General features: G+C 41.0%; 50 protein-coding genes and 1 pseudogene (2 of these 51 only partly in view). 30 read left to right on the top strand and 21 right to left on the bottom strand.

Going from position 1 to position 57,671, the window contains the following annotated elements; genetic code table 11:
• The 5 genes from GYM62_RS01510 to GYM62_RS01490 all read right to left on the bottom strand — a co-directional run.
• Positions 1 to 385 carry the beginning of an ABC transporter ATP-binding protein gene (locus tag GYM62_RS01510; RefSeq protein WP_219958031.1) on the bottom strand. 575 nt of this gene lie to the left of the window's left edge, so only the first 385 of its 960 coding nucleotides appear in the window; its start codon is at positions 383 to 385; its stop codon lies beyond the left edge, outside the window.
• Positions 382 to 732 carry an MmcQ/YjbR family DNA-binding protein gene (locus GYM62_RS01505; protein ID WP_219958030.1) on the bottom strand — a complete coding sequence of 117 codons (351 nt, stop codon included), beginning with the start codon at positions 730 to 732 and terminating at the stop codon, positions 382 to 384. Before GYM62_RS01505 ends, GYM62_RS01510 begins: the two co-directional genes overlap by 4 nt.
• 64 nt (positions 733 to 796) lie before the next feature.
• The gene (locus GYM62_RS01500; protein WP_219958029.1) at positions 797 to 1,837 is read right to left on the bottom strand and encodes an MBL fold metallo-hydrolase; all 1,041 of its coding nucleotides are present in this window, start codon (positions 1,835 to 1,837) and stop codon (positions 797 to 799) included.
• Positions 1,838 to 1,840: 3 nt separating this feature from the next.
• Positions 1,841 to 2,749 (bottom strand): AraC family transcriptional regulator, encoded by a 909-nt coding sequence (locus tag GYM62_RS01495; protein WP_091654768.1) that lies wholly within the window; start codon positions 2,747 to 2,749, stop codon positions 1,841 to 1,843.
• Positions 2,746 to 3,810: an NAD-dependent epimerase/dehydratase family protein gene (locus GYM62_RS01490; protein WP_219958028.1), complete on the bottom strand. Its 1,065-nt coding sequence runs from the start codon at positions 3,808 to 3,810 to the stop codon at positions 2,746 to 2,748. Before GYM62_RS01490 ends, GYM62_RS01495 begins: the two co-directional genes overlap by 4 nt.
• 354 nt (positions 3,811 to 4,164) lie before the next feature.
• On the opposite strand from GYM62_RS01490, the gene GYM62_RS01485 reads away from it, so the two are divergent.
• Genes GYM62_RS01485 through GYM62_RS01475 form a run of 3 tightly spaced genes read left to right on the top strand, consistent with a single transcriptional unit; the run spans position 4,165 to position 7,033 of the window.
• Positions 4,165 to 5,301 carry a Re/Si-specific NAD(P)(+) transhydrogenase subunit alpha gene (locus tag GYM62_RS01485; RefSeq protein ID WP_219958027.1) on the top strand — a complete coding sequence of 379 codons (1,137 nt, stop codon included), beginning with the start codon at positions 4,165 to 4,167 and terminating at the stop codon, positions 5,299 to 5,301.
• A gap of 3 nt (positions 5,302 to 5,304) precedes the next feature.
• Positions 5,305 to 5,616 (top strand): NAD(P) transhydrogenase subunit alpha, encoded by a 312-nt coding sequence (locus GYM62_RS01480; RefSeq protein WP_219958026.1) that lies wholly within the window; start codon positions 5,305 to 5,307, stop codon positions 5,614 to 5,616.
• Between the two features lies 1 nt (position 5,617).
• Complete coding sequence (locus GYM62_RS01475; protein ID WP_255590482.1) at positions 5,618 to 7,033, top strand: NAD(P)(+) transhydrogenase (Re/Si-specific) subunit beta; 1,416 nt, start codon at positions 5,618 to 5,620, stop codon at positions 7,031 to 7,033.
• A gap of 2 nt (positions 7,034 to 7,035) precedes the next feature.
• Here GYM62_RS01475 and GYM62_RS01470 read toward each other — a convergent pair whose 3' ends face one another.
• The 3 genes from GYM62_RS01470 to GYM62_RS01460 all read right to left on the bottom strand — a co-directional run bounded on the left by GYM62_RS01470 (position 7,036) and on the right by GYM62_RS01460 (position 9,505).
• Complete coding sequence (locus tag GYM62_RS01470; RefSeq protein WP_219958025.1) at positions 7,036 to 7,398, bottom strand: transmembrane 220 family protein; 363 nt, start codon at positions 7,396 to 7,398, stop codon at positions 7,036 to 7,038.
• Between the two features lie 19 nt (positions 7,399 to 7,417).
• Complete coding sequence (locus GYM62_RS01465) at positions 7,418 to 7,945, bottom strand: gluconate 2-dehydrogenase subunit 3 family protein (RefSeq protein WP_219958024.1); 528 nt, start codon at positions 7,943 to 7,945, stop codon at positions 7,418 to 7,420.
• A 123-nt stretch (positions 7,946 to 8,068) separates the two neighbouring features.
• Positions 8,069 to 9,505, bottom strand: a complete 1,437-nt coding sequence (locus tag GYM62_RS01460; protein ID WP_219958023.1) for an amidohydrolase — start codon at positions 9,503 to 9,505, stop codon at positions 8,069 to 8,071.
• A gap of 238 nt (positions 9,506 to 9,743) precedes the next feature.
• On the opposite strand from GYM62_RS01460, the gene GYM62_RS01455 reads away from it, so the two are divergent.
• The 3 genes from GYM62_RS01455 to GYM62_RS01445 all read left to right on the top strand — a co-directional run bounded on the left by GYM62_RS01455 (position 9,744) and on the right by GYM62_RS01445 (position 14,776).
• Positions 9,744 to 10,730: a c-type cytochrome gene (locus GYM62_RS01455; RefSeq protein ID WP_219958022.1), complete on the top strand. Its 987-nt coding sequence runs from the start codon at positions 9,744 to 9,746 to the stop codon at positions 10,728 to 10,730.
• Positions 10,731 to 10,891: 161 nt separating this feature from the next.
• Positions 10,892 to 12,562 (top strand): bifunctional UDP-sugar hydrolase/5'-nucleotidase, encoded by a 1,671-nt coding sequence (locus GYM62_RS01450; RefSeq protein WP_219958021.1) that lies wholly within the window; start codon positions 10,892 to 10,894, stop codon positions 12,560 to 12,562.
• 111 nt (positions 12,563 to 12,673) lie between these two features.
• Positions 12,674 to 14,776 (top strand): acylase, encoded by a 2,103-nt coding sequence (locus GYM62_RS01445; RefSeq protein WP_219958020.1) that lies wholly within the window; start codon positions 12,674 to 12,676, stop codon positions 14,774 to 14,776.
• Here GYM62_RS01445 and GYM62_RS01440 read toward each other — a convergent pair.
• The gene (locus GYM62_RS01440; protein WP_091654778.1) at positions 14,773 to 15,522 is read right to left on the bottom strand and encodes a DeoR/GlpR family DNA-binding transcription regulator; all 750 of its coding nucleotides are present in this window, start codon (positions 15,520 to 15,522) and stop codon (positions 14,773 to 14,775) included. The genes GYM62_RS01445 and GYM62_RS01440 overlap by 4 nt on opposite strands.
• A gap of 152 nt (positions 15,523 to 15,674) precedes the next feature.
• Here GYM62_RS01440 and GYM62_RS01435 point away from each other — a divergent pair, with 152 nt between their 5' ends.
• The 9 genes from GYM62_RS01435 to GYM62_RS01395 all read left to right on the top strand — a co-directional run bounded on the left by GYM62_RS01435 (position 15,675) and on the right by GYM62_RS01395 (position 24,662).
• Positions 15,675 to 16,361, top strand: a complete 687-nt coding sequence (locus GYM62_RS01435) for an N-acetylmuramoyl-L-alanine amidase (protein WP_219958019.1) — start codon at positions 15,675 to 15,677, stop codon at positions 16,359 to 16,361.
• A gap of 85 nt (positions 16,362 to 16,446) precedes the next feature.
• Positions 16,447 to 18,015, top strand: coding sequence for a glycoside hydrolase family 10 protein (locus GYM62_RS01430; RefSeq protein WP_255590479.1), 1,569 nt, complete (start codon positions 16,447 to 16,449; stop codon positions 18,013 to 18,015).
• Positions 18,012 to 18,491 (top strand): GNAT family N-acetyltransferase, encoded by a 480-nt coding sequence (locus GYM62_RS01425; RefSeq protein ID WP_144607289.1) that lies wholly within the window; start codon positions 18,012 to 18,014, stop codon positions 18,489 to 18,491. Before GYM62_RS01430 ends, GYM62_RS01425 begins: the two co-directional genes overlap by 4 nt.
• Positions 18,488 to 19,753: an MFS transporter gene (locus tag GYM62_RS01420; protein ID WP_219958018.1), complete on the top strand. Its 1,266-nt coding sequence runs from the start codon at positions 18,488 to 18,490 to the stop codon at positions 19,751 to 19,753. The genes GYM62_RS01425 and GYM62_RS01420 overlap by 4 nt, the downstream gene beginning before the upstream one ends.
• 101 nt (positions 19,754 to 19,854) lie before the next feature.
• A complete protein-coding gene (locus GYM62_RS01415) occupies positions 19,855 to 21,348 on the top strand; it encodes a glycoside hydrolase family 3 protein (protein ID WP_219958017.1) in 1,494 nt (497 codons plus the stop codon).
• A gap of 159 nt (positions 21,349 to 21,507) precedes the next feature.
• A complete protein-coding gene (locus GYM62_RS01410) occupies positions 21,508 to 21,981 on the top strand; it encodes a Crp/Fnr family transcriptional regulator (RefSeq protein ID WP_219958016.1) in 474 nt (157 codons plus the stop codon).
• Positions 21,982 to 22,063: 82 nt separating this feature from the next.
• Positions 22,064 to 22,474, top strand: a complete 411-nt coding sequence (locus tag GYM62_RS01405; protein WP_219958015.1) for a DoxX family protein — start codon at positions 22,064 to 22,066, stop codon at positions 22,472 to 22,474.
• Positions 22,475 to 22,941: 467 nt separating this feature from the next.
• A complete protein-coding gene (locus GYM62_RS01400) occupies positions 22,942 to 23,772 on the top strand; it encodes a hypothetical protein (protein ID WP_219958014.1) in 831 nt (276 codons plus the stop codon).
• Between the two features lie 152 nt (positions 23,773 to 23,924).
• Entirely contained in the window at positions 23,925 to 24,662 is a 738-nt protein-coding gene (locus GYM62_RS01395; RefSeq protein ID WP_219958013.1) for a hypothetical protein, read from the top strand.
• Positions 24,663 to 24,702: 40 nt separating this feature from the next.
• Here the strand turns inward: GYM62_RS01395 and GYM62_RS01390 are convergent, their stop codons facing one another.
• The 3 genes from GYM62_RS01390 to GYM62_RS01380 form a co-directional block, all read right to left on the bottom strand.
• The gene (locus GYM62_RS01390; protein WP_219958012.1) at positions 24,703 to 25,839 is read right to left on the bottom strand and encodes an aldose epimerase family protein; all 1,137 of its coding nucleotides are present in this window, start codon (positions 25,837 to 25,839) and stop codon (positions 24,703 to 24,705) included.
• Positions 25,840 to 26,052: 213 nt separating this feature from the next.
• Positions 26,053 to 27,426, bottom strand: coding sequence for an amidohydrolase family protein (locus tag GYM62_RS01385; RefSeq protein WP_219958011.1), 1,374 nt, complete (start codon positions 27,424 to 27,426; stop codon positions 26,053 to 26,055).
• Between the two features lie 70 nt (positions 27,427 to 27,496).
• The gene (locus GYM62_RS01380; RefSeq protein WP_219958010.1) at positions 27,497 to 27,976 is read right to left on the bottom strand and encodes a gluconokinase; all 480 of its coding nucleotides are present in this window, start codon (positions 27,974 to 27,976) and stop codon (positions 27,497 to 27,499) included.
• A gap of 55 nt (positions 27,977 to 28,031) precedes the next feature.
• Between GYM62_RS01380 and GYM62_RS01375 the strand changes: the two genes are divergently transcribed.
• From GYM62_RS01375 to GYM62_RS01365, 3 genes are all read left to right on the top strand, one after another.
• Positions 28,032 to 29,486, top strand: coding sequence for a DUF294 nucleotidyltransferase-like domain-containing protein (locus GYM62_RS01375; RefSeq protein ID WP_219958009.1), 1,455 nt, complete (start codon positions 28,032 to 28,034; stop codon positions 29,484 to 29,486).
• 246 nt (positions 29,487 to 29,732) lie between these two features.
• Positions 29,733 to 32,060 (top strand): glucosamine-6-phosphate isomerase, encoded by a 2,328-nt coding sequence (locus GYM62_RS01370; protein WP_219958008.1) that lies wholly within the window; start codon positions 29,733 to 29,735, stop codon positions 32,058 to 32,060.
• Between the two features lie 87 nt (positions 32,061 to 32,147).
• Positions 32,148 to 33,008 (top strand): ROK family protein, encoded by an 861-nt coding sequence (locus GYM62_RS01365; protein ID WP_219958007.1) that lies wholly within the window; start codon positions 32,148 to 32,150, stop codon positions 33,006 to 33,008.
• Positions 33,009 to 33,065: 57 nt separating this feature from the next.
• Here GYM62_RS01365 and GYM62_RS01360 read toward each other — a convergent pair whose 3' ends face one another.
• Positions 33,066 to 34,193, bottom strand: coding sequence for an endo-1,4-beta-xylanase (locus GYM62_RS01360; RefSeq protein ID WP_219958006.1), 1,128 nt, complete (start codon positions 34,191 to 34,193; stop codon positions 33,066 to 33,068).
• A gap of 92 nt (positions 34,194 to 34,285) precedes the next feature.
• Here GYM62_RS01360 and GYM62_RS01355 point away from each other — a divergent pair, with 92 nt between their 5' ends.
• The 5 genes from GYM62_RS01355 (at position 34,286) to GYM62_RS01335 (ending at position 38,417) form a co-directional block, all read left to right on the top strand.
• On the top strand, positions 34,286 to 35,245 hold the full coding sequence (locus GYM62_RS01355; RefSeq protein WP_219958005.1) for a carbon-nitrogen hydrolase family protein: 960 nt from the start codon (positions 34,286 to 34,288) through the stop codon (positions 35,243 to 35,245).
• Between the two features lie 250 nt (positions 35,246 to 35,495).
• Positions 35,496 to 36,044: a helix-turn-helix domain-containing protein gene (locus GYM62_RS01350; protein ID WP_219958004.1), complete on the top strand. Its 549-nt coding sequence runs from the start codon at positions 35,496 to 35,498 to the stop codon at positions 36,042 to 36,044.
• Positions 36,019 to 36,507 carry an IS30 family transposase gene (locus GYM62_RS01345; RefSeq protein ID WP_219958003.1) on the top strand — a complete coding sequence of 163 codons (489 nt, stop codon included), beginning with the start codon at positions 36,019 to 36,021 and terminating at the stop codon, positions 36,505 to 36,507. The genes GYM62_RS01350 and GYM62_RS01345 overlap by 26 nt, the downstream gene beginning before the upstream one ends.
• 141 nt (positions 36,508 to 36,648) lie before the next feature.
• Positions 36,649 to 37,650 carry a site-specific integrase gene (locus tag GYM62_RS01340; protein WP_219958002.1) on the top strand — a complete coding sequence of 334 codons (1,002 nt, stop codon included), beginning with the start codon at positions 36,649 to 36,651 and terminating at the stop codon, positions 37,648 to 37,650.
• A gap of 86 nt (positions 37,651 to 37,736) precedes the next feature.
• Positions 37,737 to 38,417 carry a hypothetical protein gene (locus GYM62_RS01335; RefSeq protein ID WP_219958001.1) on the top strand — a complete coding sequence of 227 codons (681 nt, stop codon included), beginning with the start codon at positions 37,737 to 37,739 and terminating at the stop codon, positions 38,415 to 38,417.
• A gap of 121 nt (positions 38,418 to 38,538) precedes the next feature.
• On the opposite strand, the gene GYM62_RS20950 is transcribed toward GYM62_RS01335, so the two are convergent.
• The 3 genes and pseudogenes from GYM62_RS20950 to ltrA (GYM62_RS01325) form a co-directional block, all read right to left on the bottom strand.
• Entirely contained in the window at positions 38,539 to 38,859 is a 321-nt protein-coding gene (locus tag GYM62_RS20950) for a group II intron maturase-specific domain-containing protein (protein ID WP_255590341.1), read from the bottom strand.
• A 120-nt stretch (positions 38,860 to 38,979) separates the two neighbouring features.
• A pseudogene (ltrA, locus tag GYM62_RS20945) lies at positions 38,980 to 39,746 on the bottom strand (group II intron reverse transcriptase/maturase); the annotation flags it as partial.
• A gap of 630 nt (positions 39,747 to 40,376) precedes the next feature.
• Complete coding sequence (gene ltrA, locus GYM62_RS01325) at positions 40,377 to 41,657, bottom strand: group II intron reverse transcriptase/maturase (RefSeq protein WP_219957260.1); 1,281 nt, start codon at positions 41,655 to 41,657, stop codon at positions 40,377 to 40,379.
• 649 nt (positions 41,658 to 42,306) lie between these two features.
• On the opposite strand from ltrA (GYM62_RS01325), the gene GYM62_RS01320 reads away from it, so the two are divergent.
• The gene (locus tag GYM62_RS01320; protein ID WP_219958000.1) at positions 42,307 to 45,798 is read left to right on the top strand and encodes an SMEK domain-containing protein; all 3,492 of its coding nucleotides are present in this window, start codon (positions 42,307 to 42,309) and stop codon (positions 45,796 to 45,798) included.
• Positions 45,799 to 45,923: 125 nt separating this feature from the next.
• Here GYM62_RS01320 and ltrA (GYM62_RS01315) read toward each other — a convergent pair whose 3' ends face one another.
• Both ltrA (GYM62_RS01315) and ltrA (GYM62_RS01310) read right to left on the bottom strand, forming a co-directional pair.
• Positions 45,924 to 47,177 (bottom strand): group II intron reverse transcriptase/maturase, encoded by a 1,254-nt coding sequence (ltrA, locus tag GYM62_RS01315; protein ID WP_219956427.1) that lies wholly within the window; start codon positions 47,175 to 47,177, stop codon positions 45,924 to 45,926.
• A 585-nt stretch (positions 47,178 to 47,762) separates the two neighbouring features.
• Positions 47,763 to 49,043, bottom strand: a complete 1,281-nt coding sequence (gene ltrA / locus GYM62_RS01310) for a group II intron reverse transcriptase/maturase (RefSeq protein ID WP_219957260.1) — start codon at positions 49,041 to 49,043, stop codon at positions 47,763 to 47,765.
• A gap of 668 nt (positions 49,044 to 49,711) precedes the next feature.
• Between ltrA (GYM62_RS01310) and GYM62_RS01305 the strand changes: the two genes are divergently transcribed.
• A complete protein-coding gene (locus GYM62_RS01305) occupies positions 49,712 to 50,179 on the top strand; it encodes a RidA family protein (protein ID WP_219957999.1) in 468 nt (155 codons plus the stop codon).
• Positions 50,180 to 50,186: 7 nt separating this feature from the next.
• Positions 50,187 to 50,996, top strand: a complete 810-nt coding sequence (locus GYM62_RS01300) for a PhzF family phenazine biosynthesis protein (RefSeq protein ID WP_219957998.1) — start codon at positions 50,187 to 50,189, stop codon at positions 50,994 to 50,996.
• Positions 50,997 to 51,127: 131 nt separating this feature from the next.
• Here GYM62_RS01300 and GYM62_RS20940 read toward each other — a convergent pair whose 3' ends face one another.
• From GYM62_RS20940 to ltrA (GYM62_RS01290), 3 genes are all read right to left on the bottom strand, one after another.
• Positions 51,128 to 51,448 (bottom strand): group II intron maturase-specific domain-containing protein, encoded by a 321-nt coding sequence (locus tag GYM62_RS20940; RefSeq protein ID WP_255590341.1) that lies wholly within the window; start codon positions 51,446 to 51,448, stop codon positions 51,128 to 51,130.
• Positions 51,445 to 52,380 (bottom strand): group II intron reverse transcriptase/maturase, encoded by a 936-nt coding sequence (gene ltrA / locus GYM62_RS01295; protein WP_255590342.1) that lies wholly within the window; start codon positions 52,378 to 52,380, stop codon positions 51,445 to 51,447. The genes GYM62_RS20940 and ltrA (GYM62_RS01295) overlap by 4 nt, the downstream gene beginning before the upstream one ends.
• A gap of 585 nt (positions 52,381 to 52,965) precedes the next feature.
• The gene (gene ltrA, locus GYM62_RS01290) at positions 52,966 to 54,246 is read right to left on the bottom strand and encodes a group II intron reverse transcriptase/maturase (RefSeq protein ID WP_219957260.1); all 1,281 of its coding nucleotides are present in this window, start codon (positions 54,244 to 54,246) and stop codon (positions 52,966 to 52,968) included.
• An 814-nt stretch (positions 54,247 to 55,060) separates the two neighbouring features.
• Here ltrA (GYM62_RS01290) and GYM62_RS01285 point away from each other — a divergent pair.
• From GYM62_RS01285 to GYM62_RS01270, 4 genes are all read left to right on the top strand, one after another.
• On the top strand, positions 55,061 to 55,510 hold the full coding sequence (locus tag GYM62_RS01285; RefSeq protein ID WP_130274511.1) for an Hsp20/alpha crystallin family protein: 450 nt from the start codon (positions 55,061 to 55,063) through the stop codon (positions 55,508 to 55,510).
• Between the two features lie 129 nt (positions 55,511 to 55,639).
• The gene (locus GYM62_RS01280) at positions 55,640 to 56,026 is read left to right on the top strand and encodes an Hsp20/alpha crystallin family protein (RefSeq protein ID WP_219957997.1); all 387 of its coding nucleotides are present in this window, start codon (positions 55,640 to 55,642) and stop codon (positions 56,024 to 56,026) included.
• A gap of 46 nt (positions 56,027 to 56,072) precedes the next feature.
• Complete coding sequence (locus tag GYM62_RS01275; protein ID WP_219957996.1) at positions 56,073 to 56,276, top strand: hypothetical protein; 204 nt, start codon at positions 56,073 to 56,075, stop codon at positions 56,274 to 56,276.
• An 82-nt stretch (positions 56,277 to 56,358) separates the two neighbouring features.
• Positions 56,359 to 57,671, top strand: partial view of a Do family serine endopeptidase gene (locus tag GYM62_RS01270; RefSeq protein WP_219957995.1) — the 5' portion only. Its footprint extends 214 nt past the window's final position; 1,313 of the gene's 1,527 nt are visible here — the first part of the coding sequence; its start codon is at positions 56,359 to 56,361; its stop codon lies off the right edge, out of view.

Raw genomic sequence — 57,671 nt, 5'->3', positions numbered from 1 at the left:
TGAATCCTTCTAGCCCGAACTGTCGAAGCAAGGTTTCAAGCCTGCTTTTCGCATAAGCTTTATCATAATGCAAAAGAGGCCGGAGTATATTTTCCTCCACCGAACTATTAGGATATAGGTGATAATCCTGATGGATCAACTTGACTTCATCATATCCAGCAACCAACTTTTTCTTAGGGTTGAGAATTTTTTCACCATTTAATAATACTTCACCCTCATCCTCTGTCTCCAAACCAGCCATGATTCTTAGAAGTGTTGATTTTCCAGAACCACTTTCACCTACTATCGAAATGAAATCTCCCTTTTCCATCTGCAATGAAAAATCCTTCAAAGCGGGGATAGATTGGTAAGATTTACTGAGTTTGGAAACTGAAAAAAATGTCATGGTAGGATTTCGGCTTGTAACTTTTTTGGTAAGGAGGCAAATATCAACTCATAAGATTGGTCTGCCAAATCTAGAATCAATTGATCGGGAACCTCACCTAAAACAGACACAGAATTCCACAGCTTTTTATTCATATGGTATCCCGGAGTAATTCCAGGAAAGCGTTCTCTTAGCTCAATAGCTTGCTCTGGATCACATTTCAAGTTGATAAAATCAAACTGCTCGATATCCGTTATCGCAAAAATCTTCCCTCCCACTCGAAAGCAAAGCGTGTTGGCATCGAAGGGAGTATCTTCTGATACACCCGGTTTGGCAAGGCAATATTCTCTGAAATAGGCTAAGGTCAAGGAATGTTTTTTTTATCAATTTACCTTTTCAGTGCTTATCTCAGGAAAAATTCTTTGAAATTTTTCAATATTCCCTCCACCACTCTTCCCAGTGAGTTTCCTCCACGCTTCTCAACTCCCCTATTTGAGGGATCACAAAATCCATTTGCCGGCTTTTTGCAGTTGCAGTGAAAATTTCCACTGGCTCTTTCCAATGATGAGGAGCTAAAGTAAATCCCGCCCAGTGCACAGGCATAATCTTTTTTGCAAAAGCATCTTGGGCAGCAAAAACTGATTCATCCGGAAATAAGTGAATTTGTCTCCAATGCTCGTTGTATTGACCACATTCCATAAATGCGAAGTCAAAACCACCAAAATGCTCTCCGATTTTCTGAAAGTGCTGACCATAGCCTCCATCTCCACTAAACCAGATGGATTCTGCTGCAGTCTGAAAAGCCCATCCTCCCCAAAGACACTTTGCTCTGTCCGTGAGTCCCCGGCCTGAAAAGTGTCGTGTTGGGGTAAAAGTAACTTTCACACCTCCCAGTTCATACTCCTCCCACCAATCAAACTCGGTGATCAAGGCTGAATCCACTCCCCAACTGACCAGATGCCTTTTCAATCCCAAAGCCACAAAATAACGCTTGGTTTTATTTTTCAGCTTCTTAATACTTTCAAAATCCAAGTGATCATAATGATCATGAGTCATCAACAAGAGATCAATCTCAGGAAAATCATCGATCAGATCCAGGCTATCTTTCGAAAATCGTTGGGTAGTGATTGGTCCGATGGGAGATGCATCTGGCCCAAGCATAGGATCGATCAAAATATTCAATCCATTAAGCTTCATGAATATTGCAGAATGCCCATACCAGGCATACATCATCTTCTCAGAAGTATCCATCAGTTTCTGATGATCAAAACTTTTGATAGGCAGTGGCTTATTAGGAGTTCTATCAGAACGACCACTTAATTGCTGGTACAGGATTTTAGGAAAGTCTTTCAGGCTAATACTCATACTGGTATCCTGTAAATTCTGAAATTTACCATCGCTCCAGTTAGGTGATTGCTGATATCTATTTTTGAGTGAATCTGTCACTCTTCCTCCAAATTGACGAAAAGGCATGGCTTAATTCAAGTTTCTAAATTCCAGAGGCGACATTCCAGTCTTACTCTTAAAAAGTTTGGTAAAATGCTGAGGATACTCAAATCCCAGTTGATAGGCAATCTGAGATACCGCTTCTTTGGTTCCCAAAAGTGAATTCTTCGCCCTTTCAATTAGAATATGATGAATATATTCCTGTGCATTTCTTCCACTCTCTTTTCTTAACAAATCACTCAAATACCTGGATGACATATTCATTTTTTCACCTAAGTATTTGACCGTCGGAAGCCCCTTCTCTCCGGGCATTTCTGAATCAAAGTATTCCCGAAGGATTTTTTCAAATCGACTAACCAAATCCTGATTGAGGTTGGTTCGAGAGTAAAATTGCCTGTCATAATATCGCAGACAATACCCCAATAGCAATTCAATATTCGTCAGAATCAAATTTTGACTGTGCCTATCGATAGGTTGCTTTAATTCAAGTTCAATTTTTTCGATCAACTCTGACAATGACTTTTTCTCCCCATCTGACACATGCAGAGCTTCATTCGTCTCGTAATCAAAAAAACCGTATGTATGGATATTTTCCCCCAAATCACTTTTTCTTATCAAGTCTGGATGAAATAAGAGCAGCCAACCTTCGGAGCTTGGGTTCATCTCCTTATTTCCAGCAGTGAGTACTTGGCCAGCTTTGATGAAAGCTAAAGTGCCTTCCCTGAAGTCATAAGAACTTCTTCCATATCCCATTTCGCAATCCATTCCTTCCTTTTGCCAGATTTGGAATAAATCTATCCTGATTTTCATTCCTTCTTGAATCTGGTCTAGCTGAATATCTTTTTGCCTGACCACAGAAACCAAGGGATGAAGCGGTTTGGGTAAGCCAAGAACCTGATGGGCTTTTGATATGGAATCTATGATAAAAACCTCTTTCACCCTTTTACTAAATTATAATCAATCATCACCTGAAATGAATCCACCATTGTTTCCTCCAGCGATCTATAGCTCACTTGAAGTTCTCGGATACTTTTAGAATTATCTGCTTTCCAGGCTACGTTTACGTTCTTTTTTACAAAATCTCTGGTAATCATTTTATTGACAAAAGGTCCGACCAGCATCAATAACCATTTGGGTAGCGCTTTTTTTGGAACGGGATATTTATCCCCAAAATGCTTGTGGAGAATTTTTGCGGCTTCCAGCATATTGGTATTGTGTGCAGAGATAATATTTCTACCATTTGCCTCAGGAAGCAAACCTGCATTCAAATGTGCTTCTGCCAAGTCCCGAACATCTACGATCCCCAAACCTAAATTTGGAACCCCCATTTTCATAGTGCCGTCACCCAACTGTTTTAAGATGGTATAACTCTCTGAAGTCGCCGTTTCCGGATTTACTGCCGGTCCTAGTACCAAACATGGATTCACCACCACCAAATCCCATTGAGACTGGGATTTAGCAATTTTCCATGCCTCTTTTTCTGCCAAAGTCTTGGAATAGGAATAAGGCTGATAATCCAAAGAGGCAGTAGTATTCCATATTTCCTCAGTCAACATTCCTTTCGGTGTCTGAGCTACTTCGCTGGCATCGGTATAAATAGCTGCGCAACTGCTGGTCACTACCACTCTTTTTACCGAGGCTGTTCGATTGGCTTGCTCCAATACATTTCTTGTCCCATTTACGGCCGGATCGATCAAGTCTTTTTGAGGGTCTTTATAATTGGAGGTAAAGGGAGAAGCGGTATGGAAAACCAATTCGCAATCCTTCATAGCGTCCTCATAGCTTCCTTCATCCAATAAATCAGATTTAAAAAACAGGATTTTCCCTGGTGTATCCTTTGCCAAATCCCTCAAATGATTGGTTTTTTTTGCATTTTCAGGATCCCTTACAGCCGCATGGACGGTCATTCCTTTTTCAAGAAGCTTTTTAACAATCCACCCGGCAACAAAACCCGTTGCTCCTGTAACTAAAACTGGTTTGGATAAATCTATTGAAGTCATGATTTTTCGATTTTGATAGAGTACAAAGGTCTAACAAGCAAAACCCAAAAAAGTATACAAATTGCTGAAAGACTTAAACAAATTGCATGAATCTCACAATATCGCATTATTCATATTCACTAATTAAATCAATTAAACCTATCCTTAAAGGCTTCAAATTGACATTTTGATTCTGATTTGAAAACCTTAAAACCAAATCAACTTTTATAAATTCCTTCTATATTTTTTTGTAACCGATCTGAGAAGGGATTATATAAAGTAATTTTTGATTCTTTAGGCACTTTAATTTTCAAAGGATTTTCATTTATCCTAATAAACCCTTAAATTGAAGGAGTTAGCATCAAATCACCGTCCATGACCATTGGCCTTTTAAAAGAACCCGAGGGAGAACATCGGGTTGCCTTATTACCTGAAAGTGTAAAAAGCCTTATTTCCTTAGAAGTAAATGTGTGGGTGGAAAGCCAAGCTGGAAACCATGCTTTCGTTTCTGACACTGATTTTGAAAAATCAGGTGCAAAAATCTCCCAAAGGGAAGAAGTACTAAAAGCCGATTTGATCCTGGGAATCAATCCACCTACCTCTACAGAATTAGAAACTCTGAAAGCTGAACAAGTCCTTGTTTGTGTATTTCAGCCTCTTTCAAATAAAGATTTGGTGGAAAGATTTTTAAAATTGGGCATCACGAGCTTCTCCATGGACAATGTTCCCAGAACAACCCGGGCACAGGCGATGGATATTCTTTCTTCCATGGCGACAGTGGCTGGATACAAGGCTGTTCTGATGGCTGCATCTCATTCTCCACGATTCTTCCCCATGTTTATGACCGCTGCTGGAAGCATCATCCCTTCCAAAGTTTTGGTTTTAGGTGCCGGGGTGGCAGGACTGCAAGCAATTGCTACGGCGAGACGCTTGGGTGCAGTTGTGGAAGCTTTCGATGTGCGTGCAGCTGCTGAAGAGGAAGTGAAGAGTTTGGGAGCCAAATTCATCAAAGTAGAAGGCGCCAAAGATGAAGCCACGGCGGGAGGATATGCGGTAGAACAAAGTGAGGAGTACAAAGCCAAGCAACAGGCATTGATTCAAGAGCATGCTAAGAAATCGAATATCATCATTTGTACTGCCCAGATACCCGGAAGAAAAGCTCCGCTATTGATCACCAAAGAAACTGTTGCCGAAATGGTTCCTGGATCAGTCATCATAGACTTAGCTGCATCCTCTGGAGGAAACTGCGAGCTTACCCAAGACAATCAAACCATCAATTCCAATGGAGTCAGTATCATTGGAAATTCCAATTTACCAAGCACCATGCCTTTGGATGCCAGTAAAATGTATGGAAAAAATATGGTCAATTTCCTCAAACTGATAATCGGAGAGTTTGGCGCTTTAAACCTGAATTGGGATGATGATATTGTTTTCAACACCTGTGTCACTCACCAAGGAAGTATACAAAGCGAACGCGTAAAATCAATCCTTTTCCCCAGCAATCCAGTCTAGACTATGGAAGAATTATTAAGCCTTTTTTATGAAAACAGGGAATTCATATTCCTGATCATCGTCTCGGTATTTCTGGGAATTGAAGTGATATCGAATGTTCCCGCGGTTCTTCATACTCCCTTGATGTCTGGCGCCAATGCGATTCATGGGGTCGTAATCATCGGCTCTATTATCATCATGCTCCAAGCAGATCCCAGCAACTACTATGCATTAATTCTGGGCTTTTTAGCTGTTATTCTAGGTACGCTGAATGTGGTGGGTGGATTTGTGGTCACCAACAGAATGCTCGAAATGTTTAAGAAAAAATCCAAGTAATATGATGACAGATTTACTAGGACTCAGCATTTTGGAGCTTTGCTATATAGGCGCTTCTATTACGTTTATTTTGGGCTTGAAAATGCTCTCCAGCCCGGACAAGGCAAGAAAAGGGAATTTAATTGCCGGTTATGGAATGGGTTTGGCAATAATAGCAACCATACTTTTTAAAGAAGAACTAACTGCCGATAAATGGCTCAACTACACCCTTATCCTAGCTGGACTAATTATAGGGACTGTCATTGGCACCCGCATGGCGCTCAAAGTAAAAATGACTGCCATGCCCCAGATGGTTTCTTTTTTCAATGGTATGGGAGGGGCCTGTGCTGCAGTCATTTCTCTTGTTGAATTCGATCATTTACGACATGGCCAGGAAACAGAATCAGGGATGCTCTTGGTAATTCTCTTGGGCTTGATTATTGGTTCGGTGTCCTTCTCTGGCTCTATAGTAGCTTATGGGAAATTAGAGGGAAAAATCGGAGATAAAGCGCTTCCTGCAGGCCAATTCATCAATATTGCCCTGTTGATTTTACTATTTGGATTAGCTACATGGATGGTTGTGGTAGGATGCTCAGAAATGAGTTTCATCTATGCCTTGTTGTTTGCCTCTCTGCTTTACGGAGTTCTTTTTGTGATGCCAATTGGAGGTGCTGATATGCCGGTAGTCATTTCCTTGCTAAACAGCTTCACTGGAATGGCCGCTGCATTTGGAGGCTTTTTGTATGGGAATCAAGCCATGCTGACAGGAGGGATTTTGGTAGGTTCTGCAGGGACTATCCTAACTGTACTCATGTGTACCGCTATGAATCGATCCTTGACCAACGTGATAATCGGATCTTTTGGAGGTGGAAGTAACAGCTCTTCCGGAAAAGAAGGAAGTCAGGAAACTGTCAAAGAAATATCCGTCACTGATGCCGCAATTTTGCTTGCTTATGCCAATAAAGTAAGCGTAGTACCCGGGTACGGTTTGGCTGTGGCACAAGCTCAGCACACTGTTCATAATCTGGAGAAAATTCTAGAAGAAAAGGGAGTTGAACTGACCTATGCGATCCATCCTGTAGCAGGAAGAATGCCTGGACATATGAATGTATTGTTGGCAGAAGCTGATGTTCCCTATCCCAAACTTTTGGAAATGGAAGATGCCAATGATTCTATGAATAGTGTCGATGTGGTTTTGGTCATTGGCGCCAATGATGTTGTCAATCCAGCTGCAGAAAATGATCCGAATAGCCCTATTTTCGGTATGCCAATTATCAAGGTTTGGAATGCCAAAAATGTGATCGTATTAAAAAGGTCAATGGGCAAGGGATATGCTGGCATCGAGAACGAACTGTTTTTCCATCCGAAAAACAGGATGCTATTCGGAGATGCAAAAGATTCTCTCGAGAAATTGATAGCTGAGGTAAAAAACCTATAAATCTATTTCTTCCAGGCTTTGATCAAACCGGGAAGCATCACCAAAGCGATAATCATCAAACCAAAAGTTTCTCTTGCTTCCTCCATTTGGGGAGTTTTCATGCTGAGATTCTTTTGCTCTAGTTCCTGAACAATCCAATCACTCACCGATTCCGGCCAAAAATATACGGCTCCTACCAAGCAGGCAACCACTAATACAGTCAGGGGAATTTTTGGGAAAATACCCCGAAAACCAAAGAGGCAAAAGATGATAGCTACTACATAAGTGCTTACCCAGACTTCGGGATCAGGGTCATTGAATTGCCAATAAGCAAAAAGAGCAAATAATACTGCCCAAGTCGCGTAAAATATTTTCGTGATATTCATAGAATTTGGGAAAGATAAACTAGGCTACATCCACACAACCAGAAAATCCTCCTGCCGCGACTTTATAGCCTCTATAATCCACCATTACTTCTTTAACCGTGGTAAACCCATAAATAGTCTGGGATTTCATGAGGTTAAAAAATTCTTTCTCCTGCTCGATTTCAGAATTAGCCATGGCCATCAAAATCTCCTCCCGTTCTCCCTGCTCCTTTTTCAGAAAGTTGGTTTTATCCAAAGCCTCTAGCTGATTTCTCAAGAGCTGATGGGTGTCTTCTTCATAGCAATATTCAAATAGACGAAGTAAGAATTTATCCGTACCTGTGCTCAAAGCGCCGATGGGCTTTGCTTCAGCAGAAGGGGTTTTAGCTGGAAGTCCTTCCGGAATAATCGTATCCGCTATGGTTGAAATCAATTTTTCCTCTTTCCAGGTGAAGAATCCTTTATGGGTTAATTGGTCTACCAACTCCCATTTCCAATCAGCAATTGCCAATCCTGCGATTCCAAGTCCTGAGGCCCCCAGGATTTTTAGAGATTTTCTTCTGTTCATAGCATTAAGGATAGATTTTCAAGTTAGGTTTTTTACAAATCCATTCAAAAATGAGGCTTGATAATTCCACCAATGGCAAGAAAAAACTCCGACCTTGGGCCGGAGTTGATTATTATCTGATTTTTATTTTCTGTAATCCAACGGAGCTGTTCTATCTCCAACCAAGGCATCGTATTTAAACCCTTCCCCTTGTCTTCTTTTCAGCTCAGCCTGTGCTTCTGCAGTTACCTTTGGATTTTTGAATATATCTGAAGCTGTTAAAGCCAAGGTCTTTGCGGCGATCATCATACCTTTTTGACCAATGCTTGTTCCACCAGCAGCTACAGCCTGCCAAGTATGGGCAGAGGTACCTGGTACCCAAGTAGCAACATTCAATCCGGCCGTAGGTACCAACCAACTCACATCACCCACATCAGTAGAACCTCCAGAACCTTTCTCATTTACCTCAAATGGAGCAATTTTTTGGGCATCCTCTGGAGAGGTATTTACTCCGGAAGGAAAGGTCTTAATAATGTCCTGAGCAAATTTTGTCTCTTCCGGGCTGTACTTCAAACCACCTACCATTTGAAGGTTTTTATACATAATTCTGGACAAGGTTTCATTAGGGAGAAGATTGTAAACTCCATTGATCACCTCATACTCCATTTTAGTCTGTGTGCCTTGCGCAGCACCCTCAGCGGCTGCTACCATTTTAGCAAAGATCTCCTTAACCACTCTTGCATCCGGGTGTCTTACATAGTGATAGGATTCAGCAAATGCTGGAACCACATTTGGAGCTTCACCTCCACGGGTGATTACATAGTGCATCCTTGTTTCTTGAGGTACATGTTCACGTAAAAGATTAACCATGAAATTCATCGCTTCCACTCCGTCTAAGGCAGACTTTCCTCTATCAGGAGCTGCAGCAGCATGGGACGCTTCACCGTAGAATCTAAATTTGGTAGAAATATTGGCCAAAGATGAACTGGCAGAAGCATCATTTTTGGAACCTGGATGCCAGTGCAACATCGCGTCTACATCCTCCATTAGCCCTGCTCTTGCCATGTACACTTTTCCTCCACCACCTTCTTCAGCCGGTGTTCCATATACACGAATAGTTCCAGTGATTTTATTCTGTTGCATCCAGTCTTTTACGGCAATTCCTGCAGCAACTGAGGCAGTGCCAAAAAGATGGTGGCCGCAGGCATGACCGGCTCCGCCTTCCACAACAGGTTCTCTAAAAGGAACTGCCTTTTGGGAGACTCCAGGCAAAGCATCAAACTCAGCCATAATCCCTACCACTGGAGCTCCTGAGCCAAATTCCGCCACAAATGCAGTGGGAATGTCAGCCACACCGGTTTTAACACTAAATCCAGCATCTTTTAAAGTCTTTTGCAAAAGCTCAGAGCTCTCAGTTTCCAAATATCCCAATTCAGGATTGGACCAAATTAGCTTGGAAATCGCACCATAAAATTCAGCCTTTTGATCCAGGCTATTCAAAATTGTTTTTTCCTGTGCCATGGAAAAATTAGCCCAGAGCAAGGCAAACAATAGAATGTATGTCTTTCTTTTAGATATCATAAATTTAGTTTTGATTAATTGGTAAGTTTAGTCGAAAATACGGCTGAAATACAGCTCAGGCAAAGATTTTTACAGGAAAAAATAGAATCTGCATTTAAGCAGCTTGATCAATTCTTTGAAAAATTCTATTTAATTATTCCTATAGTTATTCATTTACAGAAACATTGATTTTATACCCGAAAATTTCCATCTAATTTTTATTATTTGTACTTTTCTGATAACCAAACCTTTACGCACTATGAATAAATTATTTAAAGTCCTAGGCTGGATGTTAGGGGCAATTGTTTTACTTCTTATTTGTGTTTTCGCCTACCTCAACATTGTTTTTCCCAAGGTATCTCCTGCAGAAGATTTGAAAATTGAGTACACCGCTGACCGAATCGAAAGAGGAGCTTATCTCGCAAATCATGTAGCCGTCTGTATGGACTGCCACTCTCAACGGGATTTCTCATTGTTTTCGGGCCCTCCTGCCCCCGGAACGCTTGGCAAAGGAGGAGACAGATTTGATCACGGGATGGGTTTCCCAGGTGTGTTTTACGCCAAAAACATCACTCCATTTGGAATTTCAGACTACTCGGACGGAGAACTTTATCGACTCATAACTACCGGAGTGACCAATGATGGGAGAGCTATGTTCCCGCTCATGCCATATAAGTATTATGGAAAAATGGATCCTGAAGATATTTATGACATTATTGCCTATATACGTTCCTTACCAAGTGTAGAAAGTGAAGTTCCTGATTCCAAAGCAGATTTTCCAGTAAGTCTAATCCTCAACACCTTACCAAAAGATCCCGAGCCAATGAAAAAACCAAACCCGGCTGATCAGGTGGCTTATGGAAAATACCTTGTGAATGCTTCAGGCTGTATAGAATGTCATACTCAAGCAGACCCTCAAGGGATGATTATTCAAGAAGTGGCCTTTGAAGGAGGTAGAGATTTTCCTTTTCCTGATGGGTCTAAGGTAACCTCATCCAATATTACTCCTGACCCTGAAACAGGGATCGGAAATTGGGATGAAGCAACATTTGTTCAAAGATTTAAACAATACACTGATTCAGCTTATGTGATTCCTCAAGTTCCCCAGGGAGAATTTAACACCATTATGCCTTGGACTATGTATGCCGGAATGACAGAACAAGACCTGAAAGCGATTTATGCTTATCTGAGAACACTCGAACCCAAACGGAATCAGGTAATTCGCTTTACAGCCTCTGCCAACTAAGCTCAAGCCCTGAAGAAATTCAGGGTTTTCTTTTGCAATGTGACCCTAATCACAAAACCCAAAGACTTTTTCGATGTATTTTGGAATCTAAATGGGAAGACTGACCCTTTCCAAAAATCTCTTATTCAGAGATTTTCTATACCATTAACCCAGAATTAACCATGAAAGCAAGTAGAAGAAAATTCCTTTCCCAACTGGGAGCAATAGGTACAGGAACAGGCCTTCTTAGTCTTGGTAGTCTTCCTGCTGAAGCCGAAGCTGAAGAAAAAGACAAAAAATCCTTCACCATCAGTATTTTTCAAACTACAGATGTGCATTGCCAAATCCATCCACATGATGAGTTATTCTGGGAAAATGATCAGGCTGTCTATCGAAAAACGGGAGGATATGCCCATCTCAAAACATTTCTGGAAAAGGAGAAAGCAAAAGCTGAACACAGCTTTGTCATAGATACGGGAGATATGTTTCAAGGCTCTGAGCTATCTGTAAGAACAACGGGTGAAGCGATGGTCCCGCTCCTCAACGAAATGGGTTATGACCTATACCTTCCCGGAAATTGGGAGGTGATTTATTACAAAAAAGCCATGCAGCACTTATTGGGTTCGCTTCATGCCCCAAAAATCTGCGCCAATATGTATCATGACTTGGGTGAAGGAACAAAAGGCGAGCTGATCTTTCCTCCTTACCATATCTGGACAGTAAATGGTGTCAAAATAGGTTTCTTGGGATACACGGATCATTTGGTTCCTATTCGACAATCCCCAAATTACAGCAAAGGGATTATTTACACCAAGCCCGAAGAAAATCTTGACCACTATGTGGATGTGCTCCGGAATCAGGAGAAATGTGCTTTTGTTGCAATCATTGCCCATTTAGGTCTTTCACAACAAATTCACTTAGCTAATATTCCGGCTTGTGAGGGAGTGGATTATATACTTGGCGGGGATACTCATGAAAGAGTAAGAAAACCTATTCAATCAAAATATGCCAAAGTGGTAGAGCCCGGCGCTTTCGGTTCATTTGTGGGCAAGCTGGAATTAAAAATTCAAGATGGAAAGGTGGTTTCTGATCATTATGAATTGCTGGAGGTATCCGCAACAGAAAATAAAGCCGACCCAAAAATATCCCAACTCATCAAGAATAATGAAGGGCCTTTTCAAGAGGATATTTTTGAAATTGCCGGATATAGTACTCTTCCGCTATACCGATACTTTGTCATAGAAAACCCAATAGATACTATGATTTTGGATGCCGTGAGCTGGCAGGTTCCAGAGGTAGATATTGTCCTTTCGAATGGTTTCAGGTTTTGCCCTCCCAACACGACTCCTGACCAAACTGGAAATATCCCCATCACAAACGGATACATTTTCGATATGCTGCCCGTGGATTCTATGATTCGTACCGGTAAAGTAACTGGACAACAAATTCAGGAATGGTTGGAAAAGGAGTTGAATAATGTGTTTGCAAAAGACGCCTCCAAACGATTTGGAGGATGGGTCATCAAATTCAGAGGAATGGAAATCGAATTTTTGGCTTTTGGAGAGGAAGGTCAGCGGGTTCAGAAGGCATTGATTCATGGAAAACCGATTGATCCTGATAGAGTGTATAGCATTTGTGCCTGTGAAAGAGATGGAGATCCGGATGATATGCTATGCCGATTCAAAGGTGTCATGGAAACAGAAAACACTGCCTATACTTTGCATCAGGCGATGAAAAATTATCTGGCAGCCAATTCGCCGGTAAGTCCTACCCCTCCCAAATCTGCTGTGGCACTCGATGCTCCTCCTACTCTACTTACCCAGGTTTACGGCGTAGACTATCAGTTTAAATAAATAAGTTGCTTTTTCACCCTATAGCTAACCGAGAGGTTAGCTTTTTTTGTTTTACGAACAAGCTTGTACAACTGACGTTAACCTTCTAATTTCCCAATCAAAATCTTCTCTATGCGCATTGATCATTCATTTGGCAGTTTTTTACTTTTTATAGTATTTCTGAGTTCATGCAACTCGGTTCACCAAGAGTCCGGCTGGGAAAGTTCACAGATTCAAATAGCAAGAGACGATTTTGGAGTTCCCCATATTTTTGGAAAAACCGATGCAGATGTTGCTTATGGCTTGGCCTGGGCTCATGCGGAAGATGATATTGAAACAATTCAAAAAACCATGCTTGCTGGCAAAGCTTTGGTAGGAAGAGTTTATGGAGAAGAGGGGGCAGCTGTAGATTTTTTTGTTCAGCTTTTAGAAACCCAAAAAATAGCTAAAGAGAAATACGAAAGTTCTTATTTAGCCGAGTTTAAAAAAGTCTTGGAAGGCTATGCTGCTGGCATCAACGATTATGCATTGCAGCATCCGAAAGAAATGCTTTACAGTCGTGCCTTTCCGGTGAGCACAGCAGATATCGCTTCAGCATATATTTTGTCATTGGCCCAAATGTCGGGGGCTGACAGAGCTGTTCAAGCTATATTTAGCGGTGAGGTGACAGTACTTCCTCCTGATCCAAATCCCAAAGGTTCGAATGCAATTGCGATTCATTCTGATAGAACGGAATCAGGAGAAAGCTTTTTGGCTATCAACTCGCATCAACCGCTTGAAGGACCAGTCGCTTGGTATGAGGCACATTTGCATTCTGAGGAAGGCTGGAACATGCTTGGAGGTTTATTTCCCGGGGGAGCCATGATTTTCCATGGAGTCAATGAAAATCTGGGCTGGGCTCATACTGTAAACTTTCCAGATCTTTTGGACCTGTACCAATTGCAAAGCAATCCCGAAGATCCTGATCAATATTATGTCGATGGAGAATGGCTGGAACTGGAAGAAAAGACCATTTGGCTTAAAGTAAAATTATGGGATTGGCTCACGATTCCTGTCCCTAAAACCATCTGGAATAGTATATATGGCCCAACCTTAGTCACTGATCAAGGAGCTTTTTCCATTCGATTGGGCGCCTTAGATAGAATCGGCGCACCGGAGCAATGGTGGAGAATGAATAAAGCTAAAAACTTTACAGAATGGAAATCCGCTATGGAAAGAATGGATTTAACCAGCTTCAATACAGTCTATGCGGATAAGTTTGATACCATTTTTTATGTCAGTAATGGACTGTTGCCTATTAGAAAGCCTGGGTATGATTATACCGGAACAGTACCTGGTAATACAAGAGAAACTCTCTGGACCGCATACCACGACTTTAAGGACTTACCCCAGCAAGTAAATCCCAAATCAGGATACCTCTATAATACGAATCATTCTCCTTTCAAGGCGTCTTCTTTTTCGGATAACCTAAACCAAAATGATTTTCCCTCTGAGATGAATTTTTCCAAAAGAGATAATAACCGCTCACTGAGATTTAGGGAAATCATGCCGGATTCCGGAAAAATCTCTTGGGAACAATTTGAACAAATAAAATTCGATCAAAAACTACCTAGTCAACTTGCATTTAGAACTAATATGCAGGCTATGTTTTCATTGGATAGCGCTGAGTTTTCTGACATTGCTCCTCAAATTCAAGTGCTAAAAAACTGGGATAAATCTGCCGGAGTGAAAAGTGAGGGAGCAGCACTTTTTGCTTTTGTATATTATTACTGGTGGGATCAATTTGACAAAATGAAAAGGCCTTTTGAAACTACGCTTACAAAAGAAGAAGCAGCAGAAGGTATTCGGGCTGCCAAAGCGCATTTCAAGGAGCATTTTGGAAAAGAATTGGTCGGTTTGGGCGAATACCAAAAGCTAGTAAGAGGAGATAAAGTGCTTCCACTTTGGGGTCTGGATGATGTAATTGCCGCCATGCGATCTCAGAACTGGGAAAATGGAATGCGGAAAGGTGTGCAAGGAGAATCCTATATCATGATGGTCAAGTTTGGAGAAGGCTTACCAAAAATAGAAACCATCAATGTATTTGGAGCCAGTAATCGTCCTGAAAGTCCGCACTATGCAGATCAAATGGAGCGATTTTTAGCAAGGGAATTAAAACCTATGACACTAGACAAGGAAGAAGTCTTGAAAAATGCCCGGGAGATTTACAATCCCGGAAAAAGACAAAGTCCCTAAACCAGCTTCAAATCATAATTTCTGAATGCATCCAAAACCGGGTCGGTGGGATGAAGTTCCGTGACTAAGGTGTGAACAGCTGTCAGATCACAGGTCTTGTATTTTTGCACAGTGTGCAATTTATCGGATACAGAAAGTATGATTGTCTTCTTGGCAGCACGAATCATGGCCTGTTTCACTTGAATCACCTCCCAGTCAAACTCCGTCAACCCATGCTCTGCATCCAGATAGCCTGTTCCTAAAATACAGAGATCTACTTTCAGCTGATTTAGGGAGTTTACTACAGTTCCTCCCACCGCGAATTTGGCCTCATGCAAGAGCTTTCCTCCCAGAAAAATCACCTCAACTTCCGGTAATTCCAACAATTGCATAGCCACATGTAGGCTTGGCGTGAATACAGTGAGCGGCAATCTCCTGGGTATCATTTTGGCAACTTCCATATTGGTAGTCCCTCCACTCATCAGAATCACCTGACCTTCGGAGAGCAGGGAAACAGTTTTTTCAGCAATCCGGATTTTTTTGGAAAGAAGATAAATATTGCCATCATCCTTACTGAAGTTCATAAAACCAAAAGAAGTCGCTCCTCCATGGACTTTTTTAAGTTTCTTTTCTTTTGCCAGCTCTTTTACATCTCGTCTAACCGTATCAATTGACACATTAAGCGAATCGGAGAGGTCTGTCAGCAAAACTCTATGATGTAAATGAACCTGGTCTAGGATATACTTTTGTCTTTCTTCTTTTAGCATGGAATCGGTGATAAAAACGTAAGCTACTAAAAACAGCAAAAACTTGCAAAAGTATAAAGGTGCTCGCTAGTGCTTGCAAAAAATTGCGCCTAATCATTCCCAAACCTGCAATATTCTAGGTAGTTTAGCTGTTGAAAAGACCCCAGCCTGCTATGAACCTGAACTTGAAAAAATACAGCTTCAACACAATTTGTCTTTCTTTCATTGCTTTGCTTTTTTCAGCTTGCAGCCCTCAGGCTACTTTTAGAATAATAGAAAAGCCAATCACCTGGAATGAAACAAGAGAGCAACTCTCACTTCAATACTTAAGTGAAAGACATGGCCTGGATAAAGAACAAGCTACTATCAGCCCTCAAATAGTGGTTGTTCACTGGACGGCAATTGATAATATAGAGGTCACTTTTGACGTTTTCGATTCACCAACTTTGGGAGGTAGAGAAGATTTGACGAGTGCCAGTAATCTCAATGTCAGTAGCCAGTTTTTGATTGATAGGGATGGCACCATCTTTAGACTTCTTCCTGACACCACCTTTGCAAGGCATACGATAGGGCTTAATTATTGCGCAATAGGCATTGAAAATGTGGGAGGGCCTGAAGCACCCCTTACTAAAGCTCAATTGAAAGCCAACGAGAATCTAATCAGGTACCTTAGAAAAAAATATCCTTTGGAATATGTCATCGGTCATCATGAATATCAACTTTTTCAGGAAACAGAATTATGGAAAGAAGCAGACCCTGACTACAGAACTGTCAAAACAGACCCCGGGGATAGTTTTATGAAAAAACTTCGAAAAAACCTTAGTGATTTAAACCTCAAACCCATCCCTACTACCTATTAATTCTATGCTTAGAAGCACCTCTTCATCCCTGTTTTTTATTTGTTTTTTGCTGATTTGCTTTTCTGCCTGTAAAACTCAGAAAAAAGTGGCCACCCCGAATAATGGTTCAAAACGGGCTGAAATACCTCAATCTGAGTCTCCAAAACAAACCCTTCCAGTAAAGGAGCTTCCCAAAGCACCTGTAACCCTGCAACCTTTGAGTTATCGCTTACCGGAAATGCCCAGGGAATTTCGGGGTGTCTGGATTGCCACTGTCGCAAATATTGACTGGCCCATTTCTTCCGTTGATTCCTGGGAAAAACAAAAGCGGGATTTTATTGGCCTCTTGGACTATTATAAAGATCTGAACTTCAATGCTGTAATCGTTCAAATTAGGACTGCAGGCGACTCTTTTTATCCAAGCAACTATGCACCTTGGTCAAAATACCTGACTGGAAAGCAAGGCAAGGCTCCTGCTACCAGCGAAAACCCTTTGACATGGATGATCAAAGAAGCTCATGATAGAGGTTTGGAATTTCACGCTTGGCTGAATCCATACCGAGCGACCATGGATCTGAAGACTGAGGAACTTAGCCCGGAACATGACTTCAATCAACATAGAAACTGGATGCTGAAATACGGTACCAAGTGGTACTATGATCCAGGACTTCCAGAAGTGAAAGAGCATTTGCTTAAAATTATCAAAGAGGTCGTGGATAATTACGATATCGACGCCATTCATTTTGATGACTATTTCTACCCTTACAGAGAAGGGAAGTTGGAGTTTCCAGACAAGGCCTCCTATGATAAATACAAAAAATCAGGTCAGTCTCGGGATGATTGGAGAAGGCAGAATGTCAATGAACTGATCTTTGCTCTCAACCAAACCATCAAAAGCAGTAAACCTTGGGTTCAATTCGGTATTTCTCCTTTTGGAGTATGGAGAAATCAAAATAAAGACCCAAAGGGCTCTCCTACACAAGCAGGCCAAACCAACTATGATGATCTCTTTGCAGATGTACTGCTTTGGATGAAAAATAAATGGATTGACTATTTGATTCCCCAGCTTTATTGGAGCATGAATCATCGATTGGCTTCCCATCGAACCTTAGCAGACTGGTGGTCCAATAATAGTTTTGGCATTCCAATTTATATCGGACATGGACCTTATAAAATCCGCGAAGATTCGGATGAGGCATGGAAAAATCCAGCTGAGATCAATACACAAGTGAATTATGCCAGAACCTTACCTCAGGTACATGGAAGCGCCTTTTTCTCTGCAAAATCCATTTACCAGAAGAATCAAGACATCGCCAAAATGTTGAAGAATGAGGTGTATGATCAACCTACACTCCCACCATCCTTCGAACCTAAACAAAAAGCGATTATAGAAATTCCGGTTGTTTTGGATGTCAAATCAAACCTGAATAAAACTCAAATCAGCTTGGAGAAGCCACTAGATCCTGCCATCCGATATGCAATGGTTCAGGGAGGAAATGATTTGGCTAGCCTACATGATGCAGTGATTCATACAGCATGGGTGGGTGGCTCTAGAGCACGATTTCTTGAAGTGGCCAGCTTAAATACTGAGTATTTGGCGATTCGATGGATTGATCATTATGGAAGAATAGTACAAACCCAAGTATTTCAAACACCCAAATTATCACGCCCATGAAAGACATGCTTGTCAGGTTAATTGGCTTACCGGATATTCTGGAGCTTCAGAAAAACTTGGAATCCAAGGAGAAAATCACTTTTAGAAGGGCAATTGCTCCTGAAAAGCATCTGGTAAGCGAATGGGTAATGCAAGAATTCGGCGCTTATTGGAAATCAGAAGTTGAGGTAGCCTTTAGCAGACAACCGGTCTCCTGTTGGATTGCTCAGCGGGGAAATCAACTCTTGGGATTTGCCTGCTACGAGAGTACAGCAAGAAATTTTTTCGGACCAACGGGTACTTTGGAATCTGAGCGAGGAAAAGGAATTGGTAAAGTATTATTGATCAAAGCCCTCGAATCCCTTCGGGAAATGGGCTATGCTTATGCCATCATTGGAGGAGTAGGGCCTGCGGAATTTTATGAGAAAGCAGTAAATGCCAAGGTAATTGAAGGCTCTGATGTCAGTGTTTATGAACGATTATTAAGAAAATCATGAGTCAAACCAAACCCAATTACCCATGGCTGTGGGTGCCATCCCTTTACCTGACTGAATCGATCCCTTACCTCATTATTATTACTGTATCTGTGGTAATGTATAAAAGCTTGGGGATCTCCAATGCGGATATTGGGCTTTATACCTCCTTTCTCTACCTGCCTTGGGTGATCAAACCTATCTGGAGCCCAGTGCTAGAATTGGTTGGGAATAAGAAAAAATGGTTTCTCAGCATGCAATTGGTGCTCTCTTTGGTCTTTTTGGGAGTTGGATTGACGACCGGACTCAATCAGTTCTTCACGATAACCTTGGCCTTTTTCTGGATGGGAGCTTTTGCTTCAGCTACGAATGATATAGCTTCTGATGGCATGTATTTGATCGCCCTGAAACCCGATCAGCAAAGTTTCTTTGTGGGATTGAGAAGTACATTTTATCGTGTAGGGATGATCACCGGACAGGGTTTGATTGTCATAATAGCAGGCAATTTGGAAGAAAGCTTGGGTGATCCCACCAAAGCCTGGTCATGGACCATGATTATTGTGGCTGGATTGATGTTGACTTTGACGCTAATCAACTTTTTCGCGACACCCAATGTGCAGGAAGTTCGGGTTAAAAGAGAAGATCAACCTAGCTTCGGGAAGGTATTTGGGACCTTTTTCACCAAGAAAAATATCGGAATCTCTCTCGCTTTCGTGCTTTTGTATCGATTGGGAGAGTCCCAATTAGTAAAGATGGCTTCCCCCTTCTTCTTGGACGAAAGGACAGCAGGAGGATTGGGATTGAGCGTAACGGATGTTGGGTATTTGTATGGTACATTGGGAGTAATTTCACTTTTGGTTGGAGGAATCATCGGAGGAATTGTTATTTCCAGAGATGGATTGGGCAAGTGGATGATGCCAATGGCTTTTGCGATCAACGCACCGAATTTGGGATATGTGCTCCTGTCTTGGCAGCAACCCGATAACTTTCTATTTCCAGCCATAGTAGTAATCATTGAGCAGTTAGGCTATGGTTTTGGGTTTGCCGCTTACATGGTCTTTCTGATTTATTTAGCTGAAGGTCTTTTCAAAACTGCCCATTATGCCCTAGCAACAGGCTTTATGGCAATGGGAATGATGTTTCCTGGGATGCTTTCAGGATATATGCAAGAATGGTTGGGCTATCCCGGCTTCTTTGTTTGGGTGGTTTTGGCTACAATTCCAAGTTTTGTGATGGCCTATGTGGCGAAGTATCCTAGAGAGTTTGGGAAGAAGTTAGAAAGCTGAAACTTCGACATTCGATGTTCAGCGTTCGATATTCGACATTTTAATAATGAACATCGAACTCTGAATGTTGAATAACGAAGTGCCGCCAGAATATAAATGACATGAACAAATCACAAAAAATCGCCCAGTGCTTCTCTCCTGCAGCTTTCATCCATGATTCAAAGGAGAATTATCAGGCTATAGAAAAATTGATTCAGGAGCAGGAAATTGGTGGGCTGACTTTTTTCCACAGTAGACATTCCGCTGCAGCCAATTTTGAGAAAAGAGCAGAGACCTTGGACGTTGCGGGTACTTTTGAAAAATTAATCACTCTTATCAACCGCTACCAAAAACTTTCCAAAATCCCGCTATTGATCAGTATTGATGGAGAATATGGTTTGGCTATGCGGATCGAAAAAACACCTCAATACCCTTTTGCAATTACCTTGGGAGCTTTGAAAAAGGATGCTGAACAATGGGTGGAAGAAGTAGGCTATCACATGGGAATGGACATGAAGCGATCCGGAATTCATCTCAATTTGGCTCCCTGTGCAGATGTGAATACCAACCCAAACAATCCCGTGATCGGCTATCGCTCTTTTGGAGATGATGCTGAGAAAGTTGCCAAACTTTCCTTTGCAGCTTATTCAGGGATGAAAAAAGCAGGGATTGGAGCCTGTTTGAAGCATTTTCCGGGACATGGAGATACGGCGGTGGATTCCCATTTGGGCTTGCCGATTTTGCATAAAAGCAAGGAAGAGCTCAAAACTGAAGAGCTTTTACCCTTTCAATATGGAATTGACCGGGGTGTTGAAATGATCATGGTCGGGCATTTGGCAGTTCCGGCACTGACTGGAGGAAAAGACATACCGGCCAGTATCAGCCGAGCGTTAATTACCGACTTGCTGAAAGGAGAAATGGGCTTTCAGGGATTAGTCATCTCAGATGCTTTGAATATGAAAGCGGTGGCAAATCTATTCCCTGAGCCGGGGGAATTGGAATGGCAGGCTTTCCAAGCGGGAAATGATATCCTTTGCTTTTCGGATCATGTAACCGAAGGCATTGAAAAAATCACTCAGAAGACCTCTGATGAAGAAGCGGATCTGGTTTTCCAAAAAATAATGGACCTGAAAAAGCGCTTAGGTGTGTTGGACTATAAGCCAATTGAAGTTCCAGCTTTTAATTGGGACCAGCATTTCAGGCTTCAAAAAGATCTGGCGAAAAACTATGTGTCGGTTATTTGGGGGGAGCTTAATCCTTCTGAAATACAAGCTTTAGCAAAGGCTGGAAAGTTGGGATATAATGAATTTTTCACTCAGACAGCAAGTCACTTTTCTCTGAATTTGAAACTGGATTTTGAAACAGCTGATAAAGCAGAAAAGGTAATTCTATCTGTTTTTGTCCCAAGCCACAAGCCCTTGAATCAGTTTGGAATGGATCAGTCTGTATTGGGGGAAATCAAGGCATTGGCAAAAAGCAAGCCTTGTATTTTGGTTCATTTTGGAAATCCATTGGCGCTAAAGCATCTCGGAGATCTGGAGAATTTTGAGGCCGTGATTTGCGCATATCAAGGGTTTGAGGAGGTACAGGGGGTAGTGGTAAAGCTTTTCCTTTAAAATCAGCTAAGCTTGAGAGTCGGTTTTTTTTAAATTTCGAAGATTGGCAATAATTAAGAATAACAACAATCAATCCATCAGATTGGAAAGAATGGAAACCTTAAATATTCTCGGATAAATAAGCCTCTTTCAAGTTGTACAACTTATAGGATTTCACAATTGAAAAAAATAACGGTAAAAAAAGGGACCATTTTACAGCGAAAAGGAGATACAAACTCCAAGGTTTATTTTGTGGAAAGTGGTTTGCTTCGGAGCTATACGATAGATGAAAAGGGGAAAGAACATATTTATATGTTTGGCCCTGAGAACTGGCTGGTTACGGACAATTGTAAACCCGAAACCCCTTGCCAATTATTTATAGATGCAATTGAAGATTCTGTATTAAACGTCGCCTCCAAAGAGGAAATGCTTAAAGAAACCCCAGACTTTAATGCATTATTTAGACGTTTAAACTCTATGCAAAACAGGATTGTAATGTTAATGAGCTCGAGTGCCAAAGAAAGGTATGAGCACTTTGTCGAAACCTACCCTAATATTATTCCAAGAGAACCACTGAAAATGGTGGCTTCCTATTTAGGAATCACTCCTGAGGCTTTGAGCCGAGTTAGAAACGAGCTATCCAAAAAAAAATAATCCAGTGTCATTTCTTGATGTACATCAAGGCATAGGCTCTCCGAGCTTAAGAGTTTTGTGCTTCAATCAAAAAGAAGGAAAAATGACAAATCAAAAAAGCAACAAGGCCATGAATATAGTTTTATGGATTGCACAGGTTTTACTGGCTATCATGTTTGGGATGGCAGGAATTATGAAAGCCACCCAACCACTAGAGACATTAACAGAATCTCTTCCGTGGACATCAACCGTACCTTTAGGATTAATAAGATTAATTGGTGTTAGTGAAATTTTAGGAGGCTTAGGATTAATAATTCCCTCTATTCTCCGGTTCAAACCTTTTTTAGCTGTTTGGGCTGCCCTTTGCCTAGCTTTGGTAATGGTTTTTGCAGGAGGCTTTCATCTTGTACGAGGTGAATTCTCGGCAATAGGGATGAATGTTTTTTTTATGGGAATTGCGCTATGGGTTGCATGGGGAAGAAGCAAAAAAGCTCCAATATTGGCAAAGAGCTAAGGAAAATAGAGCTTTATCATTTGGGAACTGTAAAAAGTTTTGCAAACTACAGAGTCCTGACAAAGCGGTTTGAGTAATCACTCAAACCGCTTTTGGTTTAGTTACCTTTTTTCCTGCCGGAAAGTGAGTATTATTAAATTTCCTCCAAGAAATTTATTCTACTTACCCATAAGCATCTCGGAGATCTGGAGAACTATGAAGCCGTGGTTTGCGCATATCAAGGGTTTGATGAGGTGCAGGAGGCGGTGATAAAAACCATTCAAGTGCTTTGAATCCCTTGGAGGTTCGGAAGGAGAACACAAAACCCTCCAAGGATTTTTATACCCTTGGAGGATAGGTTTATCTTGGAGGGCTAGATAAAAACTTAAGCCATATGGCTATTTTTTCTATTTGTAAACCTACCATTGTATTTTTCCACTAGGATATTGTATTTTTTATAAATATTTTGAAGGTTAAATCTCTTCAAAATGAAAATTCATCTTTCCTTTTTTATTGCTACTATTCTTTTTTCAAGTTGCAATTCTGTAAAAATCCCAAAGACTTTAGGAGACACATCAAACGCTAGCTCTTACGGGTATCATCCTATTGATCCTTTGCCAGTTTGGACTGAAAACCTCCAAGAACGAGAAATCGACAATGGAGTACTTTTAGGTTCTATGCCTGATGAAACCATCCGCCTTGCAATAGCGGAAGTAACCTCAGATGGAGCATTAAAGTTTGGCTCCACTTCAGTGGGAGTCGCCAACCATAATTATGTAGTCATTTTAGATTATATCAAATACAGCACAGACTTCTTCCGGGTAGAGTTTATAAATGAAGAAAAAGGTGAATTCAAAGTACTGCCACGGTATGAAAAAAGTGAAATAGAAAACTCTTATGATCCCATCATCCGATCTACCGACGATGGAGATGCAGTAGTTCCCGTATATGTAGGGGTTGGATTGAGGCTCACTGCCAATATTATGGTGAATAAGACTGGGGTAGATTTGGGAAACTTGTTTTCGATTGGAGCCAATGCATCTTCCAACAATATCGCTGGAACTTTAACTGTACAGACTTTAGGAATCAGCGGAGATAATATTTCATCGATTATACCTATGCCTAGTGAAATCAATCCTACCACTATCCAAAATGCTATTCTAGCCTTAGGTACCATCAAAGCCAAATTATATGATCCCAATACAGTTATAACACCTCGGGCCGTAGGTGTCTACAATTATATAGGAGGATCCTCCAAAACCATCAACAAATTTGTTTCTTCCATTTTGATAGAGAGACCTAAACTGAGTATTTACTAAGTAAAGGCTCTTTGATAAAGGAATTTAATCGAGCATCTATTACTTCATCAATGGGGTGAACTTTATAAGGTCTCTAATTTTCAATAACTTAAAGATAATTTTATAGAATTTGAATTGAGAAAATAAAAGGAAGACCTAATCCAATAAAGCCCATGGGACTAAATCGATATAAGAGTCTTTATCTATGGATGTTTATTCCGATGATATTTATGCAACTGGGAATTTTCAGGGATTATTGGGGCGATTTCACAGATAATGCTTGGTCCGTTCACATACATTATATCACAGGAACAATCTGGTATATATTTTTAATCATTCAGCCTTATTTTGCCACTCATGGTCAATTGCCCCGCCACAGGACTAATGGGATCATAGGAATGTTTTTGGCAGGAGGAGTTGCACTTACAGCACTAAGTATGATGCATCGGGACATTGTGACTACGGAAAGATCCCTGACAAACCCAGAACAATTTGGACCCTTCCAACCTTGGTTCTTTTTTGGGGTGGCAGCAGTTGAAATTGTGATGATTACAGCATTTGGATTAGCTGTAATCAATAGTATCATTCATCGGAAAGAAACAGAAAATCACGCTTGGTGGTTGATTTCGACAGTTTTCCTGATTATGATGCCTGCTTTGGGCAGGGGAATTCAAAATGTCTACGTGGGCTTAAATATTGATAGCTGGCCAGATATTGACATCATGCTCCCAATTTACTTTACCCAATTTCTGATAATTAGTATGCTTCTACTAGGTGCTTGGAAATATGAAAAATTGAAGCATCCCGCCACTTTCCTAGCTGTAGGAGTTAATTTATTTGTTCTCTTACTGGAGCCTTTAGGAAGATCTGAGAGCGTTCAAGAATTTCTCAAAATGATCATCAAAGGTTAAGGCAGAAGAAAAAGTCCTCGAGCTTGAAGGTTTTTAATATTTAATCCTCCACCGAAAACCTATACTCAATTCTATGCTCATATTTTTCTCCAGGATTTAGAATAGGGCTGGGGAAATTTTCATGATTGATCGCATTGGGCCAGTTTTGGGATTCTAAGCAAAATCCCCAGTGTTTTTGGTAGGTTTTTCCATCAGCTCCAGCAAAATTTTCAATGAAATTCCCGGTATAAAACTGCACTCCCATATTATCAGAATACATATCCATCACGCGCCCACTTGCAGGATGCTTAACGCGGACAAAATGCTTCATTTCATCTGATGGTTCTTGTTTCAAGATCATATTGTGATCAAAGCCCCCTCCATTGGCAGCGATCTGATCTCCAAGTTTTTTGGGTTCCCGAAAATCAAAGGGCGTACCTGTCACATCTTTGATTTCACCTGTAGGAATCAATCCTTCATCCACTGGAGTGTAATAATCCGCCCAAAACTGAAATTCATGATCCAACACATCTCCCTTAATTCCAGAAAGATTGAAGTAAGTATGATTGGTCAAATTAACAATAGTAGGTTGATCAGTAGTTGCCTCAAAACGGATACGGATTGTATTATCAGGTGTCAGTTCAATCCATTGGGTGGAAGTTAAAGTTCCTGGATATCCTTCTTCTCCATCAGGACTTATATAAGTCATTTTAACTCCCAAAATCGAATCATTGGTATACGGCTCAGCATCCCATACTTTTTTGTTAAATCCTTCTACACCACCATGCAGATGGTTTTCTCCATTATTGGTTGCCAAAGTATAAGTTTGCCCATTGAGAGTGAATTTTCCTTTCGCGATTCTGTTTGCTACTCTCCCGGCCGTAGCACCAAAGAAGGGATTAGGCTTGGTAAGGAACTCAGGAATTGAGTCAAAAGTCAATGCGGTATTTTCGAGATTACCGTCTTGATCAGGAACGAATATTTTTGAAATCAATCCTCCAAAGTTGGAGAGCTCTACACTCATGCTTCCATTATCTAAAGTGTATCGAAACACATCTTTTCCTTGCCATTCGGCTACTTTTTCAGCTTTGATCATTAATTCAAGTTCTTGGGTGATTGTTTCTTTTTGGGGTTGAGAATCGCAAGATGCGAATACCCATCCGAAAAATAGAGAGAAATAGAAGATGGATTTTTTCATATTGTCTGGGTGGTAAATATAGGTTTTTGAATTATTGTTAATTTAAAGTAAGACCTCTTTCAGCCACTTCGGAAAAGCTTCTTTATAACTGTTTGTTAGTCAGGAAAGGCGTTCTCTGTTCCATCTCGTTTTAGCACTGCCTACTGCCAACTGCCTACTGCCAACTGCCTCTGCCTACTTTTTCAGACTTCAGATTTCTCACTTCTCACCTTCCTAAGGCTTCCTTTCATGATTCTTCTCAATCCTATCCAATTCTGCCTGAAGCTTTTCTCCACTGATCCATTGCCCTCGGATCATTACTCCCAGAGGTTTTTGCATGGTGTTTAGGTCTTCCAGAGGGTTGTTTTGAACCATCACAAAATCAGCAGCCATTCCCTTTTTGATCATTCCCCAGTCATTTTCTTCTCCCATGTATTTTGCGGGTTCAACCGAGCCAGATTTTAAAATCTCATAGTTGGACATTCCCGCCTCTGACATCAGTCTAATTTCATGATGAATGGAGAAGCCCGGGACATTAAATACTTGTGGAGAATCCGAAGCCATAATCATTGGCACTCCTGACTGATGTAATTCCATAAATAACTTTCTCCTAAACTCGAGGTAAGGAGCTACAAACTCTTTATCTAACATCCCCGCTCTTTCCATTTGTTTTTTGGCATTAACCCACTGCTGTATCAGAAAACCAGGCAAATATTTCATTTCAGGCGCCTGACGGAATTCATCTGCCGGGATATAGCCAAAGTATCGATCAAAAAGAGTTAAAGTAGGTGCAATATAGGTTCCCTGATCCAAAGTCATCTGAATCAAGTTTGGCAATTTTTCCATCTGGACTTCTCCAACTAACTTCAGATTAAAAGGCCCGGAAGTGGCAGGATCAATTTCCAGATTATCTGGCAGAAGGCCTTCCATGTAGCCATCCATATGCTCTATGGATTTAAAGCCGCTTCCCAAAGCATTTTTTATCCCCACAGCGAGAGGAACGTGTCCTCCAAAAGGAATTCCTAATTCTTTGGCTGTTTTTGAAATTTCCCACATCTCATCCAGCTCCACTCCGGGGTGAATTTTTAAGTGATCATAACCGGCTTCTTTTTGCTCCCTCACCATCTTTGTCGCCTGCTGAGGACTAGTTACAGAATTGCCATTGAATGAGGGTCCTGAAATATACACTCTAGGCCCGGGCGTTTCTCCGGAATTTACTCTTGCTCTTAAATCAATATGGGAAGGATGACCAAGCATGCTGCGAATTCTCAATACCCCATTGGCAAGGTAAAGCCACATAGATTCCTCCTGAAGCTGAGTATTTCCGTCATTTTCAACAGGAAGATGGGCATGGAACTCCGCCAATCCCGGAAATATATAAGCGCCCTGTCCGTCTATCAGATTTTCGCTATACATCCTGGGAGTTTGTGCAGTGAGAGGAATAATCTGGTCAATTTTTCCATCTACTATGTATACTGCCTGATTTTTCAATACCTCTTTCCCATCCATACTCACGATGTGCACATTAGTCACCAAAGCTTTCTGGGAAAAGGCAAAAAAGGACAATAAACAAAAGGAAATCAGCAGCGATACTTTTATTGAATTCATAGCCATCGATATTAGGTTATCTTGAATTTCGTGTTTTATAAAGTGGAATGCAATCCGATCCTGTAAAAGCTTATTTGTCCAAATAACTCAAAGCTTCCTGCAACATCTCTTTAGGAGTTTGATCAATGGACAGTTTTAATCCATAGGCTGGCTCTTCCCAAGTGGCAAACTGAGAATCCAGCATTTCCGCCTTCATGTAATGGTTTTTCCTCGCCAGCATTCTAGCCCAGATCAAATCCCTATCTCCTTTCAGATGAATCCACTTCACAGATGAATCCACTCTCAAAATTTTCCGATAGCTTTCTCTCAGCGCAGAACAAGCCAAAACGCAACCACCACCAGCCTTGGACTCCGTAAGTTTGCTAGCCAAGGCTTCCAACCAAGGCTTTCTATCATTGTCATTGAGAGGAATGCCCTGACTCATTTTTGCAATATTTTCAGCTGGATGAAAATCATCCGCATCATAAAATGGCAAACTCAATTGGGCAGCAAGTGCAGAACCTAAGGTTGTTTTACCGGTACCTGACACACCGGTGACAATGATTAACATATAAGCTTTGTGATTTTTTATTCTTCAGTCCTAAAGATTAGCTAATTTGGGGAAGATGAAAAGCGGGACAACTTTTATTTCGGATCAATTTTACGCCAAACATGTCAGTGACCTACATTTCCGTCACTTACGCATGGCCAAAGCCTCCACATCTATTCAGGACTGTGCTGCCCAAATGGCAAAAGAGCAGGTTTCCTGCCTATTTGTAGGGGAATCGCCTCAGCAGATTCAAGGCTATGTCACCGACATTACCCTCAGGGATCAGGCTTTGGCAAAAGGCTTGGCTTTCGACACACCCATCAGTGAAATCATGGAACATACCATGGTTTCCATCCATCCTGAAGCCACTCTCGTCGAGGCGCTTTTATTAATGTTCCGCACCAAATCCCGCTATTTGTTAGTCAAGGAAAATGAGCAATACATAGGCTGGATTAGCAGAACCAAAATTCTTACTGAGCAAAGCCAGGGGCCCTTTATGTTTATCCAATCTGTAAAAGAAGCCAGACAGATCACTGAACTGAAGGACAAATGGCAGCGTATGCCGGAAATAATTCATCTCCTGCTCTCAAGAGGGATGAAAGCAGGAATAGTCAATCAAATCATCACCACTGTCGCAGACACTATTACGCAACGAGTCATCGAGCGGGTCATCAAAGAAATTGGAAGCCCTCCTGCCAAATTTGTCTTTTTCGTACTGGGAAGTGAAGGAAGAGGTGAGTTGACTCTGAAAACGGATCAGGATAATGCCATTATCTATGAGGATAAAGCGAATGAACAACGAGAAGCGGTTCGGGCCTATTTCTTGGTTTTTGCCACCCGGGTTTCTACAGCTTTAGATCAGATTGGTATCGCCTTTTGTGATGGTGAACTTATGGCCATGAACCCCAAGTGGACTCATTCCCTTTCTCATTGGAAAAGAAATTATGAAAGTTGGATCTCTGACGCCTCTCAGGAAACAGCCATGAACTATTCAACCTTTTTTGATTGCAGAGCCATTTTTGGAGAGGAAAGTTTATTAGTGGAATTGAAGGACTATATGGGAGAGCTGCTAGAAAAGGCTCCCGAGCGTTTTTTTATCAATTTAGGCTACAATGCACTTCAGTACGAACCGCCACTTACTTTCTTTAGAAATATTAAAACCGAAAAAATTGACGGTGAAAAGCAATTGAACCTAAAACAAACCATGCGTCCCATTGTGGATTTGGCGAGGGTTTTTGCACTCAAACATAAAATCCACGAAACCAACACAGTTAGAAGGATAGACTTGCTAAGGCAAAAAGGAGTATTCACCATGCCTGAAACCCAGGAATTAATCCATGCTTTCAATTACCTCATGTCTCTCCGCTTGGAAAATCAGGCAGGTTTGATTCTTGAGAAAAAGGAAAAACCTAAGAACTTTCTGACCCTTGACTCTTTAACTAAAGTTCAGTCAGTTACTCTCATAGAGATATTTAAAGTTATCAAGGATTTCCAGGCCAGAATCAAGTTTTCATTTACCCGAAGTCTATAAATTTCAACTCCTTCCGATACTTTTATAAATTTTTTATTAAAGTTGTTTTTTATTAGTGAAAGTTTTTTAAATTTGCTCAGACAAATAATTTAAAGCTCTGCAAAAGGTAAACAATAGTAAATTTTACTTTTAATTGATTTTCCAATTATTTTTTGGAATACAACCGATTGCTTATTTTAATTTATTTGGAATAGAAGAAATAAAAACCGATAATAAATCTTATAAACCCTTAACTGTCTAACCAGCATGCTCAGTAAGTACCCACTATCCGAAGTAGAGAAAAGCTTCTTGCAGGAATCAGGAGTAGAAAAAATTTCCACGCTGATTCCCTACTTGACGGTTGACAATTTTCCCAAATTAGGTTTGCTTACCGCCTGCCGGTTTTTGGAATGGGCGGCAGCCAATCCACAGGGTGTCATTAGCTTACCAACTGGAAAGACACCTGAATTTTTCATCAAATGGACTCAGTATTTGTTGGAAAACTGGGACAGCAAAAAAGGCAAAGACATTCGGGAAAAATATGGCATGGGAGCTACCAAAAAGCCTGTCTTAAAGGACTTGACTTTTGTACAGATAGATGAATTTTACCCTATTTCATCTTCCCAGCACAATTCCTTCTACGACTATGTAAACAAGTTTTACATTCAGGGATTTGGGCTTTCCAAGGAAAAAGCCATTCTCATCAACTCGGATGAAATCCCTTTAGCCAATGGTCTGAGCTATAAAGAAGTCTTTCCTGATCTGAAAGTAGACTTAAGCCTGAGATTTCGGGATCCTCAAAACGAACTGGAAAAAATTCAGCAGGAATCCATTTACAAAATCGACCAATGGTGCGGACAATATGAGCAAAGGATCAGAGACTTGGGTGGAATCGGGTTTTTCCTTGGCGGAATCGGACCGGATGGACACATCGCTTTCAACACCCGAGGTTCTCATATTTACTCAGTTACCCGATTGACTGAGACCAATTTTGAAACGCAAGCTGTAGCAGCCGGAGACTTGGGCGGCATTGAAGTGTCCGCCAACAGATTGGTGATAACTATCGGCTTGGATACTATCGTCTACAATCCAGAAGCGGTAGCGATAATTATCGCAGCCGGAGAGGCTAAAGCAGGAATAGTCCGGGACTCTCTTGAAACCCCGATGAATAATGTATTCCCTGCTACTGTCCTTCAAAAGTTGAAAAACGGGCGCTTTTACCTGACCAAAGGAGCGGCAGTCAAATTAACAGACTCTTTTGACAGCTATTATCAAAAGGGAGAATGGACTTTTGAAAAAACAGAAAGAGCAGTGATTGAGCTTTGCAAAAAGCTGAATAAATATGGACACAGGCTAAACTTGAGTGACCTGAAAGCAGATAAATACTGCAAGTTGATTCCTGATCTCTCTGAGGAAACAGTAAGCCTCGTGATGAAAAGTGTAGAGGATAAGCTGGCCAAAGGATTGGAACAGGAAAAAAACCAAACCTTGCTTCATACAGGACCACACCATGATGACATTTCATTGGGTATCCTTCCTCACATCACCAATCAATTGCATGAACCCAGCAATGAAGCCCATTTCTCTGTGCTGACTTCGGGCTTCACAGCTGTGACCAACACATTCGTTATTGACACGCTTCAACACACCAAAAAATTATTGGATGATAACAAAATCCAAATGGTGAATTATGAAGACTTTTTCGAGGTGGGATACAGTTTGAAAACAGACAAAGATGTCTACCACTTCCTGACAAATGTGGCTTCCGAAAATGCTGAGGCAAGAAAAAGAGGACTTTGTCACCGGGTCGTAAGAGCTTTGGTGATTATTTATGAAGTTAAAAACAAGGCTCAGCTCCGGGAAACTATCAATGATGTCATCAGTATTTTGAGAAAAAGTTATGACGGAGAAAAAAATCCATCCAAAATTCAAAAGCTGAAGGGCATGATTCGGGAATTCGAGGAAGAATTGGTCTGGGCTCACTTTGGTGTACAAGTTAAGAACGTTCATCACCTCAGACTGGGCTTTTATACCGGAGACATCTTTACCGAACAGCCTGATAAAACGCGGGACGTAGAACCGATCGTGGAATTATTCCGAAAAGTTAACCCTACGAAGATTAGTTTAACACTGGATCCTGAAGGTTCAGGTCCTGATACCCACTACAAAGTACTGCAGGCTACGGCAGCAGCAGTCAAAAAATGGGGAGAGGAAAAGGACCTCAGCGAATTGAGAATCATAGGCTACAGGAATGTTTGGTTTAAGTTTGAACCCCACGAAGCCAATGTCATCGTTCCGGTTTCCCTGGGAGACATGTCTGTGATGGAAGACTCCTTCACCAATTGCTATCTTTCACAGGTAAATGCTTCTTTCCCTAGCTATTCCCATAACGGAAAATTCAGCACTGTAGCCAAGCGTACCTGGGTGGGACAGCTCAATGATATTCAGTTATTGTTAGGGAAAAACTACTTCTACCTGCACGAGCGAGCCAAAGTTCGGGCTAGCCATGGTCTGATTTTCTTCAGAGATATGAATGTGGAAGAATTCCTGGCTACTGCGAGAGAACTGGAAAAATCAATTGAAGGAATGCTCTAAAAAGCATTTCTTCGCACCCGAGTACATCAAGCAATACAATTTGCTTTCAACCTATAAACCTATTTAATCACTATTTTAACTCGAGGAATGCAAAAGGCCATATTGGGATTGGATATTGGAGGCACCACTATCAAAGGTGGAGTGCTGATTAACGGACATTTGGAAGATATCCGCACTATCCCTACACCGGCCAAAGAAAGTCAGGAATTTATCCTTGAAACCATCGCCATTTTTATTGAATCCTATTTGCATCATGATTTGGAAGGTGTAGGCATAGGGATTCCGGGCTTGGTGGATGTAGAAAAAGGCATTGTGCTGGGACTGGCAAATATTCCGGCTTTTCAGCATGTGGAGCTTGGTAAATTTCTTACAGAAAGAATTGGCAAGCCCATATTCATCAATAATGACGCAAACTGTTTCGCTTTGGGCGTCCATAAGTTTGGCGTAGGGAAGAACTATAAAAATCTGGTAGGAATCACTCTAGGAACAGGCGTGGGAGGAGGTATTGTCATCAACGGACACTTGTATTCCGGAGTGAATTCAGCTGCCGGCGAATGGTGCAGCGCTCCTTATTTAGACCATAATTTCGAACACTATTGCAGTGGCAAATTCTTTCATAATTATTATCAGACCAAGCCTAAAGCTATGGCCAAAAAAGCCATGGCCGGGGATCCTGAAGCTATTCAGGCATTTGAAAAATTTGGGCATCACTTGGGAGAGTTGATCAAGCATATATTGTACGCTTTGGCTCCGGAAGCTATTGTGTTAGGAGGATCCATTCGGAAGACTTTTCCTTTATTTCAAAAATCCCTGTATCGCTCTTTGGAGAGCTTTGGATATCCTACCGTTTTGGAACATCTCAAAATCTTATTGTCCGAATTGGACGAGACAGCCATCCACGGTGCAGTAGCACTGGTGGACGTTGAACCTGAAATTGTGAATTCTTAAGAGATAAAGTTGGTTTAGTAAGTGAAAAAGGGCGGTTTCTGATAGGAATCGCTTTTTTTATTCTGATCGAAAGGCTTCCCAAAAGCCTGGCTTAAGCCTCTTGTTTCTATCAAAAAGCAAAGGGAAATTGGTTCTCCCTCTTACAGGCCAATTATTCAGCCAACTGCTGCCATCATGCATTCCCCAGAAAGTAACGCGACTGATTTTATCGGAATGCTTTCGAAAGAGCTGGAAAAGGGATTGATAGCACCTGACCAACTCTTCTTCTTTTTCGGGTGTAATTCCATCTTTAAAAGGATTCCAGCGCTCGGATTCTGAAAATGAAATCTCCAGATCAGCTCCGTCAAAATCACTGGGTCTTGGAAGGATGTCCACATCCAGTTCTGTTACCATCACATCAAAACCAGCTTCATGGATGTCCAGAATTGCCTGCTCTATTATGTCCAAGCTTGGAAAGTCCAATCGATAATGTCCCTGCATCCCTATTCCATCAATTCGCACTCCCTGTTTTCGAAGAGCTTGAGCCATTTCCAAAATCGCTTTGCGCTTTTCCGGTTTCCAGACATTGTAATCATTGTAATAAAGTTCTGCATTGGGGTCTATCTGATTTGCCTTTCGGAAAGCCTGTGCGATATAGTCCTCCCCCATCAATAAATACCAGGAGGTCTTTCTCCAAGTTCCATCATCCTCAAAAGCCTCATTGACCACATCCCAGGCATGGATATCCCCTTTGTATCTTCCCACTACGGTTTCTATATGATTCTCCAGTCGCTTTTGAAGTAATTCAGCATTTATCAATTGCCCCTCCTGATCCTGAAATACCCAATCAGGAACCTGCTGATGCCAGACCAGTGTATGCCCTACCAAAAAAGCATCCAGCTCCTTTCCTTTAGTCACAAAAGCATCCCCAAACTCAAAGGAATACCTATATTCTTCGGGATGCACCCTACTCCACTTAAGGCCATTCTCAGGAGTAAGAGAATTGAAATGCAAATGCAATAAGGAATCTGCTCCTTCTTCCTCTCCGGTGACCTGTCTGTCATTGACGGCTACACCAATTCTAAATTCCGAGGAAAATTCATCCTTTAAACTTTTCCGCTTAGGCTGCTGACAGGAGAAATTGAGAAGGATCAGTATTACCAAATAGGTTGGAAGTATAAATTTTTGAGAATAGGTTGCTAGCATGTTTTAAATTAGCAAGTCTACTTTAATATTCACTTTCCATTCATCCAATTATTCCTTCGTCTTTACAATCAAAGCAAAATAATTTACTCCATATGTCAGCTAATCATCTTCAAGTCGCTCTAGCCCAAATTGCTCCGATCTGGCTCAACAAGTTACAAACGCTGGAGTTGGTCAAATCCTGTATGACAGATGCTTCCAAAAAGAGAAGCGAATTGATCGTATTTGGAGAGGGATTGGTACCGGGCTATCCCTGGTGGCTTTCCATCACCCATGCTTCGGCTTGGGATGATCGCATGCAAAAAGAGATCTTTGCCCATTATGCCAGACAGGCAGTTCAAATAGAAAGTGGGGACTTAGAAGAAATTCAGGCATTGGCCAAGCAGCTTCAACTCGCCGTCTATTTGGGAATCATAGAAAGACCACAAGATAGGGGCGGACATAGTTTGTATTGTTCGCTGGTTTATATTGATGCACAAGGCCGGATCCAGTCCGTTCATCGGAAGCTACAACCCACTTACGATGAGCGACTGGCTTGGGCACCAGGTGATGGGCATGGGCTTCAGGTGCATTCTCTAAAAGATTTTACTGTAGGCGGACTCAACTGCTGGGAGAACTGGATGCCTCTAGCGAGAACAGCCTTGTACGGATTGGGTGAAAACCTGCATGTCGCAGTTTGGCCGGGAGCAGTCAGAAATACCGAGTTGATCACGAGAATGATAGCTCAGGAAGGAAGGTCATTTGTTATTTCGGTTTCCAGCTTGATGCGCCAATCTGATTTCCCCGCAGATACTCCTCATTTGGGGGAGATTCTTAAGAATTGTCCAGAAGTCTTAGCGAATGGCGGCAGCTGCATAGCCGGACCGGATGGAAAATGGGTTTTGGAGCCCAGGGCCGACTTCGAGGGACTCTTATTTGCCGAACTGGACTTTAACCGAGTGCTGGAAGAGCGACAGAATTTTGATCCTGTAGGACATTACTCAAGACCAGATATCTTAGAACTAAGCGTGAACAGGCAAAGGCAACATTCGGTAAAGGAAATGAACAAGGATTAATTTAGTGAGATTATCCGACAACAAACGACTGCAAACGACAACAAACGACTGCTATCGACTACTGTCGGATAATTACCGGCTATCCAGATAAAAAATATTTTTCTTGGCAAAAAAAAGCCATGAACAAGATTATAGTATTCAAACCCCAGGCAAAAGCCACCCAGATTCAAGTAATAATTGCAACACTAATAGTTTAAGGAAGGAAGCCTAGGCTTCCTTCCTTAGGCTGAATAATTAAATTAGTGTTGACATGCAAAAATTCAATCAGCTCAGCCTAGAGCAAAGATATCAAATCGAGGTTTTAAACAAAGAGGGATTCAGTCAAACTGCAATAGCCTGTCGGGTCGGCGTACACAAAAGTACCATCAGTAGGGAACTGAAAAGAAACACTGGGAAACGGGGACGTAGTGCAGGAAATTACTCAGCACGCATAGCAATGAACCGGGCTCAAGAACGCCATAAATACAAACCCAAACACAGACGGTTTACCGAGGTAATGAAGGAGCAGAGCAGAATCTGGCTGGAAGATGAAAAACTGAGTCCGGAACTGATTGCCGCCAGGTGGAGAGTCAATGGCCAACCGGGAGTGTCCCATGAGACCCTCTACCAATGGATCTGGCTGGCAAAAAAAAGTAACCATTGGCAGTTCAGGAAGGATAGAGGATTATACAAACATCTCAGACACGGTAAAAGAAAACGTAAAAGAGGTAATTACAGGGATTCCAGAGGACTGATCAAAGAAAGAGTTTCCATTGAAAAAAAGGCCTCCCGTAGTGGAGCAGAGGCAGCGGATCGGTGATATTGAAGTGGATCTGATGATGGGTAAAAACCATCAATCGGCACTTCTGGTACTGGTAGACCGGGCTACTTTAATCACCACGTTGGAAAAGTTAGAGGGTAAGAACGCCGATGTCATTGAACAGAAAATAACCAGAAGAATCGAACGGATTGGCGCCTCATTTTTTAAATCAATCACGTTCGATAATGACAAAGCCTTCGCAAACCACCATCGAATCAGGGATAAATTCAACCTGCCAACCTTTTTTACAAGGCCCTATACGTCTCAGGATAAAGGAACGGTGGAAAACAGAATTGGATTGATCAGGGCTTTTTTACCCAAAGGAACAGACCTGAATCAGTACTCGGTGGAACAAATTCAATCCATAGAATTAAAAATCAATAACAGACCCGTTAGAAAGTTTGATTACCTTAGTCCATTACAAAAACTCAAACAAAAATTAGGTGTTGCATTTATGAATTGAACACGGCCCAGCAGATTTAAAGTTTTTATCCCCTATGAATTAGGTAAAGAGCGGGAGGCATTCAAAAAGCTCAATACCAGCTTCTATCATGCTTCTCAGAAGCTCTGGAGTCTGGTGAATACTCCCGAGAATCTGCACCAAGTGAGGAAGCTATTCGGTGAAAAGCTTATTGAAGCGGATAGGGAAAATCAGGTACAGTCCCAACCTGTTTTTTCCCTTTCTGAGCGAAGCCAGGAAGCATTGGATCAGCTTCGTCAAAAACTCACCTTGAAGGCCTACAGTCCAGCTACTTTGGGGAATTATTCCACAGCCTTTGCCAAATTTTTGAGATTCTTTGAGCAAAGGGAGCTAACCTCGATTACCAAAGAGGAAATAGAAGGATTTATTTACAATCAGATCAACAAATACAAAATTTCAGAATCAGCTCAGAATAGTCTGATCAATGCGATCAAGGCTTACTATGAACACGTCTTGGGGAAACCCAGAGAATACTATGAAATCCAGCGCCCTAAGGCTTCGCAGACGCTTCCCAATATCTTAAGCAAGGAAGAAATCGCAAGAATAATTCAAGCCACATCCAATCTGAAACATAGAACGATCCTGCTTACCATTTACAGTGCAGGGCTCCGGATCAGCGAGGCAATTCGCCTTCGGATAAGGGATATCCACTCAGACGAAGGCTATCTTTTTATCAAGGGGTCTAAAAATAAAAAAGACCGAAAAACTGTCTTATCGCCTATTTTGCTTGGGGAATTGAGAAGGTACTACAGACAATACAAGCCTTCCTATTGGTTATTTGAAGGGCAGGAAGGAGGCCAATATTCGGTCAAAAGCATTCAGAATATTTTCAGGGCTGCAGTACAGAAAAGCGGAGCCAATCCATGGGCAACGGTTCATACACTTAGGCATAGCTTTGCAACCCATTTATTGCAGCAGGGGACCAATCTGAGGATGATCCAAGTTCTGCTGGGTCATGCCAGTAGCAAGACAACAGAGATCTATAGCCATGTTTTGGCCGTTTCCAACAAAAATGTAGTTTCTCCGCTTGATCAAATCACCGAATTGATTAATTTGACCTCAGAAACAGCCGGCAAATCCACTCCGCACATAACGGATATACACGAAACTGGGGAGGGGAGTTAGATTTATACGGATGTTGGCGGTCATTTTAGGACAAGACAACAGTCCAGCGAGACAAGAAAATTTGATAATATTAAAAAATAGAAGCGATGAAAAATCTGACTTTATCAATTATGACATTAGTGCTACTTTTTACAGGTTGTAGAAAAGATGACGACCTAACACCACAAAACGACTGTGAATTTATAGACTTTAAATACTATAACGGGACGCAAGACAATTTAGGCGAAATGTCCAATAACTACATTTTGGTTGGTGTTGACACTACTTATAGCGACAGTCAAATTCAAAATTTCATTTCAACTGTAAGCTATCTTGATCAAAACTACACTTATACAATTCACACGACAGGACAATACAAATTTAAAGAGATTCCAGTAAGACTTAAATCTTCCAAGAACTGCGGACAAATCGCCCACATAATTACCGAATTAGAAAAAAATGCAATTGTTTCTTATGCTCATTACACAATGAAAACAGACAACTGCACTAATTTAATTGGGGAGCAGATAGGTAATTTGTGCATAAACAGCTACGGAAGCAATTTTTCTGTAAAAGTATTTGATGAAAATGACTTGACAGACTTAAACCAAAAAATTGCAGAGACAAATACTGAATTAGTAAAGCAAAATGAGTTTATGCCAAAATGGTTTGAATTGAGAGCAACAAAAAACTCCAATGGAGATGCTTTAAAAATGGCAAACTATTTCTATGAAACAGGACTTTTTGAACACAGTGAACCCGGAATTTCTAAATATGCAGTGGAATGAAAAACGACCCGCCAGTCGAGTAGGTAAAGGGGAATTCCACCCCTAAACCTCTCACAGAACCGTACGTGAACCTCTCGATTCATACGGCTCTTATTATGCAGTCGGTTTATAGTCTATCAAGTTAGACTAACTTGTATCCCAGTTCCCAATGGTAGAACAGGTTTGGATAAGAGACCGTAACTTGTCTAAGCCATTTCACTGCTTTGACCTTGCTTCCTTTAAAGCTCTTGTACTTGTTCAGAATCCACCTGATCAATCGATGGTGCAGATAATAGAACACCGGTTTTAGACTTCTTCGGCTTATCTTCCCATAGTATTGAACCCACCCTCGTATCTTTGGATTTAGCAATATGGCCAGATCCTGAATACCCCTTTGGGTTTTGTTATGGAAATTGAGCTTTCGGAGTTCTCCGTTGATGCGCACTTTGGACTTTCGGCTCATCTTACAATCAAATTGCAGAAAGCTTCCCCCATTTCTTAATCTGTTTCTCATGGGCTGAAAACTAAAGCCCAGAAAGTCAAACTGTACAGGGTAATCATTCAGATTTCTGCCTTCCTTCTTACAGTAAACAATTTTCGTCTTTTCGGGATGGGCTCTCAAGCCGCATTTTTCTAAACGATCCTTCAAATCTGTAAGTGTTCTGACAGCTTCCTGATAGCTACTGCAATGGATAATAAGGTCATCAGCATACCGAACCATGATTACGGATGGATGGAATTTCTCCAGCCATTTATCAACACAATAATGCATGTAAAGATTGGCAAGAAGCGGGCTGATTACCCTCCCTGAGGAGTACCTTTTCCCGTGGATACTTTGACCGCACCATCCTCAAGTATGACTGGTGCTTCCAGCCACCTTTTGATGTACAGCAATACCCATTTCTCTGAAACGTGTCTTTCCAAAGCTTTCAACAAAAGCTCATGGTTCACATTTTCGAAGAACTCCTGTATATCCAAATCTATAACCCAGCTGTATCGACGTACATTCTGTTGTACGCTTTGGATTGCTGTGTGCGCATTTTTGTTCGGGCGGTATCCGTAGGAATTGTCCACAAATACTGATTCCAGCCTTGGTTCTAGGTACGTCTTTACTACCTGTTGGGCAATCCTGTCGCTTACAGTGGGAATTCCCAAAGGACGGGTCTTACCCCCTGCCTTGGGTATTGTTACCCGCTTTATCGCTGGTGCAAAGTAACTTCCAGAAGCCAGTCTGTTCCAGAGTTTGTACAGTTCTTTGGAACGTACCCTGTCAAATTCCGACAGGCTCTGCTGGTCAATCCCTGCACTACCTCCATTACTTTTTACCTTCTTGTAGGATTCCCAAACCATCTCTTTGGTAATTGGTACCGACTTTGTCTGTTCTTTAAAAATCATCCTTAACTAGTTAAGTTGTTCTTAAATTAAAACTGCATAATTGAAGCCCTTCGCTCCGCTCCCATTACAGGAGTTTCATCACTACTACGACTTCATCCGTCACCTATATACTCATCAGTAATCAACTCACAGGTATTGCCTGCTTGTGTTTTCCTTTTGGCATAGCATATAGGCTTCCTGCGATTCCACAATAAAGCCTGAATAGAAGTCATGCCCCCTTTATGACGGTTGCCGTATAGACAGTAAATTAGGCACCTTCTATACTTATCTCCGGCCTCTCGATATAAACCGGATTTTGACAACGACTGGTCTTTTCGTCACTTCATCGGAAGGTTCGCTTTCGCTCATCTCTTCTATCCTTACCTGACCATTTAAACAGCCTTTTCTTCTATCGCTTCACACATCATTGTTACCGCAGATGCATCATAGAAGTGGTTTGGTGAGTGTTCCTAAACAACCCTCACCGAGGGCCTGCCCTCATCTTTATCATAGCTTACACAGCACACATCGAGTAGACGGCCGTGAGCCATAGGCCCACGGTGCGCCTCTCACACCACCGTACGTACGGGTCTCGTATACGGCGGTTCATTGAATCTCAGGCTTTGATTTAGAGTAATAGTCCAGCATACTTAGATAACCTTTTCTTCTCAGTCTAGAGAGCGTAATTGTTGTTCCGAGTATGGGACTTTGGGCCACAGCCCATCCTCCTTTTCTGGTCCTGCTCCATGCGTAAGCATGGTCATGATCCACTCCAAGTCTGATTAGGTTTTTACGTTTTCGCTCGGGTTTCTTCCAGTCGTGCCAAATACAATATCTGAGTCGGTTCCTCAGCCACTCGTCGAGTTGTTTGAGCTTGGCCTGAATACTGGCCAGTCGGTAATTGTTTACCCATCCCATCCATACCTCATTGAGTTTTTGAAGCCTTTCCTCAAAACTGTATGGCAGGGTTTTCTTGGTGATCCATTTGAGCTTACGTTTCAGGTTTACCCAGCTTTGCTTCTTCACTATCAGTTGGTATTTGCCCTTTTCCCCTTTTTTGTAGGTTGGCACGAAGCCATGACCTAGCAGCTCAAAGTCAGAGGGTCTTCGGATTCCGCTTTTCTCCTTGTTGATAGGCAAATCCAGTTTGTTCTTCAGAAACAGATAGACTTCATTGCCTACTTTTTGGGCGGATGCTTTGGACTTAGTATAGATACTGAAGTCATCGGCATAGCGCACGAATTTCAACCCTTTACTTTTGAGGTACTTGTCCAGTTCGTCCAATAATATATTGGACAGCAATGGACTCAGGGGACTTCCCTGTGGCATACCCTTTCGGCGTTTGTGCAGTTTTCCATTGATCTGGATTGGTGCTCTCAGCCATTTTCGGATCAGCCACAAAGTTGTGGGACATTTTACCCTATTGTAGATTAACTGAAGCAGTTTGTAGTGTTGTACCTCATCAAAGAAACCTTTCAGGTCAATGTCCACAATGTCCTGATAGCCATCATTGATGTTTTTCAGGGCTTGTGTTACTGCTCCGTGAAGGTTCTTTCCGGGTCGAAAACCGTGGCTCTCCTCTTCGAAAGTTAATTCGAATCGGGTGGCTAATTGCTGGCTAACTGCCTGTTGAAGCCATCTATCCACTACGCATGGGACTCCGAGTAATCTGGTTTTTCCGTTACTCTTTGGGATTTCAACCCCTCTGATAGCTTTAGGTACGTACCTCCTTTTCAGGATGTCGGTTAATACAGCTGTCCTGCCTTGGTCGATAAACGACTTCAATTCGGTCACCTGCATACCGTCCACTCCCGATGAGCCTTTATTACCCACTACTTGACGGTAGGCTTTATAAAGGTTTTTGGATTGAAGTACTCTTTCTATCATTACTTTGTTCTCCTTGTCCGCTTAAGAATAGGCTATCTCGCATGTGCGGGATTCCTATCCGAATTAGGACGCGATTCAATGTTCAGTCCTTCGTTATTCAGTGAGACCTCTGCAGTATTTACAGCTCGTTTCCGATAACTACTATGACCTCGGCTGACTTCTCTTGGACATTCCAGACGTCCAGAGACCTCCCTCGGTAAGATGAATATCCTTGTGTCTATCGCTGCTCTATCTACTATTTTGGCTTATCTCTGTTTCCAGAGCTTAGGACTTCGGCATGATGTGCTACCTCATCCAGCCTCATAGCCTCAGTATAGAGTTCCTTTTCGTCAGTACAGACACCGCAGTCTGGCTTACTTCAGTGCATACCTCACGGTAAACCACCTTGCCACTTGCTTGGCTTCGGGTAACGACTCCCGCGCTTAAGGGACTTTCACCCGTTGGAACGACCATCTTTTTGGTCTATATTCACCATTCAAGGCACACACATCGGCTATAGCAAATGCGGGCTGACTGCTTATAAATGAAGACATTGCAACTAAATAACATTCGGTTTGGCGGACAAAGATTCGGTTTCAAAATCCCGCACTTGCCATAGCCAGGGCCGTTATGGGCAACCTTAAAAACCGACACAGCACAAATAAACAGAATGAAAGAAACAGAAATCGAACATAACCTTTCTTCTTATGTACAACGAATTGAAAAGGATATTGAGCTTGGCAACTTTAGAACTACCAAGACCGAAGATTTTTTTCTTCGAGTTTTAAGTGCTGCATATAAATTACCCAATCTTGAAAACCTTGCATACGATAAGATTAATACAATTGCTATTGACTTAATAGACCGTAAAAAAGAACTTGGTGTTCAGGTTACAGCTCAAAAATCAAACGAAAAGGGAAAAATTGACAAAACAATAAAAGACACAATTTCAGAATGGAAAGACCAAGGTGTTAAAACACTTTGGATTTTATTTATCTCTGAAACTCCATATATAAAAAAGAACATTAACACATCGAAACTGTACTTAGAGAAAGATGGTCTAAAAGTTTATATTAAAACCATTAGAAGACTTATAGGAGATATTACCAAGAGTAATATAGAAGAAAGAGTTAAAATTGATGAGCTTTTAAAGCAAGAAGTTTCTACAGAATATTATGGTCTTTCAAAACTTGCACTTTTCAAGCAAATAGAAAAAGGCGAGAAGATTGTAAATGACAATTTTTTCAACCTTGAATCATCAATTTATTATAGCAAAAAAGAGTTCCAAACAATCAACACCCTTGCATTTCAATTTACCAAAGGCAAATTAAAAGAGTATTGTATTCTCGGTAATCCGTGCAGTGGTAAAACTACTTTTGCGTATTCTATAATTCAAAAAATTAACAATAGAAAGACATTTTATCTTAACCTTTCCAACCCAACGATTACAAAAAAAGATTTAGCAGAAGAATTAATTCAAGTTTCACATAATTACTCGTTTGTAGTTGTTGACAATATTCACGACAATATAGAAGTATTTCAATATTTACGTGATAGAATATCAACTCATAAATGGATAAGAGTTTTATATCTTTCACGTTACTACAATACATTTGATGATTTTGACACAGAAAATATTTATAGATTAATTGACGGTATCCCTTTCTTTAGAATTGACTCAAATGAAAGCTTTGAGGAAAAAGTATCTGGCATAATTTGGAAGAAAACAAAATCGTTAATCGAAAAAGGAAGTCAGCTTCAGTGGCAAAAGGGAAATTTTAAACAAGTTCTTAAAAACATTAATAGGAATTTATTAAAACTAAATATTGCTTTACGAATGTGGGAACAAAAAAACTCACATTCTGCCCCCCTAACCTTTGATAAGATTGATTCAAAGAAAATATTACATCAATTCTTTAAAGAACATAAACTAAACCTTTTTAAGAGTGATGCTTTATTAACTTATTGTTTGCTTTTTAGAAATGATATTTCTTTCGTTCCATTGAGAAACGCATACGATGAAAACTCGCTACTGCGTGAAAAAGGAATTATATTACAATACTTTAAAAGTGATTTTTGTTTTTTTCCACATAAAGAATATGCTCAGCTAATTTTTGACTCATACGATTACATTGAAAATGGTATTAGCATTGACAAGAAAACGGAATTGGTATTAAACTATATCCAAAGCTTTGATTATGATGAAAACAATATTGGTTTATTATTCTTATTAGCCAAGTTTCAAAAAACGGAAGAAAAAGAAATTATTGGCAGTTTATTAAATGATGAAACTACAAAAGAAGTTTTTTTAGATGAGCTATCAAATCAGGCAAATAAAAGCTATTGGGTAATCAATATCTTGAACATAGTCTTTTTGCATTCCGAACAGATTGAAACAAATTATTTAAAAGAGTATTTCAAGTTTTTTTTGACATTTTTCAAATCAAATAAACTCAGCCTGTACATTGAAGAACATTACATTGCCTACACAAGGCTTCTTCAACTGAGTAACATTTTAAATGTTGAGTTGATTGAATCCAGTATTTTGGTTTCACTAAGAAAGAATGAAATGGCTAATACTAATTCAATTGTGGAATTAACACTAAGAATCAGTAAAAAGAGTCGTGAGTCAGAAACAATACTTCGCATTCTCCATTCCTTTGATTTCTCTGAATGGTTAAAAATGATAACAGATTTACCACGTCTATCAAATGTTACCAATTGCCTTTCAGAGTTAAATACTTCAACAGTAGCGAAAAAGTTACTGATTGGCTTAATGAGAAACATAAATTGGGATAAACAATACAACAAAGCAAAATCATTAAAGATTGACCAGTTTGTAAAATCGTTGAGAGAAATCAACAGGATTGACATTTCAATTGGCACAAATAAATCTTGGGTTCTTTTTCAGAAAGCATTAAATGATTCTCTTTTCAAAATCAAGCTTAATGATGCTAATCTATCAGAATATTCAAAAGCACTATCTGATTTATCTAAAATTGACTCTAAATTCGTAAAAAAACAATTAACCATAGACCTCAAAAACAAAGTTGTTTATAACAAGTTTTCGAATGAAACAAGTATTTCTAATTTCACGGCAAGGGCATTAGAATTAAGAAAGCTTTTTGAAGATGAAAAATTATTCTTTGAGTTAATAGGTTCAATAGTATCAACGAAAAGCTTTGCTCAGAAGATAGAAACAGAAACCAACTTAAATTATCTATTAATATTTGCAGAGTTTGCAGAGAAATATTTGGATTTAGAAGAGCTTAATCTGAACCAAACACTTTCAAAATCAATAACAAAAGTTATAAGGAATTTGCCTAATAAACTTGAAGCTTTAAGTAACCCTAAATTTTTGAATATTAATGATTTGGATTCAAATTTTGTTGATTCAATAACTATTCAAGAAATTGACAATTATTTTAAAAACAATAAAATAACATATGCGGAAGACCTATTCAGGGTTATGTCTTCAATCGATAAAGACAAAACAATAGAAAAGTTCAAAAAGATTAATAAAACAATATTAGTTCGTGCTTTATTAAACCCTGAACTTAATTTTAGTCAAGCCTTGGAAGATTTATATAAACTGAAAAACAAGGTTTATAAAAATGAGAATCTAAATTGTAATGAAAAGATTTATTCAATTCTAAAAGAATACCTAACAAATTACAGCAGAGATTATAGGCGTTACAGCAGAGTTAATATTAGTGATTTTTTAAAAGGTTACTATTTTGGTTCCTGCATAAGCAAGAATATAATAGAACAACATTGTAAAAATGACTTGATAAACAAGCTAAAATCAGACAAGCATAAAAACTTTGAGATTTCTCCACTATTCCAATTTTTGAGACGTATCTCAAGTATGTATAAAAATGAACTTGATGATAAGCTCACAATATTTTTAAAACTAAACACTGACAATTTTATAGATGCAATCAGAAATGAGGATATTGTAAAGACCTTGTCAGGTTTGTGCGAACTTGCATTGACAAAATTTGATATTTATGGAGATGAATTATTATTCAAAGCGAGAAGTATAATTGTAAAAAAAACAGCACAAAGAAAAAGGGATGATATTTATAAAGTTAAACTCATTCCTGACCTCGAAAAAATTGCAAAAAACAAAGGGAAAATTGTACTAAAAGAATTGATATAAAGAAAAAGGTAACCCATAGTCGAGTAGGTAAAGGGGAATTCCACCCCTAAACCTCTCACAGAACCGTACGTGAACCTCTCGATTCATACGGCTCTTATTATGCAGTCGGTTTATAGTCTATCAAGTTAGACTAACTTGTATCCCAGTTCCCAATGGTAGAACAGGTTTGGATAAGAGACCGTAACTTGTCTAAGCCATTTCACTGCTTTGACCTTGCTTCCTTTAAAGCTCTTGTACTTGTTCAGAATCCACCTGATCAATCGATGGTGCAGATAATAGAACACCGGTTTTAGACTTCTTCGGCTTATCTTCCCATAGTATTGAACCCACCCTCGTATCTTTGGATTTAGCAATATGGCCAGATCCTGAATACCCCTTTGGGTTTTGTTATGGAAATTGAGCTTTCGGAGTTCTCCGTTGATGCGCACTTTGGACTTTCGGCTCATCTTACAATCAAATTGCAGAAAGCTTCCCCCATTTCTTAATCTGTTTCTCATGGGCTGAAAACTAAAGCCCAGAAAGTCAAACTGTACAGGGTAATCATTCAGATTTCTGCCTTCCTTCTTACAGTAAACAATTTTCGTCTTTTCGGGATGGGCTCTCAAGCCGCATTTTTCTAAACGATCCTTCAAATCTGTAAGTGTTCTGACAGCTTCCTGATAGCTACTGCAATGGATAATAAGGTCATCAGCATACCGAACCATGATTACGGATGGATGGAATTTCTCCAGCCATTTATCAACACAATAATGCATGTAAAGATTGGCAAGAAGCGGGCTGATTACCCCTCCCTGAGGAGTACCTTTTCCCGTGGATACTTTGACCGCACCATCCTCAAGTATGACTGGTGCTTCCAGCCACCTTTTGATGTACAGCAATACCCATTTCTCTGAAACGTGTCTTTCCAAAGCTTTCAACAAAAGCTCATGGTTCACATTTTCGAAGAACTCCTGTATATCCAAATCTATAACCCAGCTGTATCGACGTACATTCTGTTGTACGCTTTGGATTGCTGTGTGCGCATTTTTGTTCGGGCGGTATCCGTAGGAATTGTCCACAAATACTGATTCCAGCCTTGGTTCTAGGTACGTCTTTACTACCTGTTGGGCAATCCTGTCGCTTACAGTGGGAATTCCCAAAGGACGGGTCTTACCCCCTGCCTTGGGTATTGTTACCCGCTTTATCGCTGGTGCAAAGTAACTTCCAGAAGCCAGTCTGTTCCAGAGTTTGTACAGTTCTTTGGAACGTACCCTGTCAAATTCCGACAGGCTCTGCTGGTCAATCCCTGCACTACCTCCATTACTTTTTACCTTCTTGTAGGATTCCCAAACCATCTCTTTGGTAATTGGTACCGACTTTGTCTGTTCTTTAAAAATCATCCTTAACTAGTTAAGTTGTTCTTAAATTAAAACTGCATAATTGAAGCCCTTCGCTCCGCTCCCATTACAGGAGTTTCATCACTACTACGACTTCATCCGTCACCTATATACTCATCAGTAATCAACTCACAGGTATTGCCTGCTTGTGTTTTCCTTTTGGCATAGCATATAGGCTTCCTGCGATTCCACAATAAAGCCTGAATAGAAGTCATGCCCCCTTTATGACGGTTGCCGTATAGACAGTAAATTAGGCACCTTCTATACTTATCTCCGGCCTCTCGATATAAACCGGATTTTGACAACGACTGGTCTTTTCGTCACTTCATCGGAAGGTTCGCTTTCGCTCATCTCTTCTATCCTTACCTGACCATTTAAACAGCCTTTTCTTCTATCGCTTCACACATCATTGTTACCGCAGATGCATCATAGAAGTGGTTTGGTGAGTGTTCCTAAACAACCCTCACCGAGGGCCTGCCCTCATCTTTATCATAGCTTACACAGCACACATCGAGTAGACGGCCGTGAGCCATAGGCCCACGGTGCGCCTCTCACACCACCGTACGTACGGGTCTCGTATACGGCGGTTCATTGAATCTCAGGCTTTGATTTAGAGTAATAGTCCAGCATACTTAGATAACCTTTTCTTCTCAGTCTAGAGAGCGTAATTGTTGTTCCGAGTATGGGACTTTGGGCCACAGCCCATCCTCCTTTTCTGGTCCTGCTCCATGCGTAAGCATGGTCATGATCCACTCCAAGTCTGATTAGGTTTTTACGTTTTCGCTCGGGTTTCTTCCAGTCGTGCCAAATACAATATCTGAGTCGGTTCCTCAGCCACTCGTCGAGTTGTTTGAGCTTGGCCTGAATACTGGCCAGTCGGTAATTGTTTACCCATCCCATCCATACCTCATTGAGTTTTTGAAGCCTTTCCTCAAAACTGTATGGCAGGGTTTTCTTGGTGATCCATTTGAGCTTACGTTTCAGGTTTACCCAGCTTTGCTTCTTCACTATCAGTTGGTATTTGCCCTTTTCCCCTTTTTTGTAGGTTGGCACGAAGCCATGACCTAGCAGCTCAAAGTCAGAGGGTCTTCGGATTCCGCTTTTCTCCTTGTTGATAGGCAAATCCAGTTTGTTCTTCAGAAACAGATAGACTTCATTGCCTACTTTTTGGGCGGATGCTTTGGACTTAGTATAGATACTGAAGTCATCGGCATAGCGCACGAATTTCAACCCTTTACTTTTGAGGTACTTGTCCAGTTCGTCCAATAATATATTGGACAGCAATGGACTCAGGGGACTTCCCTGTGGCATACCCTTTCGGCGTTTGTGCAGTTTTCCATTGATCTGGATTGGTGCTCTCAGCCATTTTCGGATCAGCCACAAAGTTGTGGGACATTTTACCCTATTGTAGATTAACTGAAGCAGTTTGTAGTGTTGTACCTCATCAAAGAAACCTTTCAGGTCAATGTCCACAATGTCCTGATAGCCATCATTGATGTTTTTCAGGGCTTGTGTTACTGCTCCGTGAAGGTTCTTTCCGGGTCGAAAACCGTGGCTCTCCTCTTCGAAAGTTAATTCGAATCGGGTGGCTAATTGCTGGCTAACTGCCTGTTGAAGCCATCTATCCACTACGCATGGGACTCCGAGTAATCTGGTTTTTCCGTTACTCTTTGGGATTTCAACCCCTCTGATAGCTTTAGGTACGTACCTCCTTTTCAGGATGTCGGTTAATACAGCTGTCCTGCCTTGGTCGATAAACGACTTCAATTCGGTCACCTGCATACCGTCCACTCCCGATGAGCCTTTATTACCCACTACTTGACGGTAGGCTTTATAAAGGTTTTTGGATTGAAGTACTCTTTCTATCATTACTTTGTTCTCCTTGTCCGCTTAAGAATAGGCTATCTCGCATGTGCGGGATTCCTATCCGAATTAGGACGCGATTCAATGTTCAGTCCTTCGTTATTCAGTGAGACCTCTGCAGTATTTACAGCTCGTTTCCGATAACTACTATGACCTCGGCTGACTTCTCTTGGACATTCCAGACGTCCAGAGACCTCCCTCGGTAAGATGAATATCCTTGTGTCTATCGCTGCTCTATCTACTATTTTGGCTTATCTCTGTTTCCAGAGCTTAGGACTTCGGCATGATGTGCTACCTCATCCAGCCTCATAGCCTCAGTATAGAGTTCCTTTTCGTCAGTACAGACACCGCAGTCTGGCTTACTTCAGTGCATACCTCACGGTAAACCACCTTGCCACTTGCTTGGCTTCGGGTAACGACTCCCGCGCTTAAGGGACTTTCACCCGTTGGAACGACCATCTTTTTGGTCTATATTCACCATTCAAGGCACACACAATGTATAAAAATAATAGCCGAAACAGTAGTAAACTCAAGGGTTGTAGCCCGCTTCAACTTTTCTGTAACTTGACAGAAAAGTGCAACGCAATCGGCTACTATTCTTATACTAACCGTTAGCGGTTATTTGAAAAAAGCATCACGTCAAGAATTAAAATTAAGAACAGAAACAAGATAAAATGGATAAGAGCCCAGAAGAAAATTTAAAAAACCTTTCAATTACTTTAAACGAAGTTTCACAACCTATCGCTAGTTATGTAAACTGCGTACGAACAGGAAACTTATTATTCCTTTCAGGCAAAGGACCAATTAAAAAAGACAAAACCTATGTAACAGGAAAAGTGGGAAAAGACTTGACAGTTGAACAAGGAAACGAAGCTGCTCGTTTAGTTGCAATCGACCATATTGCAGTATTAAAAGACGAATTGGGAGATTTGAGTAAAGTAAAACGAATCGTTAAAGCTTTTGGAATGGTACATTGCACAATTGATTTTGTTGACCAAGCAAAAGTAATTAATGGATATAGCGATTTAATGTTTTCCGTATTTGGCGAAAAAGGTCGACACGCAAGAAGTGCAGTAAGTATGCACGCATTGCCTCTAAATTTTGCAGTAGAAGTTGAAGTAATTGTAGAAGTTGAAGATTAATCTATAAATGAGCATAAAAACATACATTATTGACGCATTTACAACAGAGCTTTTCAAGGGAAATCAAGCGGCAGTTTGTTTACTTGAAAATGAACTTGATGAAACAACTATGCTCAATATCGCCAAAGAATTTGGGTTTTCGGAAACGGCTTTCGTCATAAAGCAAAATGCAGATTCATTTTCCATACGCTATTTTTCGCCAGTAAAAGAAATTCCACTATGTGGTCACGCTACTTTAGCTTCTTCAAAAGCAATTTTTACCGAATTTAAAGAACTGTCCCAAATCATTTTCCAAACCCATTTCGGAGATACATTGCAAATAAGCCAAACCAATGGAAAAATTGAAATGAAATTTCCTTTACATCAAACAGTAACGACTGAATTTAATGATGAAATAAGAAAAGCCTTGGGAATAAATGAAATTCTAAATTCCAGATACAATTCATTTCACAATATGCTGATGTTGGAATTGGAAAGTAGCAAGGAACTTGAAAACCTAAAGCCCGACTTTTCTGTATTAAGGAATATTGAAACCACAATCAGCGGAGTACTTGTAACTGCAAAATCTGAACGTGAAAACTTCGACTACGAATATCGCTATTTCTTTCCTTGGTCAGGAGCAGATGAAGACCCTGTTACAGGTGGAGTTCAGAGCTTTTTAGCAAAATATTGGTCGGACAAACTAAATAAAGATAAAATGAACGCTTTCCAATGTTCGAAACGGACAGGAAGTATGGAAGTGGAACTAATGGAAAATTCTGTAATAATTAGAAGTAACGCAGTAATATTTATAACAGGACTAATGAACCTGAATTGATGAAAAGAAGAAAAACAACCGCTAGTCGAGTAGGTAAAGGGGAATTCCACCCCTAAACCTCTCACAGAACCGTACGTGAACCTCTCGATTCATACGGCTCTTATTATGCAGTCGGTTTATAGTCTATCAAGTTAGACTAACTTGTATCCCAGTTCCCAATGGTAGAACAGGTTTGGATAAGAGACCGTAACTTGTCTAAGCCATTTCACTGCTTTGACCTTGCTTCCTTTAAAGCTCTTGTACTTGTTCAGAATCCACCTGATCAATCGATGGTGCAGATAATAGAACACCGGTTTTAGACTTCTTCGGCTTATCTTCCCATAGTATTGAACCCACCCTCGTATCTTTGGATTTAGCAATATGGCCAGATCCTGAATACCCCTTTGGGTTTTGTTATGGAAATTGAGCTTTCGGAGTTCTCCGTTGATGCGCACTTTGGACTTTCGGCTCATCTTACAATCAAATTGCAGAAAGCTTCCCCATTTCTTAATCTGTTTCTCATGGGCTGAAAACTAAAGCCCAGAAAGTCAAACTGTACAGGGTAATCATTCAGATTTCTGCCTTCCTTCTTACAGTAAACAATTTTCGTCTTTTCGGGATGGGCTCTCAAGCCGCATTTTTCTAAACGATCCTTCAAATCTGTAAGTGTTCTGACAGCTTCCTGATAGCTACTGCAATGGATAATAAGGTCATCAGCATACCGAACCATGATTACGGATGGATGGAATTTCTCCAGCCATTTATCAACACAATAATGCATGTAAAGATTGGCAAGAAGCGGGCTGATTACCCCTCCCTGAGGAGTACCTTTTCCCGTGGATACTTTGACCGCACCATCCTCAAGTATGACTGGTGCTTCCAGCCACCTTTTGATGTACAGCAATACCCATTTCTCTGAAACGTGTCTTTCCAAAGCTTTCAACAAAAGCTCATGGTTCACATTTTCGAAGAACTCCTGTATATCCAAATCTATAACCCAGCTGTATCGACGTACATTCTGTTGTACGCTTTGGATTGCTGTGTGCGCATTTTTGTTCGGGCGGTATCCGTAGGAATTGTCCACAAATACTGATTCCAGCCTTGGTTCTAGGTACGTCTTTACTACCTGTTGGGCAATCCTGTCGCTTACAGTGGGAATTCCCAAAGGACGGGTCTTACCCCCTGCCTTGGGTATTGTTACCCGCTTTATCGCTGGTGCAAAGTAACTTCCAGAAGCCAGTCTGTTCCAGAGTTTGTACAGTTCTTTGGAACGTACCCTGTCAAATTCCGACAGGCTCTGCTGGTCAATCCCTGCACTACCTCCATTACTTTTTACCTTCTTGTAGGATTCCCAAACCATCTCTTTGGTAATTGGTACCGACTTTGTCTGTTCTTTAAAAATCATCCTTAACTAGTTAAGTTGTTCTTAAATTAAAACTGCATAATTGAAGCCCTTCGCTCCGCTCCCATTACAGGAGTTTCATCACTACTACGACTTCATCCGTCACCTATATACTCATCAGTAATCAACTCACAGGTATTGCCTGCTTGTGTTTTCCTTTTGGCATAGCATATAGGCTTCCTGCGATTCCACAATAAAGCCTGAATAGAAGTCATGCCCCCTTTATGACGGTTGCCGTATAGACAGTAAATTAGGCACCTTCTATACTTATCTCCGGCCTCTCGATATAAACCGGATTTTGACAACGACTGGTCTTTTCGTCACTTCATCGGAAGGTTCGCTTTCGCTCATCTCTTCTATCCTTACCTGACCATTTAAACAGCCTTTTCTTCTATCGCTTCACACATCATTGTTACCGCAGATGCATCATAGAAGTGGTTTGGTGAGTGTTCCTAAACAACCCTCACCGAGGGCCTGCCCTCATCTTTATCATAGCTTACACAGCACACATCGAGTAGACGGCCGTGAGCCATAGGCCCACGGTGCGCCTCTCACACCACCGTACGTACGGGTCTCGTATACGGCGGTTCATTGAATCTCAGGCTTTGATTTAGAGTAATAGTCCAGCATACTTAGATAACCTTTTCTTCTCAGTCTAGAGAGCGTAATTGTTGTTCCGAGTATGGGACTTTGGGCCACAGCCCATCCTCCTTTTCTGGTCCTGCTCCATGCGTAAGCATGGTCATGATCCACTCCAAGTCTGATTAGGTTTTTACGTTTTCGCTCGGGTTTCTTCCAGTCGTGCCAAATACAATATCTGAGTCGGTTCCTCAGCCACTCGTCGAGTTGTTTGAGCTTGGCCTGAATACTGGCCAGTCGGTAATTGTTTACCCATCCCATCCATACCTCATTGAGTTTTTGAAGCCTTTCCTCAAAACTGTATGGCAGGGTTTTCTTGGTGATCCATTTGAGCTTACGTTTCAGGTTTACCCAGCTTTGCTTCTTCACTATCAGTTGGTATTTGCCCTTTTCCCCTTTTTTGTAGGTTGGCACGAAGCCATGACCTAGCAGCTCAAAGTCAGAGGGTCTTCGGATTCCGCTTTTCTCCTTGTTGATAGGCAAATCCAGTTTGTTCTTCAGAAACAGATAGACTTCATTGCCTACTTTTTGGGCGGATGCTTTGGACTTAGTATAGATACTGAAGTCATCGGCATAGCGCACGAATTTCAACCCTTTACTTTTGAGGTACTTGTCCAGTTCGTCCAATAATATATTGGACAGCAATGGACTCAGGGGACTTCCCTGTGGCATACCCTTTCGGCGTTTGTGCAGTTTTCCATTGATCTGGATTGGTGCTCTCAGCCATTTTCGGATCAGCCACAAAGTTGTGGGACATTTTACCCTATTGTAGATTAACTGAAGCAGTTTGTAGTGTTGTACCTCATCAAAGAAACCTTTCAGGTCAATGTCCACAATGTCCTGATAGCCATCATTGATGTTTTTCAGGGCTTGTGTTACTGCTCCGTGAAGGTTCTTTCCGGGTCGAAAACCGTGGCTCTCCTCTTCGAAAGTTAATTCGAATCGGGTGGCTAATTGCTGGCTAACTGCCTGTTGAAGCCATCTATCCACTACGCATGGGACTCCGAGTAATCTGGTTTTTCCGTTACTCTTTGGGATTTCAACCCCTCTGATAGCTTTAGGTACGTACCTCCTTTTCAGGATGTCGGTTAATACAGCTGTCCTGCCTTGGTCGATAAACGACTTCAATTCGGTCACCTGCATACCGTCCACTCCCGATGAGCCTTTATTACCCACTACTTGACGGTAGGCTTTATAAAGGTTTTTGGATTGAAGTACTCTTTCTATCATTACTTTGTTCTCCTTGTCCGCTTAAGAATAGGCTATCTCGCATGTGCGGGATTCCTATCCGAATTAGGACGCGATTCAATGTTCAGTCCTTCGTTATTCAGTGAGACCTCTGCAGTATTTACAGCTCGTTTCCGATAACTACTATGACCTCGGCTGACTTCTCTTGGACATTCCAGACGTCCAGAGACCTCCCTCGGTAAGATGAATATCCTTGTGTCTATCGCTGCTCTATCTACTATTTTGGCTTATCTCTGTTTCCAGAGCTTAGGACTTCGGCATGATGTGCTACCTCATCCAGCCTCATAGCCTCAGTATAGAGTTCCTTTTCGTCAGTACAGACACCGCAGTCTGGCTTACTTCAGTGCATACCTCACGGTAAACCACCTTGCCACTTGCTTGGCTTCGGGTAACGACTCCCGCGCTTAAGGGACTTTCACCCGTTGGAACGACCATCTTTTTGGTCTATATTCACCATTCAAGGCACACACATTGTGTATGAGCAATAGCGGGTTTAGTGCTATTTTGAAACGTAAATCTATAAATCAAAGGTCGGTGCTATCTGACAGTTTAGTGGCTTAAAATCCGCTACTGCTCATACACGAGACCGTTGTAGGCAATTTTCAAAAGAAGGTATGTACCACAATGCCCCACCTATTGGCAGGATTAATTGAATAAATATGTCATAATGACGGTTATTTTTTAGGTTTTATCCTTATTTAGGACAAAATGTCATTCAATTCTTATTGGTACATCAGTTGTAAGTCGTAAAAGTGTTTTGATGTTCATTTATGTTTAACCTTAAATATTTACAACTATGGCAATTGTAAAGTATGATTCAAACCGTGCATTCCCTGCTTTTAGCAGCTTGTTCGATGACTTCTTCAATACCGAATTCGGTAATTGGAGACATAACAACTTTTCAGCTACCAACACTACACTTCCTGCCGTAAACATCAAGGAAGACAATGATGGCTTCTTGGTTGAAATGGCAGCACCAGGTATGGAAAAAGCCGATTTCAAAATTAATTTGGAAAATAATGTACTAACTATTTCTTCTGAAAAGCAAGAAGAGCAAAAAGAAGAACAAGATAAGTACACTCGTAGAGAATTTGCTTATCGTGCTTTCCAACGTTCTTTCACCTTGCCTGATAGTGCAGATAGTGAAAAAATCGAAGCCAAGTACGAAAACGGTGTGTTGCAAGTGAATATTCCTAAGAAAGAGGAAGCGAAACCGCAACCACCTAAGCTAATTGAAATTTCATAATCAATTTTACTTCGATGGGTGGTGTACAACCGCCACCCTTCTCTACTTTAGTGTTGAACCTTTAAACAACTTATTCTTATGGACTTAGTTAAATGGACAAAAAATATAAAACCAAAATTCCCCAAGGTTGTGGAGAATTTCTTTGGTAAGATTATGGGTCAAGGTAGTGCTGAACACGAAGAAGTGGCGACCTTACCTTCGGTAAACATCAGTGATGAAAACAAGGCTTTTGAAGTGGCAGTAGCTGTTCCCGGACTTGACAAAAAAGATATTAAAGTTGAAGTTCAAGACGGGTACCTAAAAATTTCATCGGAAAAACAGTACGAAAAAGAGGAAAAAGATAAGAACTGGATGCGTAGAGAATTTGGCTATGCCAGTTTCCAGCGAGTTTTTCAACTTCCGCAGGGTGCTGACCCTGAGCAAGTACAGGCAAAAATGGAAAACGGAGTGTTGAATATCCGTTTGGGCAAAAAGGCGGGTTACGAAAAATTGACCAGAGCCATTGAGGTGAAGTAAAACACTCTATTTGTTTGATGTTGAACCATAAAAAAAGGAGGTAACTATGGATAAATTAGCACTTGGCTTATCAGCTATCACCCTAATTTATGGCTGTCTTCTTTATTTGAGTTTCAACTTCCGAGAGGTGATGAATTGGTTGGGTAAGCGCAGCTTGAGTACAATTCCTGTGAGAGAAAAAGCGACCGTTAAACGGGTGTCAAACCAGACTGATGCAGCTTACAAAGCATCAGACCGAATGGCAGCCTAGGTAAAAGTGGGAGTAGTAGCCTTTAGGCTCTCTCCCCTGCTTTTCATTTTAACTTATGTTTCACTTTTAAATCGAAAAGACTATGAAAGACTATGGAATTTCTGCATTGGTAGCCTTAGTCGTTTCTTTTGGGGTGTTCTTTGCTGTTCCTCAATTTACTGACTTTGGCAAAAGTGTTAAAATAGAACACGTTTCGGGCACCCCTGCTCAAGGTGCGCTTTATACTGCCGATGAAAACGGCAATATGATACCGGTAGATTTTACACAATTGGCAGAGAAAGCAATGGATGCTGTGGTACATATTAAATCAACCCAAATACAGCAATATACCAATAGCAATAATTCTTACCAGTACCGTGAACTGCCCGACCCATTTAAAGAGTTTTTCGGTGGGGATGATTTTTTTGAGCAATTCTTTGGTCCACGCAGATATTACCAAACTCCACAACCGAGAGAGCCACAGGCAAGGGTAGGTACTGGTTCAGGCGTAATTATCAATAGTGAAGGCTATATTGTTACTAACAACCACGTAATTGCCAATGCTGACGATATTGAAGTTACGCTTCACGATAACCGCACCTTCAAGGCTAATGTGGTAGGTACTGACCCTTCCACAGACCTTGCCTTGCTTCAAATAAAAGCCAGCGGATTAAGTACCTTGCCGTTGGTCAATTCTGATGATGTGAAAGTAGGAGAGTGGGTACTTGCTGTGGGTAACCCCTTTAACCTTAACTCTACCGTAACAGCGGGCATTGTTAGTGCAAAATCACGTAATATCAATATTTTACGGGAGCAGTTTGCCGTAGAATCGTTTATTCAAACCGATGCGGCTATCAACCCGGGTAATAGCGGAGGTGCTTTGATTAACCTGAGTGGAGGATTGATTGGCATCAATACTGCTATTGCCAGTCCAACAGGTGCTTATGCGGGTTATGGCTTTGCTGTGCCTTCCAACATCGTAAACAAAGTAGTAGAAGACTTTTTAAAGTACGGAATGGTACAACGTGGTTTCTTAGGGATTACTATTCGTGGGGTAGATGCTACGTTAATAAAAGAGAAAGAGTTGGAGGTAGAAACTGGTGTATATGTAGACAGTTTGGGTCAAAATAGTGCCGCCAAAGAAGCAGGCATTAAAGAGGGCGATGTAATTGTGGAAATTGACGGTAAGAAAGTAAATACTACCTCTGAACTACAAGAAGTGGTGGCAAGCCATCGACCTGGCGATAAATTAGAGGTAAAAGTGAACCGCAAGGGGAAAGAAGTGGTGAGTCAGGTAGTGTTACGCAATCGTGAAGGTGAAACGGACTTCCTCGACAAAGCCCGAACCACTATATTTAATAATTTAGGCGCACAATTTGAAGATCTGGACAAGAAAACCGCCAAAAAACTCAACAT

Origin of the sequence: Algoriphagus sp. NBT04N3 (genome assembly GCF_019443765.1) — a bacterium.
In the GTDB taxonomy this organism is placed as follows: Bacteria; Bacteroidota; Bacteroidia; order Cytophagales; family Cyclobacteriaceae; genus Algoriphagus; species Algoriphagus ornithinivorans.
This window is presented reverse-complemented; position numbering and strand designations above follow the sequence as displayed.

Bases quoted from the DNA above. Each gene is read 5' to 3' on its own strand.
- GYM62_RS01500 (WP_219958029.1), bottom strand. From the start codon at position 1,837: ATGCCTTTTCGTCAATTTGGAGGAAGAGTGACAGATTCACTCAAAAAT.
- GYM62_RS01490 (WP_219958028.1), bottom strand. From the start codon at position 3,810: ATGACTTCAATAGATTTATCCAAACCAGTTTTAGTTACAGGAGCAACG.
- GYM62_RS01485 (WP_219958027.1), top strand. From the start codon at position 4,165: ATGACCATTGGCCTTTTAAAAGAACCCGAGGGAGAACATCGGGTTGCC.
- GYM62_RS01480 (WP_219958026.1), top strand. From the start codon at position 5,305: ATGGAAGAATTATTAAGCCTTTTTTATGAAAACAGGGAATTCATATTC.
- GYM62_RS01475 (WP_255590482.1), top strand. From the start codon at position 5,618: ATGATGACAGATTTACTAGGACTCAGCATTTTGGAGCTTTGCTATATA.
- GYM62_RS01470 (WP_219958025.1), bottom strand. From the start codon at position 7,398: ATGAATATCACGAAAATATTTTACGCGACTTGGGCAGTATTATTTGCT.
- GYM62_RS01465 (WP_219958024.1), bottom strand. From the start codon at position 7,945: ATGAACAGAAGAAAATCTCTAAAAATCCTGGGGGCCTCAGGACTTGGA.
- GYM62_RS01460 (WP_219958023.1), bottom strand. From the start codon at position 9,505: ATGATATCTAAAAGAAAGACATACATTCTATTGTTTGCCTTGCTCTGG.
- GYM62_RS01455 (WP_219958022.1), top strand. From the start codon at position 9,744: ATGAATAAATTATTTAAAGTCCTAGGCTGGATGTTAGGGGCAATTGTT.
- GYM62_RS01450 (WP_219958021.1), top strand. From the start codon at position 10,892: ATGAAAGCAAGTAGAAGAAAATTCCTTTCCCAACTGGGAGCAATAGGT.
- GYM62_RS01445 (WP_219958020.1), top strand. From the start codon at position 12,674: ATGCGCATTGATCATTCATTTGGCAGTTTTTTACTTTTTATAGTATTT.
- GYM62_RS01440 (WP_091654778.1), bottom strand. From the start codon at position 15,522: ATGCTAAAAGAAGAAAGACAAAAGTATATCCTAGACCAGGTTCATTTA.
- GYM62_RS01435 (WP_219958019.1), top strand. From the start codon at position 15,675: ATGAACCTGAACTTGAAAAAATACAGCTTCAACACAATTTGTCTTTCT.
- GYM62_RS01425 (WP_144607289.1), top strand. From the start codon at position 18,012: ATGAAAGACATGCTTGTCAGGTTAATTGGCTTACCGGATATTCTGGAG.
- GYM62_RS01420 (WP_219958018.1), top strand. From the start codon at position 18,488: ATGAGTCAAACCAAACCCAATTACCCATGGCTGTGGGTGCCATCCCTT.
- GYM62_RS01415 (WP_219958017.1), top strand. From the start codon at position 19,855: ATGAACAAATCACAAAAAATCGCCCAGTGCTTCTCTCCTGCAGCTTTC.
- GYM62_RS01405 (WP_219958015.1), top strand. From the start codon at position 22,064: ATGACAAATCAAAAAAGCAACAAGGCCATGAATATAGTTTTATGGATT.
- GYM62_RS01400 (WP_219958014.1), top strand. From the start codon at position 22,942: ATGAAAATTCATCTTTCCTTTTTTATTGCTACTATTCTTTTTTCAAGT.
- GYM62_RS01395 (WP_219958013.1), top strand. From the start codon at position 23,925: ATGGGACTAAATCGATATAAGAGTCTTTATCTATGGATGTTTATTCCG.
- GYM62_RS01390 (WP_219958012.1), bottom strand. From the start codon at position 25,839: ATGAAAAAATCCATCTTCTATTTCTCTCTATTTTTCGGATGGGTATTC.
- GYM62_RS01385 (WP_219958011.1), bottom strand. From the start codon at position 27,426: ATGAATTCAATAAAAGTATCGCTGCTGATTTCCTTTTGTTTATTGTCC.
- GYM62_RS01380 (WP_219958010.1), bottom strand. From the start codon at position 27,976: ATGTTAATCATTGTCACCGGTGTGTCAGGTACCGGTAAAACAACCTTA.
- GYM62_RS01375 (WP_219958009.1), top strand. From the start codon at position 28,032: ATGAAAAGCGGGACAACTTTTATTTCGGATCAATTTTACGCCAAACAT.
- GYM62_RS01370 (WP_219958008.1), top strand. From the start codon at position 29,733: ATGCTCAGTAAGTACCCACTATCCGAAGTAGAGAAAAGCTTCTTGCAG.
- GYM62_RS01365 (WP_219958007.1), top strand. From the start codon at position 32,148: ATGCAAAAGGCCATATTGGGATTGGATATTGGAGGCACCACTATCAAA.
- GYM62_RS01360 (WP_219958006.1), bottom strand. From the start codon at position 34,193: ATGCTAGCAACCTATTCTCAAAAATTTATACTTCCAACCTATTTGGTA.
- GYM62_RS01355 (WP_219958005.1), top strand. From the start codon at position 34,286: ATGTCAGCTAATCATCTTCAAGTCGCTCTAGCCCAAATTGCTCCGATC.
- GYM62_RS01350 (WP_219958004.1), top strand. From the start codon at position 35,496: ATGCAAAAATTCAATCAGCTCAGCCTAGAGCAAAGATATCAAATCGAG.
- GYM62_RS01335 (WP_219958001.1), top strand. From the start codon at position 37,737: ATGAAAAATCTGACTTTATCAATTATGACATTAGTGCTACTTTTTACA.
- GYM62_RS20950 (WP_255590341.1), bottom strand. From the start codon at position 38,859: ATGAGCCGAAAGTCCAAAGTGCGCATCAACGGAGAACTCCGAAAGCTC.
- ltrA (WP_219957260.1), bottom strand. From the start codon at position 41,657: ATGATAGAAAGAGTACTTCAATCCAAAAACCTTTATAAAGCCTACCGT.
- GYM62_RS01320 (WP_219958000.1), top strand. From the start codon at position 42,307: ATGAAAGAAACAGAAATCGAACATAACCTTTCTTCTTATGTACAACGA.
- ltrA (WP_219956427.1), bottom strand. From the start codon at position 47,177: ATGATTTTTAAAGAACAGACAAAGTCGGTACCAATTACCAAAGAGATG.
- ltrA (WP_219957260.1), bottom strand. From the start codon at position 49,043: ATGATAGAAAGAGTACTTCAATCCAAAAACCTTTATAAAGCCTACCGT.
- GYM62_RS01305 (WP_219957999.1), top strand. From the start codon at position 49,712: ATGGATAAGAGCCCAGAAGAAAATTTAAAAAACCTTTCAATTACTTTA.
- GYM62_RS01300 (WP_219957998.1), top strand. From the start codon at position 50,187: ATGAGCATAAAAACATACATTATTGACGCATTTACAACAGAGCTTTTC.
- GYM62_RS20940 (WP_255590341.1), bottom strand. From the start codon at position 51,448: ATGAGCCGAAAGTCCAAAGTGCGCATCAACGGAGAACTCCGAAAGCTC.
- ltrA (WP_255590342.1), bottom strand. From the start codon at position 52,380: ATGATTTTTAAAGAACAGACAAAGTCGGTACCAATTACCAAAGAGATG.
- ltrA (WP_219957260.1), bottom strand. From the start codon at position 54,246: ATGATAGAAAGAGTACTTCAATCCAAAAACCTTTATAAAGCCTACCGT.
- GYM62_RS01285 (WP_130274511.1), top strand. From the start codon at position 55,061: ATGGCAATTGTAAAGTATGATTCAAACCGTGCATTCCCTGCTTTTAGC.
- GYM62_RS01275 (WP_219957996.1), top strand. From the start codon at position 56,073: ATGGATAAATTAGCACTTGGCTTATCAGCTATCACCCTAATTTATGGC.